Raw genomic sequence first — 54,892 nt, 5'->3', positions numbered from 1 at the left:
TCGCCTGGCCCCCGCACAGCCGGTCAAAAGCCGTCGCCGACCTTGTCCGGACTGCGACACGTCTCTAGCTTGTGTGGCCGACGAGCGCACGGGCGGCGGGCCGGCCGGAGTCGTCAGGCGGGGAGGAAGAAGCCGGTCACGTCGGCGAGGAGGCCGTCCCGGTGCACGGCGCTGCTGACGCCCGTCATGAAGGCCTCGCCGTCCGGGCCGACCTGGGTCCAGCGGGCCAGTGACCGGTCGTGGTGGTCGAGGACCTCGTCGATGCGGAAGCGGTGTCCGGGGAACGCCCCGGCGAAGCCGCCCATGTACGCGTCCAGTTCGGCCAGGCAGCCGACCTCGGTGCCCGGGTCCCGGTATGTGACGTCGGCGACCGCGACCGCGCCGAGCGCGGTGAGCCGTATCGAGGGGTCGGCCGACCAGCACGCGGCGTAGTCGTCCCAGAGCTGCTGTTGGTCACTCATCGCTGTTCCTCTTCGTTGGCTTGCTTGGCTGTGGCTTGCCCGGCACCGATCGATGCCAGGGCTCCGTCGGTGATGGTGCGCAGTTTGGCGGCGCCGGTACCGGACCGGACGAGCACCAGTAGCCCCTGGTAGAGCGCCAGGAGCTGGGCGGCCGACTCCTCGACGTCGAGGTCCGGGGGCAGTAGCCGCTGGGATCGGGCGCGCGTCAGCGCATCCGAGAAGCCGGACTCGATCGTCTCCAGCCCCCGGCGCACGCCTGGCGTCGCCTGCGGCACGGTGAACGACTCCACTGCGGTGTTGGTGAGCAGGCACCCCGGATCGGGTTCGGATCCGATGCCGTTGTCGAACGCCGAGGTGAAGAACGAGCGGATGCCGGCCACGGGGTCCTGCGCGTCCCGCAGGTGCACGCGGACCCTCTCTTCCACCACCCGCTCGTTGTAGGCGTCCAGCGCGGCAGCGAACAGGCCCTCCTTGCTGTGGAACGCCCGGTACAGGCTGCCCGGGTGCATTCCGGTCGCCTCCTCGAGGTCGCGCAGCGAGGCGCCCAGGTATCCACGACGACGGAACAGGCTCATGGCGGAGGCCAGCACCTCGTCCCGGCCCCAGACCTGTTTGCGGCCCATCGACCCCCCTCTTAGTTGAACGATCGCTCACAAACTAGCACGCCGGTGCCCCTGCGCGCCGGGGCGTGTGCAACCCCTGTCACAGCTGCCCTGCCCAGACGGGCTGGGCAGCACCGGTAGGGGGTGGGGGCGGAGATGAGTGGGCCCTGAGACACCGAGCCGTGGTCGCAGGACGCGGTGCCGACAACTCACTGGAGGGCATGAAATCCGTCCGTTCGCAACCCTCCGGAAGCCGGAAAATCCTTCACCTCATAAATCCGCCAGAGGGCACAGAATTGTTCGGTCCGCAAATCCGGCAGAGGGCATATGGGCCGTCCAGTCGCAACAGTATGGACAATAAACTTCAAGCTTGACGGCGTCGTGGAGTTTGCTTATGGTCCAGTCGTTCAGGTTCCCGCCGATCGATATCCGAAGGTGTTCATGACCGCGCCTCCACCGTTGCCGAAGTTCAGGCGGCATTCAATTCTTGCCGTTCTCATGTTGTGTTCGCTGCTGATTTGGCTGGACAATACCGTCCTGAGTACTGCGCTGGAGACCCTCGCAGACCCGGTCCGCGGGCTGGGGGCCGATCCCGGTCAGCTGCAATGGGCGACCGGTTCGTACACTCTGGCTTTCGCCACATTGATGTTCACCGCCGGCGCATTGGGCGATCGCTTCGGTCACCGGACTGTGTTTTCCAGTGGGCTGGTGATCTTCGCCGGGTCCTCGCTGTGGGCGGCGTGCGCAAGCGATGCGGGCCGGCTGATTGCAGCCCGAGCTGCGATGGGGGTGGGCAGCGCGCTGATCACGCCCGCCATGTTGGCCATCCTCATGTGGACCTTCACCGGCCCCGCGCGGGCTGCCGCGATCGGCATCTTCTCGACGTCGGCCGGTGTCGGAATGGCTGCCGGCCCGGTGCTGGCCGGGTTCCTGCTGGAGCATTTCTGGTGGGGCTCGGTCTTTCTGGTCAATGTCCCGGTCGCGGTATCGGCGGCGGTCGGGCTCGCCGTGCTGGTTCCGAATTTCCGCAGCCCCACTCGGCGGCCATTGGACCCCGCTGGAATGCTGCTGTCGATCAGTGGACTCGCGGCACTGGCCTACGGGCTGATCCGGGCGGGTCAAGTGGCTGCGTGGAGTCGTACCGACGTCTGGGCGCCGATCGTTTTCGGTCTGGTCGTGCTGGCCGTTTTCGTCCTCGTGGAACTGCGGGCCAAGGTGCCCGGCTTTGATCCGCGTCTGCTCGCGCAACGCACATTCGGTGGCGGCAATGTGGCGCTCGGATTGCTGCTCTTCGCTGTGGCCGCCATCACCTTCTATAACGCGTTCTACCTGCAAGGCGCGCTCGGATTTTCGCCGATGAAGGCGGGTCTGGCCAATGTCCCGACCGCATTCGGCGCGCTCGCGGGGGCGCCCCTCGCCTCGCACCTGGTTCAACGTCTGTCGCTACGTCTTGTCACCGTGCCGGCGCTGACCGTGGCTGCGCTGACCATGGGCGGGTACGGGTTCCTCGGACTCCACACTCCACTCGTCTGGATCGAGCTCCTGTTGTTGGTGCAGGGTCTCTCGATCGGCATGGTGATCGGCCCCGTTACGGCCGCATTGATCAGCAACCTGCCGTTGGAACAGGCCGGTGCGGGATCGGCCGTCACCAACACCGTGCGGCAGACCGGCAGTGTGATCGGAATCGCCGTGGGCGGCACGATCATGTCGATCATGTACCGGCGTACGATCGAACCTTCGCTGGAGGGTGCACCCGGTGCGGTGCGGGATCAGGCGCGCGTTTCCGCCGAACAGGCCCGCCACGTCGCCACCGCTATCCACCGGCCCGCTCTTGCTCAGGCTGCCGATGATGCGTTCATCCATGCCATGCACGTCGGCGCGGGCTGGATCGCGGTCATCGCACTCCTCGGAGCAGCCGTGCTGCTGACCGCCTTGCCTGCTGTCGGAAAGGGGAAGGGTCCGATGCCGGAGCCGGACCACGAAGAGGCCCGCAGCTCCGTCTGAGAGTGTGACGGCAGAACCCAGGCTCAGGCAGTACCCGTCGTGCTTGTCGTCGATCATGCACTCGGCTCTGGGTCTGATCCTTGAAGCGGCTCTCTGGGGCGCTGTGCGTGGACGCGGCGCACGTGCTTCACCGTCACTGCCGCCGGGAGACCGGCCAGGAGGAGGGGCAGCCCCACCGGGAGCACCCCCGACCACACCGTTGGTGAGACGTATGGGGTGCCGGACGTACCGTCCACCAGCCACGCACGGACCGGTTGCGAATCGATGTCGCCCTCGACGGGGACGTCGAACGACGAGCCGCCGTCGTCGGGAGTGAAGGTGCCCGAGCAGGACGTCGACGTTCCCGCATTGGCCACGGTGTTGTCGTACGTCCGGCAGTCGGCTTCGGTCACGGCCCCGGGCTCGCCCCACAGCGCCGCCCGCAGCTCTCCGGTGAAGTTCGTCAGCACAACATAGGCGAGAAACAGCCCGACCAGACAGGCCAGCGCCAGCCACGGCGCGGGTCCGACCTGCTCCGGTTGCCCGTCCAGAACTTCCCCACCCTCGCTCATCCCCACCTCGGATCGCCGACGGACCTCCATGGTGGCCGATCCGAAGTCCACTCGGAAGCCCTCCATGACGTGCTGGTGGGCTCGCACGAGCGTCGAGTCGGCCGACACCAGCCAGTCGATGTCGCCGGCCGCCTCCTTCTCCGCCCGGACCGCCCGTGGCATCCGCCTCCGCGAGAACGTGGCTGTCGGGACGTTTCGGCAACGCGGCGAGGTGCCGCGCCAGTCGCCGCGGCCCCGGAAGTGGTCCGCCGGACAAGTCCCGGGTGCGAACTCGCATCACCGCCGGCCACAGATCCGCCTGTGGTGAGCGCCGTACATGGCGACCTCGCCAACTGAAGCGCTCCTTGCCGTCTTGGCGGGTTGATTCCGGTCCTTCGTGCGATCGGGAGACCCAGGCGCTGGGTACCTTTTTTCGCGCGGAGCTACCGCTCCCGGGGGGCCCGTACGCCGCCGTGGCGGAGGGGCGAAGGCACACACGGGCGCGGGCGGCCGGCTGAGACTGAGCGTCGTTGTTGGCCCGTACGGCCAAGTACCGGCTCAGCTCTCGGGCTGTTCCGGGTGGACCAGCGGCGGCAGGAGATGCCGTTCGTTCGTAGGGTCGGTGATCCTTTGAGGATGCGTGCCACCCGCCTGATCCGTATGGCTCTTCTGATCCAGTCGAACCCCGGCCTGACCGCAGCTGCCCTCGCTCGTGAGCTGGAGATCTCCGAGCGGACCGTGATCCGCGACGCCCAGGCGTTGCAGGAGGCCGGCGTGCCCGTCCGATCGGAGCGGGGCCGGGTGGGCGGGTACTTCCTCGCCGCGGGATACCGGACCCGGCTCACCACCCTCCATCCGAGCGAAGCGGAGACGCTCTTCCTGTCCGGTCTACCCTCGGCGTTGCAGGATCTGGGCCTGTCGGACGCGGCGGAAACCGCCCGGCTGAAGCTGACCGCTACGCTGCTCCCTTCGGTACGCCAGGCCGCCGAGTCCTCGGTGCGCCGCTTCCACCTCGACGCCCCGGCCTGGTTCCGCGAACCCGCCACGCCGGAACTGCTGCCGGAGCTGGCCCGCGCGGTGTGGGCGGACCGGGCCGTCCAACTGTCGTACGCACGGCCCGGCCGAGCCGACGCACGGTCCTCTGCCGTGGCACGGGTGGTGGAGCCTTACGGGCTCGTGCTGAAGGCCGGCACCTGGTACGCCGTGGCCCGCATCCCTGGTGAGCGGGAGGATCGCGACGGCGGCTGGCGTACCTACCGCGTCGACCGGATCACCGCCCTCGATCCCGCTCCCGGCGCGGAGGAGCCGTTCGTGCGGGACCCGTCCTTCGAACTGGCCGCGCACTGGCAGGCCCGCTCGGCCGCCTTCGCCCGCACGCTGCTGTGTACCACCGTCACGATCCGGCTGACCCGCCGGGGGCTACGGCGGCTGCCCGCCGTCGTGGACGGCGCTGCCGTCGTGGACGCGCTCGCCTCCGCGAGCACTCCGGACCCCGCCGGCCTGGTCACCCTCGACCTGCCGACGGAGTCCGAGGACGTCGCCTTCGACCAGCTGGCCCGGCTTGGCGCGGACGCCGAGGTGCTGGCCCCGGCTCGCCTGCGCGCCCGCTTCCGTGAGCGCGCCGCAGCCCTGGCCGCCCTCTACCAGGCCGACCCTCAGGAGGCGGAACTTGAGGAAGCCGACGATCAGCGGTAGTCCTCGGGGGAGCCTTCCTTGCCGCCGTAGGTGACGTCCTCGAAGTAGGCCCAGGCGTCCGGCTGGCTGCCGTCCACGTCCGTCACCCCGTACACCCTGGCGAGTTCCCCGCTGGAGGTGGACTTGCCGTTCCACCGCTTCGCGCGGTCCGGGTCGGCGGCCAGCGCCGCGACCGTACGGGCCAAGTAGCGCGGGGACTCCGCGATCGCGAACGCCGGCTCCTGGGCGATCGCGTCACGCCAGTTCTCCTCACTCACACCGAAGTGGGAGAGCATCTGCTCCGAGCGCAGGAAGCCCGGCGAGACCGCGACCGCCGCGCCCCCGTACTCCGCCAGCTCCTGCCCCAGCCCGAACGCGAGGCGGATCGGGGCGTTCTTCGCCAGGTCGTAGTAGATGTTCTCCCGGTAGCGGCGGTTGGAGTGCGCGGTGCCGTCGGTTACCTCCACATGCAGTGGCGCGTCGGAGCGGATCAGCAGCGGAAGCAGCAGCCCCGCCGTGATCACGTGCGAGCGCGCGCCGAGCTCCAGGATCCGCAGGCCGTCAGCGAGCGGCGTCTCCCAGCTCTTCTTCCCGAACACCGAGGCGGCCAGAAGGTGCTCGCCGCCCCACAGGTCGTTGACGAGGATGTCGAGCCGCCCGTACTCCCGGTCGATCCGCTCGACGAGGGCGCGTACCTGGGCGTCGTCGAGATGGTCAGTGGGAACCGCGATCCCGGCGCCGCCCGCTGCGGTGACGAGTTCGGCGGTCTCCTCGATGGTCTCGGTGCTCCGGCCGACCTCGCTGGCCCGGGCCCGGGTGGTACGGCCGGTGACATACACGGTCGCCCCGGCCCGGCCCAGCTCCACAGCCTGAGCCCGGCCCGCCCCGCGGGTAGCACCCGCCACGAGGGCGACCCGCCCTGCGAGCAGACCCGCTGGGCTGGCCTGCACGGTGTTCTGAGTGTTCTGGGTTGTGATGTCTTCGTTGTTCATGTCATCCATCGTTCATGCCAAAACTGACAGAACACGTCACCATTTCCGAAGGTCCCGCGCCTCACCCCGACCACAGCGCAAACACCGCAGGTGGATGCATGGCGTCGCCAACCTGCGGGCCGACTAGCACTCTCGGCAGGCCAACTGTCGCGCTCAAGGGCCAACTGCGACGCTCAGTCACAAGGCGGGGACAACCGCAAGAGGTAGCTCTTTGCATAAAAGTGCGGCGATACGTATAGTCATGCCATCGAGGAGGAGGTCCGATGGTGGTACGTGTAGCGGTGGCCGGAGCGAGCGGGTACGCGGGCGGTGAAGTCCTGCGCCTGCTGCTCGCCCACCCCGAGGTGGAGATCGGCGCGCTGACCGGCAACTCCAACGCCGGACAGCTCCTCGGCTCCCTGCAGCCGCACCTCGTGCCCCTCGCCGGACGGACCCTGCAGGCCACCACCCCCGACGTCCTCGCCGGCCAGGGCCGCCGGCACGACGTGGTGTTCCTCGCCCTCCCGCACGGCCAGTCCGCCGCCGTCGCCGCCCAGCTCGGCGAGGACGTCCTCGTCATCGACATGGGCGCCGACCACCGGCTCCAGGACGCCGCCGACTGGGACCGCTTCTACGGCGCCCCGCACGCCGGGACCTGGCCGTACGGCCTGCCCGAGCTGCCCGGTGCGCGCGCCGCGCTGAAGGGGACCCGGCGCATCGCGGTCCCCGGATGCTTCCCCACCGCCGTCTCCCTCGCGCTGTACCCCGCCTACCAGGCCCAGCTCGCCGAGCCCGAGGCCGTGATCGTCGCCGCCACCGGCACCTCCGGCGCGGGCAAGGCCCTCAAGCCGCACCTGCTCGGCGCCGAGGTGATGGGCAGCGTCACCCCGTACGGCGTGGGCGGCGGCCACCGGCACACCCCCGAGATGGTGCAGAACCTCTCCCCGCTGGCGGGCACCAAGGTATCGGTGTCCTTCACGCCGCACCTCGTGCCCATGGCCCGCGGCATCCTCGCCACCTGCTCCGCCAAGGCGCTGCCCGGCACGACCGGCGCATCGCTCCGCTCCGCCTACGAAAAGGCGTTCGCGGACGAGCCCTTCGTCCACCTGCTGCCCGAGGGCCGGTGGCCGTCCACCAAATCCGTCCACGGCTCCAACGCCGTGCACGTCCAGGTCGCCCACGACGAGTCCGCCGGCCGGATCATCGCCGTCAGCGCCATCGACAACCTGACCAAGGGCACCGCCGGGGGCGCCGTGCAGAGCATGAACATCGCCCTCGGGATCCCCGAGGAGCTCGGGCTCTCCACGATCGGAACCGCCCCGTGAGCCCCTCCCGCGCGGCCACCGGGCCGCGGGCGACGACGACCGCGCCGGCGCCCCCCGAGGGCGCGGAAGCGAACAAGGAGAAGAAGAGTTGAGCGTCACGGCAGCACAGGGATTCACGGCGGCGGGCATCGCCGCAGGGATCAAGGCGAACGGCACCCCGGACCTCGCCCTCGTGGTCAACAACGGGCCGCGTCTGGCGGCCGCGGGCGTGTTCACCTCCAACCGCGTCAAGGCGGCGCCCGTGCGCTGGTCGGAGCAGGTCCTGCGCGGCGCCACCGTGAGCGCGGTCGTCCTCAACTCCGGCGGCGCCAACGCCTGCACGGGGCCCAAGGGCTTCCAGGACACCCACGCCACCGCCGAGAAGGCCGCCGAGACCCTCGGCGAGGACTTCAACGCCGGCGAGATCGCCGTCGCCTCCACCGGCCTGATCGGCGTGCCGCTCCCCATGGACAAGCTGCTGCCGGGCATCGAGGCCGCCGCGGCCGCCCTGTCCGCGGACGGCGGCGAGGCGGCGGCCGTCGCCATCAAGACCACTGACACCGTGCACAAGACGGCCACCGCCGCGGGCGACGGCTGGACCGTCGGCGGCATGGCCAAGGGCGCGGGCATGCTCGCCCCGGGCCTCGCCACCATGCTCGTCGTCCTCACCACCGACGCGGACCTGGACAGCGCCACCCTCGACAAGGCGCTGCGCGCCGCCACCCGCACCACCTTCGACCGGGTCGACTCCGACGGCTGCATGTCCACCAACGACACGGTGCTGCTGCTCGCTTCCGGCGCCTCCGGACAGGTGCCCGCGTACGAGGAGTTCGCGGAAGCCGTACGGACGGTGTGCGACGACCTGGCACGCCAGCTGATCGGCGACGCCGAGGGCGCCGGCAAGGACATCCGCATCGAGGTCGTCGGCGCGGCCAGTGAGCAGGACGCGGTCGAGGTCGGCCGGTCCATCGCCCGCAACAACCTCCTCAAGTGCGCGATCCACGGCGAGGACCCGAACTGGGGCCGGGTGCTCTCCGCGATCGGCACCACGCGGGCGGCCTTCGACCCCGACCGCCTCAACGTCGCCATCAACGGCGTCTGGGTCTGCAAGAACGGCTCGGTCGGCGAGGACCGCGACCTGGTCTCCATGAAGGACCGGGAGGTCCGCATCACCGCCGACCTGGCCACGGGCGGCGAGTCGGCCGTCATCTGGACCAACGACCTGACCGCCGAGTACGTCCACGAGAACAGCGCGTACTCCTCGTGAGCGGCGGCCCCGGAAGTGCCCGCAAGCACACCGCCCTGCCCAAGGCCGAGATCCTCATCGAGGCACTGCCCTGGCTGACCCGCCACAACGGCAAGGTCGTCGTCATCAAGTTCGGCGGCAACGCCATGATCGACGAGGACCTCAAGGCCGCCTTCGCCCAGGACGTCGTCTTCCTGCGCCAGGCCGGCCTGAGGCCCGTGGTGGTGCACGGCGGCGGCCCCCAGATCAACGCACAGCTCGACAAGCAGGGCCTGGTCAGCGAGTTCAAGGCCGGCCTGCGCGTCACCACCCCCGAGGCCATGGACATCGTACGGATGGTCCTGGCGGGGCAGGTCCAGCGCGAACTCGTCGGGCTCCTCAACGAGCACGGCCCCCTCGCCGTCGGCATGACCGGCGAGGACGCCCACACCATCACCGCCACCAAGCACCAGCCGGAGATCGACGGCGAGCTCGTCGACATCGGGCGCGTCGGCGAGATCACCGCCATCGACACCGGCGCGATCGAGGCGCTGCTGGCGGACGGCCGGATCCCGGTCATCTCCTCCATCGCGCGCAGTGCCGACGACCACCACGTGTACAACGTGAACGCCGACACGGCCGCCGCGGCGCTCGCCGCCGCGCTGGGCGCCGAGACGCTCATGGTCCTCACCGACGTCGAGGGCCTCTACGCGGACTGGCCGAGCAGCGACGAGGTCATCAGCCGGCTCACCGTCAGCGAGCTGGAGAAGCTGCTGCCCGAACTGTCCAGCGGCATGGTGCCCAAGATGGAGGGCTGCCTGCACGCCGTGCGGGGCGGTGTCGGCACCGCACGCGTGATCGACGGGCGGGTCCAGCACTCGATCCTGCTGGAGATCTTCACGGACGAGGGAATCGGCACGATGGTCGTGCCCGACGGACCGCAAGGGGGAGCGTCATGACGAGCGACACCGGCAACCAGGGGTACCGCGCCCGCTGGCAGGACGCGCTGACCGACAACTACGGCACCCCGGCGCTGGCCCTCGTCCGCGGCGAAGGCGCCCAGGTGTGGGACGCGGACGGCGCGCAGTACACCGACTTCGTCGGCGGCATCGCGGTCAACGCCCTCGGCCACGCCCACCCGGCGGTCGTCGCGGCCGTGACCGGCCAGATCTCCACGCTGGGCCACGTTTCCAACCTCTACGCCTCCGAGCCGGTCATCGCGCTCGGCGAACGGCTGCTCCAGCTCTTCGGCCGCCCCGGCAAGGTCTTCTTCTGCAACTCGGGCGCCGAGGCCGTCGAAGCCGCCTTCAAGATCGGCCGGCTGACCGGGCGGAGCCGGATGGTGGCCACCACCGGCGGCTTCCACGGCCGGACCATGGGCGCCCTCGCGCTCACCGGTCAGCCGAAGAAGCAGGATCCCTTCCTGCCCCTGCCCGGCGACGTCCTCCACGTCCCCTACGGTGACGTGGATGCCCTGCGGGCCGCCGTCACCGAAGAGACCGCGCTCGTGATCATCGAGCCCATCCAGGGCGAGAACGGCGTCGTGGTCCCGCCCGCCGGGTACCTGACGGCCGCCCGCGAGATCACCCGCGCCACCGGCACCCTGCTCGTCCTGGACGAGGTGCAGACCGGCATCGGCCGCTGCGGCCAGTGGTTCGAGCACCAGGCGCACGAGGGCGTCGAGCCCGACCTCGTCACCCTCGCCAAGGGACTGGGCGGCGGCCTGCCCATCGGAGCCGTGGCCGCCTTCGGCCCGGCCGCCGAGCTGCTGCGGCCCGGCCAGCACGGCACCACCTTCGGCGGGAACCCGGTGGCCTGCGCCGCCGGCCTCGCCGTGATCGACACCATCGCCGCCGACGGCCTGCTCGACCAGATCAAGGCGCGCGGCGAGCGGCTGCGCTCCGGGATCGCGGCTTTCGACCACCCGCTGGTCTCCCACGTCCGCGGCGCCGGCCTCCTGCTGGGTATCGTGCTGACCGAGCCCCTCGCACCCCGGGTGCAGCAGGCGGCTCAGGACGCCGGCTACCTGGTCAACGCGCCCGCCCCCGACGTCGTACGGCTCATGCCCCCGTACGTGCTCTCCGAGGCCGAGGCGGACGCGTTCCTCCGGGACCTGCCCGGCATCCTCGACGCAGCCAGCGGGGACGGATCCGGAGAATGAGACGACGATGAGTCAGGCGCAGGACAACGAGAACGGCGGCCAGGCCGTCCCGCAGACCCGCACCGCCCGCCACCGCCGGATCGTGGACATCCTCAACCGGCAGCCGGTCCGCTCCCAGAGCCAGCTGGCCAAACTGCTCGCCGACGACGGGCTGAGCGTCACCCAGGCGACGCTCTCGCGCGACCTCGACGAGCTGGGCGCGGTGAAGATCCGCAACACGGGCGGCGAGCTGATCTACGCGGTGCCCAGTGAGGGCGGCTTCCGCACCCCGCAGGCCCCGCTCGGCGAGTCCGCGAAGGAGGAGCGCATGCGGCGCCTCTCCGGGGAACTGCTGATCTCCGCGGAGGCTTCCGCGAACCTCGTGGTCCTGCGCACCCCGCCGGGCGCGGCGCAGTTCCTCGCCTCGGCGATCGACCAGGCGGAACTCCGCGAGATCCTGGGCACGATCGCGGGGGACGACACCCTGATGCTGATCAGCCGCGATCCGGCGGGCGGGCAGGCCCTGGCCGACCACCTGCTGCGGCTGGCGCAGAAGGAGGGCTGACCCGGTACGGCCGTCCGGGCCGTTGCGGGTCACCCCGCGCCGTACCCGTCCCGCCGTCCCGTCGTGCCCCGTGCCGGTGCCCGTGCCGGTTCCGGTCTCCGGTCCCGGTCTCCGGCTCGGTTCCGGTCAGTAGCGGGTGACCGACAGGGCCCCGGCCTCCGTGCCGATCGCGATGTGCGGGCGGCGGCGGGGCTCGGCCCAGCGCAGCACCGCCCGCATGGCACGCACGGGAACGGACACGCAACCGGCCGTGGCGCCCTTGCCGTTGACGTGCAGGAAGATCCCCGCGCCGCGGCCGCGTACGGGCTCGGCGTAGTTGAAGCCGATGACCAGCGCATGCGCGTACTGCGAGGTGTAGGCCGCCAGGTGCTCCGACTCCCCGGGCGCGCAGTCGGCGGGCAGCGGCTCCACCCAGCGGTTGTAGGCGGCGGAGGCATTGTCCTGGCACCACCACGAACCACCGGTCACCCGCCGGTAGCGGTAGGCCGTCCCGGCCGGCGCGGAGCGGATCCCGAAGGCGTACGGCAGGTCGTACAGGCCCGCCGGCGTGGTGTCGGTGCCCTGGGTGCGGGTCGCGCCGTCGGTGAGGCCGTTCGCCCCGAAACGGGCTTCGGCGCTCCCGGCCTCGTACCAGCGCCCCGCCCGCCGGTCCCACCAGGTCAGCCGCCCGGTCGTGGAACCGGGACCGGGGGCGACGGCGGTGATCAGCTGGCTCCCGCCGCCGGTGTCGGCGAGCAGGGCGGGCAGCGGGGCGCGGGCCCGGGATCCCTGGGGGAGCAGGGCGGTGACGATCAGTGAGCCGGTGACGAGAGCGGTACGCAGCACACGTCAGACGGTACGGGGCGGAAGGGGCAGCGGCAGCGCAGGCAGGCCGTCGAGGCTGGTCCCGATGAAGTCCTTCTTCTCGCAGTACTCGGCGAACTCCTCGTCCGTCTTGCGGCCGAAGTACTCCGCGTGCAAGGTGCGCTCGCCTTGGTACTCCATGACGGGGACGGCCTACCCGCACACATCGGCTATGCGGCCGGCCCGGACGACGACGACGGCCCGGGCGGACGGCCCGTCGGCGTCGCCGAACAGGGCGATCAGCTAGGTGCGCAGCCGGCCGTCGATGCGTTCGTAGAGGTTTCCCACCGTGAATCAGCGTCCGTTCGTCGTGGATTCCCGCCAGGGGAGTCCGAGGTGCCGGCGCATCCGCGCGATGACGTGGTCGCTGAAGAGTTCCGTGCAGCGGTCCAGCAGGGCGCCGACCTCCGGATCCCCGGAGGGCAGGTCGGGCGGCCGGCTCGGTGACCACAGGCTTTGGAGGTGGTGTGCGGCGGTCCGGCGCAGCCCCGCGTCGCCGTCCGTCAGCAGTTCCACGGCGGCCCCCAGCCAAGGCGTTCCGCCCCGGGCGCGCAGCAGCCGGTAGGCGGCCCGGCGGGTGTGCGGCGGCCACCCGGGCCCGACGCGGTCCATCAGCCGCTCGACGGCCGGCCGGTCCGCGCAGGCGCGCAGGCTCAGCGAGACCTCGCGGGCGACAGCGGGCGAGGGGTCGTCCAGCAGCGGTTCCAGCAGGGCCGCGTCGTGGGTGTCGAGCAGTCTCAGCCCGGCGACGGCGGCCGCCCGTACCGTGCCCGCGGGGTGGTCCAGCAGCGTGCGCAGCAGCGGGGCGTCCCCGCGCCCGGCGCACTCGGCGAAGCCGGTCACCGCGGCCGCGGTGACGAGGTCGGGGTCCGTGACCCGGGCACGGCTCAGGGCGTACGGGTCCCCGCCGTCTTGACGCACCGCCCAGCGGGCGCAGGCCCGGACGAGCGCGGAGCGGTCGGTGAGGTAACGGCCGGCCTCGGCTCCCCGGCCGGCCCGCAGCAGCAGGGTGACCCCCGCGGAACGGACCATCGGGCCGTGTCCGCCGAGCAGGGCATCGACGGTCTCGTCATCCGGCGCGTCGGCGGCGGCCCGGGCCAGGGCCGCGTCCGTCCACGTCCGGCTCGTCCGGGGATCGCGCTCGGCGGCCGCACGCCGGGCGAGTTCCGGTGCGTCCCCGGCCCCGGCCTCCACCGCGAGCCGGGCGGCGAGCCGCCGGGTCGGCAGGTCGGGGCTCTCGTGCAGTGCGGCGAGGGCCGGGGAACCGGCCGGGGAGCGCAGCTCGTTCTCGAAGAGGTCCAACGCCCAGCCGCCCTGCTCCCGGCGGCCGAGCCGCAGCACGATCGGGGTCAGCCGCAGCAGTACCGACGGGGGGTCGGCCGCCAGGGACGCGGCCAGGACGTGCCGTGCCCGTCGCCGCACCTGCGGGACCCAGTCGGTGCACCGGATCACGACGAGCTCCGGCCGCGGATGCGGTGCGTGCAGCGCCCGCTCGCGGATGCGGCCGTCGGGATGGCAGAGCGCAAGGTCGGTGCGGTGCGGGCCGGTGCCCCCGCACCGGTCGCGGTGGTGTGCCCGCACCCCCTGGTCGAAGGCGGTCCAGGCGTCCGGCTCCGCATCGTCCGGCAGCGGCTCGCCCCGGTCCGCGGCGCCGCGCAGGAGTGATTCCGCGGCCGCCCGGCCCCGCCCGGCCTCCTGTCGTTGCACGGCGCCCATGTCCCCTCCCCAGGGTGATCCGTACCGATCCTAGGCGCCGACGCGTACCCGTGCCTCCGATATTCCTGCTGGTCACGGCGGGCAGCCAGAGCTGATTGACGAAACATACGGAACAGTGCATAGTTATGCCTATTGTTGAACCACCGTGAGGAGGGTCGTCTTCGGGCCCTCCTCGAAGATCGCGCGCGCCGCGACCTCGCCCGAGTCGTTACACGCAGTACCAGGGCCGACTCCCGTCGCCTCCGCGGCGGGGAGCGGTCCGTACACCGATCCCTTTTGAGGAGCAGCAGCTGTGAGCAGCAACAACGGTGACGTCCGGCTCTGGGGCGGCCGGTTCGCCGATGGCCCCGCCGAGGCCCTCGCGAAGCTGTCCGCGTCGGTCCACTTCGACTGGCGGCTCGCGCCGTACGACATCGCGGGCTCCCGGGCCCACGCGAGGGTCCTGCACAGGGCGGGCCTGCTCACGGCCGAGGAGCTGGACCGCATGATCGCCGGCCTGGACCGGCTCGAAGCCGATGTCACGGCCGGCACCTTCGTCGGCACCGTCGCCGACGAGGACGTGCACACCGCCCTGGAGCGCGGGCTGCTGGAGCGCCTCGGCGCCGACCTGGGCGGCAAGCTGCGGGCGGGGCGGTCCCGCAACGACCAGGTGGCCACCCTCTTCCGCATGTACCTGCGCGACCACGCGCGGATCATCGGCGGGCTGGTCGCGGACCTCCAGGACGCGCTGGTCGGCCTCGCCGAGAGCCATGCGGACGTGGCGATGCCCGGCCGGACCCACCTCCAGCACGCACAGCCGGTGCTCTTCGCGCACCACGTACTGGCCCACGTGCAGTCCCTGTCGCGGGACGCGGAGCGGCTGCGGCAGTGGGACACCCGGACGGCGGTCTCCCCGTACGGCTCGGGAGCCCTCGCCGGTTCCTCGCTGGGCCTGGATCCGGAGGCGGTCGCCGCCGAGCTGGGCTTCGAGCGGGGCTCGGCCGGCAACTCCATCGACGGGACGGCCTCGCGCGACTTCGTCGCGGAGTTCGCCTTCATCACCGCGATGATCGGGATCAACCTCTCCCGGATCGCGGAGGAGATCATCATCTGGAACACGAAGGAGTTCTCCTTCGTGACCCTGCACGACGCCTTCTCGACCGGGTCGTCGATCATGCCGCAGAAGAAGAACCCGGACATCGCGGAGCTGGCGCGCGGCAAGTCGGGCCGCCTCATCGGCAACCTGACCGGCCTGCTGGCCACGCTCAAGGCGCTGCCGCTGGCGTACAACCGGGACCTGCAGGAGGACAAGGAGCCGGTCTTCGACTCCTGCGACACCCTGGAGGTCCTGCTGCCGGCCTTCACCGGCATGATGGCCACCCTCACGGTCAACCGGGAGCGGATGGAGGAGCTGGCCCCGGCCGGTTTCTCGCTGGCCACCGACATCGCGGAGTGGCTGGTCCGGCAGGGCGTGCCGTTCCGGGTGGCGCACGAGGTGGCCGGCGAGTGCGTCAAGGTCTGCGAGGGAGAGGGCATCGAGCTCGCCCAGCTGACGGACGACCAGTTCGCGAAGATCTCGGAGCACCTGACCCCCGAGGTCCGTACGGTGCTCAACGTCAAGGGGTCCCTGGCCTCGCGCGACGGCCGCGGCGGCACGGCCCCGTCGGCGGTCGCGGTCCAGCTGACGGAACTGAAGGCCGACCTGGTCATCCAGCACGCCTGGGCGGCCCACAAGCAGTAGCCGGCAGCGGCACGCGGCAGGGCCCGTCCGGGCCCGGAGGGGCGGCAGGGCCGAGTGGCTCCGCCGCCCCTCCGCCGTTCCGTCCGCCTCCCCGTGCCTTTCGCCGGGGGCGCCAGCCAGCCAGCCAGCCAGTCAGCCGGCCGGCGTCCGGCACGTTGCCCGTCCGGCCGGCCCGGGGCACCCCATGTTCCGCCCTGAATGAGACAAGGTCGTCTCATTTGGTTTACGCTTGTCTCATGGCTATGGATCGTGACCAGGTGCTCCGCGACGCGGCCGCCCTGCTTTCCCGCAAGTCGACCGCCACGATGGACGAGGTCGCCCGCGCCGCCGGGATCGGCCGGGCGACGCTGCACCGGCACTTCGCCGGGCGCGACGCCCTCGTGCGGGCCCTGGAAGACCTCGGCATCCGGCTGTTCGAGGTGGCCTTCGACCATGCCCGCCTCGACGAGGGCACGGCCGTGGAGGCGCTGCGGCGGCTGGTCGCCGAGGTCGAGCCCAACGCCCAGCTGCTGGCCTTCCTCGTCACCGAGAACCAGCTCTTCGAGGGCGACGAGGTCAACGAGGGCTGGGCCCGCCTCGACGCCCGCGTCAGCGCCCTCTTCCGGCGCGGCCAGGCGCAGGGTGACATCCGGATCGACCTGAGCCCCGCCTGGCTCACCGAGGCCCTCTACGGCCTCGTCGGCACCTGCGCCTGGGCCGTCATGGACGGCCGGGTCGCCGCAAAGGACTTCCAGTACATGATCACCGAGTTGCTGCTCGGTGGCGCACGACGGAGCGTGGAGTGATGAGCCGTACCGACGAGCTGAAGCGGCCGACGCAAAGGCAGGAAAGGAGCCGGGGACGCTGGCTGGCGCTCTCCGTGCTCGTCCTGGCCGTTCTGCTGGTGGCGGTGGACGCGACCGTCCTCGGACTCGCCACCCCCTCCCTCAGCGAAGACCTCAAGCCCTCCGGCACCCAACTCCTGTGGATCGGCGACATCTACTCCTTCGTCATCGCCGGACTGCTCGTCTCCATGGGCTCCCTCGGCGACCGCATCGGCCGCAAGAAGCTGCTCCTGGCCGGCGCCACCGCCTTCGGGGCCGTCTCCGTCCTCAACGCCTACGCGACCAGCCCCGAGATGATGATCGTGGCCCGGGCCCTGCTCGGCGTGGCCGGCGCGACCCTGATGCCCTCCACCCTCGCGCTGATCCGCAACATCTTCCACGACGCCAGGGAGCGCAGCCTCGCCATCGGCGTCTGGGGCGCCGCCGCCTCGGCGGGCGCCGCCATCGGCCCGGTCGTCGGCGGAGCCCTGCTCCAGCACTTCTGGTGGGGTTCGGTCTTCCTCATCAACCTCCCCGTCATGGTGGTCCTCGTCCTCGTCGGCATCAAACTGCTGCCCGAATCCAGGAACCCGGTCGCCGGCCCCTGGGACCTCGTCAGCGTCGCCCTCTCCCTCATCGGCGTCATCGGCGTGGTCTACGCCATCAAGGAAGTCGCCACCCATGGCATGACCTGGGGCGTCTGGGCCGCCGCCGTCCTGGGCGCGGCCTGCCTGTGCGCCTTCGTCCGCCGCCAGTTCAGCCTGCCGTCCCCGCTGCTCGACATGCGCCTCTTCCGGCACCGCGGCTTCTGTGGCGCGGTCCTCGCCGACCTGCTCACCGTCTTCGGCCTCTCCGGACTGGTCTTCTTCCTCTCCCAGTTCCTCCAGCTCGTACAGGGCCGCGACCCCCTGGAAGCGGGCCTGGCCGAACTGCCCGCCGCCATCGGCGCGGTGGCCACCGGCCTGGCCGCAGGCCGCTTCGCCCGCCGGTACTCGGTACGGTCCGTCGTCACCGGCGGCCTCGCCGCCATCGGCGTGGCCCTGGCCGCGCTCACCGTGATCCACAAGGAGACCGCGTACCCGCTGCTCGGCGTGGCCCTGCTCGCCGTCGGGGTCGGCGCCGGCTTCTCCTTCACCGTCACCGCCGACGTGATCCTCTCCAGCGTGCCCAAGGAGCAGGCAGGATCCGCCTCGGCCGTCTCCGAGACCGCCTACGAACTCGGCGCCGCCCTCGGCATCGCCCTCCTCGGCTCCATCGTGACCGGCGTCTACCAGGGCTTCACCGCCCCGTCCTCGGTCCCCGCACCCGTCGCCGACGCCGCGCACGAATCCCTCGGCGGAGCCGTCGAGGCGGCCGCGTCGCTTGATCCGCGGACCGCCGAGCAGATGGTCGGCGCGGCGCAGGCGGCCTTCGTGGACGGCCTGCGGCTCGCCTCCGGCGTCGGCGCGGCCGTCCTGCTGGCCACCGCCGCGGTCGCCTGGTTCCTGCTCAAGGGCCAGGAACTCCAAGGCGGCACCGGGCACCAGCACTGAGCCGCCCGCGGCGCCGGTGTCCCGGAACGTGTTGACAGCACGTCAGGGCCCGGGACACCATCCCGGCGATGGAGATCAACGATCTGAGCCCGGCCGAGCGCCGCGTGTGGGAGGCGTTTCCCCGCGGCGACGGCGTCGACTTCCGCGACCGGCCCGACGACAGCTCCGCCGACGGCGCCGGCTGGGGCCCCGAACGCACCGTGCGCGCCGAGGTGATCCGTGCCCTGCTGCTGGGATCCACGCCGGCCGAGGAGGGCCGGGTGGCCGGCATCAAGGTCAAGGGCGCGAAGATCGTCGGAGACCTCGACCTGCGCTACGCCGTGGTGGACCACCCCGTACGGCTGCGCGACTGCTGGTTCGAACGTGCGCCCCTGCTGTACGGAGCCCAGCTGCGGGCCCTCGTCCTCGGCTACTCCACCCTCCCCGGCCTGACCGCCGCCACCCTGCGCGTCGAGGTCGTGCTGCGCCTGTCCTGCTGCCGCGTCACCGGCCCCGTCCGCCTGCAGGGGGCGCGGATATCCGGCGGCCTGTTCCTCCAGGGGGCCGAGATCGGGCCGCTGACCGGGGAGGAGGAGGCCGAGCCCGCGCTCCAGCTCAACCACGCCGACATCGCCACGGACGTCATCGCCAACGACCTGACCGTGCACGGCCAGCTGCGGATCAACGGCGCCACCGTCGGCGGCCAGCTCAACCTCGACCGGGCCCGTCTCCTGGCCCCGGGCGGCACCGCCCTGCACGCCGAGACCCTGACGGTCGGCACCGACCTGCGCGCCATGCGCGCGCAGCTGCACGGCCGGGTCAATCTCACCGGCTCCCGCATACCCGGCCAGCTCAACCTCGCCTACGCCCGCTTCGTCAACCCGGACGGGGTCGCCCTGCGCGCCTCCAGCTGCGTCGCCGGCGAGGTCTGGCTGCGCGAGTGCGAGACCATCCGGGGCGCGGTGAACCTGCGGCGCTCCCAGTTCGACCTCCTGCACGTGCCGCCCGAGACCTGGCCGGAGCAGATCCGCATCGACGGGCTGACGTACCGCACCCTCGCCCCGCACCTGCCGCCGGAGCAGAGGCTGCCCGCGCTGGAGCGCGAGGAGTCGGGCTACCTCCCGTACGCCTACGAACAGCTCGCCGCCGCCTACCGTACGGCCGGCGACGAGGCGGCCGCCCGCACCGTCCAGCTCGCCAAACTCCGGCGGCACCGGCGCACCCTGCCCCGGCACGGCCGGGCCTGGGGACTGCTCCAGGACGGCACCGTCGGCTACGGCTTCCGGCCGCTGCGCGCGGCGGGCTGGCTGCTGGCGCTGCTGCTGACCGGAGCCGTCGCCTTCGGGACCCACCCGCCGCAGCCGCTGAAGCAGGGCGAGGCACCGGACTTCAACGCGGTCTTCTACACGATCGACCTGATGCTGCCCATCGTCGGCTTCGGACAGGAGTCCGCCTACGCGCCGAGCGGCTGGCACCAGTGGCTGTCCTACCTGCTGATCGTGACCGGCTGGATCCTGGCCACCACCACGGCGGCGGGCGTCAGCCGCTCACTCCAGCGGCAGTGAGGGCGGGGCCGCCGCGACCCGGCCCGAGCGACCGTTCCGAGCGGTCCGCGGCGCCCCCGGCGCGGGGTCACTTCGGGGCGACGGCCCCGGAGTCCGGGGACCGTGCGAGCCCGGAGGTGTCGACGGCCTCGAAGTCCGAACCCTTCAGGGCCTTCAGGGCGTCGAGCTGGGCATTGTCCCAACCGGGGTTCTCCTCGCCCGAGATGTACCAAGCCGAGCCGTTGTCCGCGACGATGGCGCCGTACTTCTTGAGCGCCTCGGCCACGGCCTTGGCCTGCGGGCCCATCCGCGAGGTGTCCACCGAACCCTTGAGCCGCAGCCGCAGGCCCATCGGCGGCAGCGACGCGTCGGCCGCGGTGCCCGCCTGGTGCCGCGCGGGCCACAGACGGCTCCGGTCGGAGCGGGGCACGGTGATCCGGATCGCGTGGTCGACCCGCCCGCCCGCCGCCTCGTCGTAGCGCACCAGACCGGGGAGGACGGCGAGGCCCGCCGCGTCCGCCGACGTCCAGCCGTCGGGCCGAAGACGGTTGGAGCGCAGATCGAAGACCGCGCCCGAGCCGGCGTGCCAGGCGTGCTCACCTTGCCGCCGCGCGTCCCAGAGCTCGTAGGACTTGCACAGGGCACGGTCCCAGACGATGACGTGCCGGTCTCCGCTGCTCGCCGGGCCGTTCTCGATCTTCGCGTCCTGCGGGATGCGGTAGCCGGTCGGGTCGCTCTCCCCGGCGTAGTCGAAGGAGACCTCGGTTTGCGGAACCGTCGCGTCCGTGACGGTGATGGGAATGCCGAACGGTCTGCCGTCCGTGAGCCCCGAACCGAAGTCCGGGTGCAGCGGCGCGGAGGCACCGATCGAGGCGACGTACCGGTCTGAACTCGGGTGCACGGGAAGGTCGTCCACGGGGGCGTGCCAGAAACTGTCCGCGGGGGCGGTCGCACAGGCGGCCTTCGCCTCGACCGCCTCGATCGGCGCGTCCGGCGTGCCCGCCTCGACCGCCGCGACCGGCGTGCTCCGCCGCGCGACCGGCCCGGCGTCCGCCGCGGAGGCCACCGCTCCGGCGGCGGGCGCGGATCCGGACAGCAGGCCTGCGACGGTGAGGGCCCCGGCCGCGGCGATCGCGGGAATCCCCCTGCCCGAGCGCCGACCCGCCGTGCGCTCCATGGTCATCGCCGTCCTGGGTAGTCGTGCAGGGGCGCACGGAGCCGAGGAGCGGGACGAGCCGGGAACGACGTGGCGTCCGCCGCGTCCGCGCTTTCCCTGCGAGCCACTTCCAGCCTAAGCACGTTCCCGCTCCGGCGCTCAGCCGCACCGCACGGGGCCGGGCGGGGCCGGCGGGAAGCGGACGCGGCGTGCTAGGCGGCCTTCGCCTTGGTCGCGTACATGTCCACGTACTCCTGCCCCGACAGCCGCATGACCTCGGCCATCACCGAGTCGGTGACCGCGCGCAGCACGTACCGGTCGCGGTCCATGCCCTCGTAGCGGGAGAACTCCATCGGCTCGCCGAAGCGGACGGTGACCCGCCCCGGGCGCGGCATGCCCGCGCCGCCGGGCTGGAGCTTGTCCGTGCCGATCATCGCGAACGGGACCACCGGCGCGCCGGTCATCAAGGTCAGGCGGGCGATGCCGGTGCGGCCGCGGTAGAGACGGCCGTCGGGGGAGCGGGTGCCCTCCGGGTAGATGCCGAAGATCTTGCCCTCTTCGAGGATCCGGCGGCCGGTCATCAGGGCCGCGACGCCGCCGTTGGCCCCGTCGCGGTCGACGGGGATCATGCCGGAGCCGGTGAAGAACCAGGCCATGAGGCGGCCCTTGACTCCCTTGCCGGTCACGTACTCGTCCTTGCCGATGAAGTGGACCGTGCGGTCGCACACCAGCGGAAGGATCATGGAGTCGATGAAGGTGAGGTGGTTGCCCGCCAAAATCACCGGTCCGGTACCCGGGATGTTCTCGACGCCCTCCACACGGGTGCGGAACATCAGGCGCATGACCGGTCCGACAGTGGCTTTGATGAGGCGCGTACGGAACAACGTGGGCCCTCCGGCATCGAAAAGCGGTCCTCGCACCCACCACAGAGCGGTAGTGCAGGTGAGGACGATACTCGCGGGTCGCCTCTGATCGCACATCGGGGTCACGTGTCGGATACGCAGTGTTGACATGTGTTTGCGCCACGTTCGGCGTCCGCACCCCCGCCCGACACCCCCGCCCGCCTACCATCGGCACGCCGGTCGCGGACCGAGGACACCGAGAACTTCGCAGGTGGCGGGGGCGCGAGACTGTTCCGAACGAGGGAGTGGCGATGACGACGCAGGGTGGGGCAGCACGGCGCACGGTCCTGGGAGCGGCGGTCCTCGCGGCCGGCGGCGCGGTGACCGCGATGCAGGCGGGGCCGGCTGCGGCCGCGGAGGCGGGGCGCGGCGACGGCGGCTACCGGGACCTTCCCTTCCCGGCGGTCATCGGCCACCGCGGCGCCAGCGGGTACCGGCCCGAGCACACCCTCGGCTCCTACCAGCTCGCCCTCGACCTCGGGGCCGACGTCATCGAGCAGGACCTGGTCCCCACGCGGGACGGGCACCTGGTGTGCCGTCACGAGAACGAGATAGGCGGCACCACCGATGTCGCGGACCACCCCTCCTTCGCCTCCCGGCGCACCACCAAGTCGGTCGACGGGGTCCTCGTCACCGGCTGGTTCACCGAGGACTTCACGCTCGCCGAGCTGAAGACCCTGCGGGCGAAGGAGCGCATCCCGGCCCTGCGCCAGCGCAACACCCTCTACGACGGCCGCTGGGAGGTGCCCACTTTCGAGGAGGTGCTGCGCTGGGCCGACCGCGAGGGCCGGCGCCGCGGCCGGAAGGTCTGGCTGCACGTCGAGACCAAACACCCCAGCTACTTCCGCGCCCTCGGTCTCGGCCTGGAGGAGCCCCTCGCGAAGCTGCTGCGCCGCTACGGGCGCGACGGCCGCAACGCCGCGCTCTTCCTGCAGTCCTTCGAACCGTCCAGCATCCAGCGGCTCTCCCGGCTGGTCTCGGCGCCCCGCGTGGTCCTGCTCTCCGCGGCGTCCTCCCGCCCCTGGGACTTCGAACAGGCCAAGGACCCGCGCACGGTCGCGGACCTGGTCACGCCCGAGGGCCTGAAGTGGATCGCCGGATTCGCCCAGGGCATCGGCCCGACCATGGACCTCATCCTGCCGCGTGACGCGCAGGGCAGGCTCACCGCCCCGACGACGCTGGTCGGGGACGCGCACGCCCGCGGGCTGGTGCTGCACCCCTACACCGCGCGCAACGAGAACAGCTTCCTGCCCGCCGAATACCGCAAGGGCACGGATCCGGCCGCCTACGGCGATGCCTTCGGTGCTTTCCGGACGTACTTCGAACAGGGGATCGACGGTATCTTCACCGACAACGCGGACACCGGGCTCCTCGCGGCCGAGGCATTCCGCCCGGGCCGACGCCCCGTCAACCACTGAGCGGGGCTTCCCGAACGAGTGGGCCGGGCCCGGGCCGGAAACCACCGGGCCCGGTCCGCTCGTCCCGCCCGGCATGGACCTGCTGAAGGACCCCGACCTCCTGACCGAACTGGGCCCGCTGCTCTCCGCCGAGGCGGCCGCGGAAGCTCCGGGCACCGGCGTGGACGCCGCCGACCTGGAGCAAGCCGTCTGGGTCAGGCTGCTGGAGAGCGGCCTGGGCACCCCGGACCCGACCGGCCGCGCCCGCTGGCTGCGCCGGGCGGTACGCGCCGAGGCCCGGGTCGCCCGGCGCCGGGCGCGGCGCGAAGTCCCCTATGACGCGGCCCCCGCGGAGGCGGGCGGCGAGCCGGAAGGGGCGCTCCTGCACGGCGAGGACGAGCGGGCCCTGCGGTCGGCGGTCGCCCGTTTGCCGGGGCGCTGCCCCGAGCTCATGAAGGCATTTCTGTCGCCCAGAGACCTCACCTACCGTGAAATCGCAGGAGAGTTGGGTATCTCACAAGGAAGTTTAGGGCCCGTCCGTTCCCGTTGCCTGGGATGTCTGCGCAGAATGCTGGCTGCAGAGGTTGCGGCTCCTGGCCTGCGGGGATAAGGAGCGGTAGACCGACGGGACACCGGGTGAGCGGGAGGCATGCGCACATGGGCATGAGCGTGACCATTTCGGCGGCGGCCGCCGAGGACGCCGAGCAGATCTTCAAACTGCAGTACCTGGCCTTCCAGCGCGAGGCCGAGCTGTACGGCAACTACCGCATCCAGCCCCTCACCCAGTCCCTGGACTCCCTCAAGGGCGAACTGGCGGCGGACACCGTACTGGTGGCCCGCCTCGGCGACGAGGTCGTCGGCACCGTCCGCGGCAGCGTCGACGAGGACGGCACCGGAAAGATCGCCAAGCTGTGCGTCCACCCGCGGCTGCAGGGCCACGGCCTGGGCGCCCGCCTGCTGCGCGCCGTCGAGGAGGCCCTCGCGGGCCACGGCGGGACGACCCGCTTCCGGCTGCACACCGGCCACAAGAGCGAGTCCAACCTGCGGCTGTACCGCAAGGCCGGCTACACGCGGGTCGGCGGCCGGACGGCTTCCGACGGGATGCAGCTCGTGATCCTGGAGAAGGAAGCCGAGGACCCGGCCGACTTCGCCGTCAGCGCCTAGCCCCGTCCCCGGCCGTTCCCGTTCGCCTTCCCGTTCCCGTTCCCGTTCGCCTTCCCGTCGCCGGTACCGGCCGTTGACGGCAGCGGGAGCGGCTACGGGCGCTTCGTACGGAGCCAGAGCATCCCGGTGATCGGCAGGATCACCGGGATGAAGAGGTAGCCCATCCCGAAGTTCGACCACACGGTCGCGTCGGGGAATGCCTCCGGGCGCACCAGGGTCCAGGTTCCCACCGTCAGTACCCCCGCCAGCTCGGCGGCGCAACAGGCCAGTGCCGCCTTGCGGGCCGTCTCCCCGCCACGCACCAGCGAGTACGTGATGAAGGCGTAGGCCAGGGCCGCAAGAGCGGACAGCGAGTACGCCAGGGGGGCCCGGTCGAACTCGGTGGAGATCTGGTAGGCCGACCGCGACACCGCGCCCACCACCATCACCCCGTAGAGCCACACCAGCAGCAGTCCCGGCCCGGAGACCAGCCGCTTGCGGCCGGCCGAGCCGGCGGTCTTCGTGTCAGGCACCGGTGGTTCCCCAGATGTCGTAGAGCCGCACTTCGAGGACGGCCAGGACGACCGCGCCCGCGGCCACCGTCACCGAACCCCACTTGGTCCGCTCGGTCAGCGAGAGCATCCCGGCGGCCGGTACCGCCGCGAAGGCGCCCACCAGGTAGGCCACGAAGATCACCGTGCCCTCGTCCGGCTTCCCGCCACGGGCCAGCATGACCAGCCCGATCACCAGCTGGGCCAGTACCAGCACCGTCACCACGGCCATGCCGATGAAGTGCCAGTCCTTGGTCGGCTGGTCCCGCCAGGCGGCGTGGCCGCACCAGGCGGCGAGGGCGAGGGCGGCCACGCCGATGGCGACCGTCAGGGCGTCGAGCATGCAGCGAGCGTATTACGGGCCGAAACACCCGGTGCGCCCGCCCCTGGCCCCGGAGGTGGTCGCCGCCGTGGCCTCGACCACAGCGCACGCCTTCGCCGAGCCCGACGCGGACGGGCCGGCGCGCGACCCGTCGGTCCTGTCCGGGCAGGTCGGCCCGGAGGATCCGGCCCTCGGGACGGTCGGCCCGCACCGACTGGTCTTGTCCGGTATGTGGCCACTTTCTGTCCGCTATTCGGACATTGTGGATCGGTGCAGGGATACGTCTGCTTTACTTGGGCCCATGACCACGACGAGCAGCCGCACCCTTGCGACCGAGGCGACGATGACGCCCGGTGCTCGTTGTATGTGTCGAATGCGCGCCTTCTGAGGGCCCCTTCCTGCAGTCTCGCGCCCCGAAGCGAGACCGGCCGAGCCGCCCGCCGCTGCCTCACCCGCTGACCGGCAGTACGGAACGCCCCTGCCCCGCGCACGCGTCGACGCCACCCCCATGTGACGGTTCGACCCGCATCGCGTCCCCAGATGTTTGCCCCGTGCCCGGCACCCCGCTGCGCCGTGCACTCGACAGCGACGGAATTCCTGTGATCACCACATCGGGCCTCACGAAGGTCTACCAGTCCCGTGGCCGCGAGGTCACCGCCCTGGACGGCGTGGACCTCCACGTCCGCGAGGGCGAGGTCTACGGAGTCATCGGCCAGAGCGGCGCCGGCAAGTCCTCCCTGATCCGCTGCGTGAACCTGCTGGAGCGCCCCACCAGCGGCACGGTGAGCGTCGACGGCGTCGACCTCACCGCGCTGGCCGGCCGCGGCCGCCGCGCCGGCAAGGAGCTCCGCCAGGCCCGCAGCCGCATCGGCATGGTCTTCCAGCACTTCAACCTGCTGTCCTCGCGGACCGTGCAGGGCAACATCGAGCTGCCCCTGGAGATCCTCGGGATCTCCGGCCGCGAACGCTCCCGCAAGGCCCTGGAACTCCTGGACCTGGTCGGCCTCGCCGACAAGGCCAAGGCCTACCCCGTCCAGCTCTCCGGCGGCCAAAAGCAGCGCGTCGGCATCGCCCGCGCCCTGGCCGGCGACCCCAAGGTGCTGCTGTCCGACGAGGCCACGAGCGCCCTGGACCCCGAGACCACCCGCTCCGTCCTGGGGCTGCTGCGCGACCTCAACCAGCAGCTCGGCCTCACCGTGCTGCTGATCACGCACGAGATGGACGTCGTCAAGTCCGTCTGCGACTCCGCCGCGCTCATGAAGCGGGGCCGCGTCGTCGAGTCCGGCACCGTCCCCGAACTGCTCGCCACCCCAGGCTCCGAGCTCGCCGGCGCGCTCTTCCCCGTCACGGGCGCCGCCACCGGCCCGGACCGCACGGTCGTCGACGTCACCTTCCACGGCGAAGCCGCCGCCCAGCCGGTCATCTCGCAGCTCTCGCGCACCTACAACATCGACATCTCGATCCTCGGCGCCGCGATGGACACCGTCGCCGGCCGGCAGATCGGCCGCATGCGCATCGAGCTCCCCGGCCGTTACGAGGACAACGTCGTGCCCGTGGGTTTCCTGCGCGAGCAGGGCCTCCAGGTCGGCATCGTCGACGAGGCGGACGAGGCGGACGGGGCGGACGAGGCCACCGGCGCCGACGCCGCCGACGGGATCGACAACGAACTGGCCGCGCTGGTCAAGGATGGTGCGAAGTGACCTGGTCCGAGATGCAGCCCCTGCTCACTCAGGGCACCTACGACACCCTCTACATGGTGCTGTGGTCCGCGCTGGTGACCGTGCTCGGCGGGCTGCCCGTCGGCATCCTGCTGGTCCTCACCGACAAGGGCGGCCTGCTGCAGAACCGGCCCCTGAACAAGGTGCTCGGCGTGATCGTGAACATAGGCCGCTCGCTGCCGTTCATCATCCTGCTGATCTTCCTGATCCCGGTCACCACCGCGGTCGTCGGCACCTTCATCGGCCCCACCGCCATGATCGTCCCGCTCGCCATCGGTGCCATCCCCTTCTTCGCCCGGCTCGTCGAGACCGCCGTCCGCGAGGTGGACCACGGCCTGGTCGAGGCCGTCGAGTCCATGGGCGGGTCCGTCCCCACCCTGGTGGGCAAGGTGCTGCTGCCGCAGGCCCTGCCCTCCCTGGTCGCCGCCGTCACCACCACCGTCATCACCCTGGTCGGCTACTCCGCGATGGCCGGCGCCGTGGGCGGCGAAGGACTCGGCTCCAAGGCCATCACCTACGGCTTCCAGCGGTTCGAGACCGGTTTCATGATCGCCACCGTCGTCGTCCTGATCGCCGTCGTCACGGTGATCCAGCTCCTCGGCGACGGCGTGGTCCGCCTCCTGGCCCGCCGCGGCCGGTCGGCCTGAGCCGACCGGGCCGGCAAGCCCCCACCAGACCTCCCTCCCCGAAAGCCCGCACTTGTCGTGCTTGGGCCACCACCCCGCAAATGCAAGAAAGGCACTCTTCGTGCGTAAGAACGTCAAGCTCACCGCCCTCGCCGCCACCGCCACCGCGCTCGCCCTCGGCCTCACCGCCTGCGGCAGCTCCTCGGACCCGTCCTCCACCAAGGCCGGCGCCAAGACCGACGAGAGCAAGCCGCTCGTCATCGCGGCCTCCCCGAGCCCGCACGCCGACATCCTGAACTTCGTCAAGGACAAGCTCGCCGCGAAGGAAGGCCTCAAGCTCGAGGTCAAGGAGTTCACGGACTACGTCCTGCCGAACACCGCCACCGAGCAGGGCCAGGTCGACGGCAACTACTTCCAGCACAAGCCGTACCTCGACGACTTCAACAAGAAGAACAACACGCACATCGTGCCCGTCGCCAACGTGCACCTGGAGCCCCTCGGCCTCTACTCCAAGAAGGCCAAGGCCCTCGGCGACATCAAGGCCGGCCAGACCATCGCCGTCCCCAACGACACCACCAACGAGGGCCGCGCGCTCCAGCTGCTCGCCGCGAACAACCTGATCACCCTCAAGGAAGGTGTCGGCACCAGCGCGAAGCTGTCCGACATCACCGACAAGAAGGGCCTGGAGTTCAAGGAGCTGGAGGCCGCCACCGTCCCGCGCGCCCTCGGCGACGTCGACGCCGCCGTCATCAACGGCAACTACGCGATCGAGGCCGACCTGTCGCCGGCCAAGGACGCGCTGATACTGGAGAAGGCCGAGGGCAACCCCTACGCCAACTTCCTCGCGGTCAAGGACGGCAACCAGGACGACCCGCGGATCCAGAAGCTCGCCAAGCTCCTGAACTCCGACGACGTGAAGAAGTTCATCGAGGAGAAGTACCAGGGCTCGGTCGTCCCGGCCTTCGGCACCCCGGCCTCCTGACCCCGGCTTCCCGGCCCGGGTCTCCTGACCCCGGCTTCCCGGCCCGGGTCTCCTGACCCCGGCTTCCCGGCCCGGGTCTCCTGACCCCGGCTTCCCGGCCCGGGTCTCCTGACCCGGCCCCCGGTCTCCCGGCCCGCCGCACGCGGTCCGGCAGCCAGGCCGGGCCCGCCCCCTGGCCAGGTACTTCGGCCCCGCACGCCCCTGTCGGCGCGCGGGGCCGAGCTCTGCCCGCTTCCGGGCAACCCGGCCCTGCACATCCCCCCGCCGATGCTGCATGCTGTGGCCTACGACCCGCACGAACGGTCCCGCCCCACAGTCGTATCGCACCACGGTCGCACCACGTTCCCAGGCATGGAGCTGCGCATGACTACCACCTTCCCGGACGTCACCATCAGCACGGACCGGCTGGTGCTGCGCCCCTTCGAGGAAGAGGACGTCACCGCGCTCACCGAGATGATGAACGACGAGAACATCACCGCCTGGACCTGTGTCCCGCACCCCTACACCCGGGCCGACGCCCACGGCTGGGCCACCCGGCACTCCCACACCGAACGCACCGAGGGCCGCGGCATCGTCTTCGCCGTCACCGAATTCCTCACCCAGCGCCTCGTGGGCATCGTCCACCTCCAGAACACCAACTGGCGCACACGCGCCACCGAGGTCGGCTACGTCACCGCCCCCTGGGCCCGGGGTGAGGGCTACGCCAGCGAATCCGTCCTGGCCGTCGCCCGGTGGCTCTTTCGCGAACAGGGCTTCGAACGCCTCGAACTGCGCACCGCCGCCGACAACACCGCCTCCCAGCAGGTCGCCCAGAAGATCGGCTGCATCAGCGAGGGCGTCCTGCGCAACGCGTGGATAGTGCGCACCCAGAACGCCGCCGGCACCTGGACCGACACCCGCACCGACCTCATCGTCTGGAGCCTCGTCCCCGAGGACCTCGACGACCCGGACGGCTACGGGGACTACGGCGACTACGACGGGTACGACAGCTACACCGCCGAGACCGCCGGGGCCGTGACGGCGGCGGGGAGCGCCGGGACCGCGCGCGCGGAGCGGGCCGACGCGAACGGCCGGCCCGTCGGCGCCGACCGCAACTGACCCGATGACCAGGTAGTCTCACCGTGCGCGCCCCCGCCCCCGACGAGACTTCGCCTGACCCCACACCAGGAGACTGACGACGATGGCCGACCGGGTCACGGTGATCGGCTGGGACGGCTCGCCCCTGACCGCGGCCGCCCGGTCCGCGCTCTGCGCGGCCACCCTCGTGGCCGGCGCGGCGCACCACCTCGCGCTCCCCGAGGTTCCGCCCACCGCCGAGCGCATCCGCCTCGGCAGCCTCGGCCTCGCCGCCCGCCGCATCGCCGGCCACCGCGGCAGCGCCGTCGTCTTCGCCGACGGCGACCCGGGCTTCTTCGGCGTCGTACGCACCCTGCGGGCCCCGGAGCACGGCCTGGAGGTCGAGGTCGTCCCGGCCGTGTCCTCCGTCGCCGCCGCCTTCGCCCGCGCCGGCATGCCCTGGGACGACGCCCAGGTCGTCGTCGCCCACCCGCGCACCCTGCGCCGCGCCGTCAACGTCATCCGCGCCCACGGCAAGGTCGCCGTCCTCACCTCGCCCGGCGCCGGCCCCGCCGAACTCGCGCTGCTCCTCGAAGGGGTCCACCGCACCTTCGTCATCTGCGAGGAACTCGGCACCGACAGGGAACAGGTCAGCGTCCTCACCTCCGACAAGGCCGCCGACCACACCTGGCGCGACCCCAACGTCGTCATCGTCATCGGCGGCGCCGGTCAGGCCCCGGACGCCGAACCGGGCTGGCTGTTCGGGCAGAACCCGGCCCACTCCCGCTCCGCCGGACGCGGCTGGGCCACACCGCAGGCCGACACGGGGGAGGGCGAGTCCGCGCAGCTGCGCGCCGCCCAGCTCGCCCGCCTCGGCCCGCGCACCGGCGACCTCGTCTGGGACATCGGCGCCGGCTCCGGCCGTGTCGCCGTGGACGCCGCCGCGCTCGGCGCGGCCGTCATCGCCGTGGACGCCGACCCCCGGGCCTGCGACAGGGTGGCCGCCGCCGCCCGCAACCGAGGCGTCCAGATCCAGATCGTGGCCGGGCACGCCCCGCACGTCCTGGAGAACCTCCCCGAACCCGACGTCGTACGCGTCGGCGGCGGGGGAGCCGAGGTCGTCGCGGCCGTCGCCGACCGCCGTCCCGAACGGATCGTCAGCCACGCCTCCACGCGCGACGAGGCCGAGGCCATCGGCCGCGCCCTCACCGAACACGGGTACGCCGTCGAGTGCGCGCTGCTCCAGTCCGTGGGCCTGGACACCCTCACCTGGGCCGAACAGGAGCGCTCCGTGGTCTTCCTGCTGGCCGCCGAACGCCCCGTGACCCGCTGAAGCGGGCCCCGGGGTAGGCTGGCCGATCGTCGTACTGCCCTGGACGATCCGGGCATCACGGCACCGGACGACGCCCGACGTGGCGCAGTCCACAGTGGACCGCGGCGGTTATGGCCGCCGTGGTGGCGAACGGGCGCGACAATGCTTAGTGGTTGCCCCGCAGGCGCTCGTGAGGCACGAATGCCGCAGGGCAACCCCGCACGGCAACTGCGCACGGCGGCATCGTGGACGACCGGGCGACCGAACAGGCAACACCGATGGGCGAGGGGTACGCATGACTGACACCGGCCAGGTCCCGGGCGAGGGTCACCCGGACAACGCGGGCATGGTGGATCAGCAGGGCATCCCCGCTCCGGTCCAGGTCCCGCCGCCGCTTCCCCCCGGCTACGCCTTCCAGGACCTCGTGGACGACCCGGCCGGGCAGGAGGACGAGGAACTGCTGCTGATGCCGAGCAGCCAGGGCGCGTGGAGCGACCCGCAGGTCGTCCCGCCGGCCCCGGCCTTCCCCGCCCCGGCCCCGCCCCAGACGTACGCGGACGCGCCCTACGGCGCCGAGCCGTCCTACCCCGCGGCTCCCGGGACGTACGCCGAGCACGGCACGTACCCCGACTTCGCCCAGCAGTCCTTCCCCGACGCCTCCTACAGCGCCGGCGCCCACGAAGCGGGCGGCCGCGACTCCGGCGCGCTCGACCTCGGCGGGCTGTCCGTCCCGCCGCCCGCGGCCGCGCCCGCCGCCCCGGCCCCGGTCCGGCGGCCATTGCACATGGGCCCGCCCGTCCCCGACGCCACCGGTGGTGTCGTACGGTCCCTCGCGGACCGGGGACCGGCCGCCGCGCCCGCCGCCCAGGCCGCGCCCGCCGCCGCTCCCGTCGCCCCCGCGCCGGGCACCCCGGCCGCGCCGATGCCCCTGCGCCAGGCCGGGCCGCCGACCACGGGCCCCGAATACCTGGACGTCCCCCGCGAGGAGAGCGCCGCCGCCCCGCAGCTCGGCGAGGTCCCGCCGCAGGCCGGCGAGCCGTGGAGCTCCGCTCCGGCCCAGGTCGCGGAGCCGGCGGCACAGGCGGCCTTCGCCGGGACCGCGCCGGAGCCGGTGGCTGCGCCGGAACCCGTGGCTGCGCCCGCGGAAGCCGTGGCTGCGCCTGCGGAAGCCGTGGAAGCCGTCGTGGTCCCCGACGTTCCCGCGGGTGAGCAGCAGGCAGAGCCGGTCGTCGCGCCGGAGCAGCAGGCAGAGCCGGTCGTCGCGCCGGAGCAGCAGTCCGAGCAGGGTGTGGTGCAGGCCGGGCAGGCGCAGCCGGAGCAGGCCCCCGCAGCCGAGGCGGTTGCCGGCGCCGTTCCCGCTGAGACCGCGGCTGCGGCCGAAGGCGCGGACCCGGCTGCGGCCGTGCCCGAGACCGAGGCCGGTGCCGACGCGCAGTCCGTCCCCGTCGCCGCTCCCGCCGAAACGGTGGTCCAGGCGCCGGAACCCGAGCCGGCCGCCGCCGAACAGGCCGCCGCCGAGCCGGCCGTCGTTGAACAGGCCGCCGCCGAGGCGTCCGGGGCCGGCGCGCCCGAACCCGCGCAGGACCACCCGGCGGCTCCGGCCGCAGAGCCCGTCCCGGCGCAGGCCGTGGCCGAGGCCGTCGCCGTGCCCGCGGCCGACGCCGACCCGGCCGGCGGGGAAGCGGAGCCCGTACCGTCGCAGCCGGCCGCGACCGGCCCGCTCCCGGCAGCCGTCGCGCAGCCCGGACCCGTGGCCGAGCCCGGGCCCCCGCAGCCCGTGGCGGCCGTTGCGGCGGAGGCGTCGCCCGAGCCGGTGGCGCCCCAGGCAGCCCCCGAGACCGAGACCGAGGCCGACGAGGCCCGGCTCGCGCCCGTCGCCGCGGACGCGGAGTCCGCGCCCGAGGCCGCACCGGCCGAGCCCTCCGCCGGAGAGGCGGCCCCCGCCTACGACGACGCCGAGCGCGAAGCCGTCCTGCGCGTCATGCGCGAGCGCCGCGACATCCGCAAGGGCTTCCGCACCGACCCCATCCCGCACGAGGTGCTCCTGCGCGTCCTGGAGGCGGCCCACACCGCGCCCAGCGTCGGCCACTCCCAGCCCTGGGACTTCGTCGTCATCCGCTCCGCCGAGACCCGCCGGACGATGCACGAGCTCGCCCAGCGCCAGCGCGAGGCCTACGCGAACTCGCTGCCCAAGGCCCGGGCCAAGCAGTTCAAGGAACTCAAGATCGAGGCCATCCTCGACACCCCGGTGAACATCGTCGTCACCGCCGACCCCACCCGCGGCGGCCGCCACACCCTCGGCCGGCACACCCAGCCGCAGATGGCGCCGTACTCCTCCGCCCTCGCCGTCGAGAACCTCTGGCTCGCCGCCCGCGCCGAGGGCCTCGGCGTCGGCTGGGTCAGCTTCTTCGACGAGCGCGAGATGGTCCGCGAGCTCGGCCTGCCGGAGCACCTCGAGGTCGTCGCCTACCTGTGCGTCGGATACGTCGACGAGTTCCCGGAGGAGCCCGAGCTGGCGCAGGCCGGCTGGTCGCAGCGCCGGCCGCTCTCGTGGGTCGTCCACGAGGAGACCTACGGCCGCCGCGCCCTGCCCGGCGAGGAGCCGCACGACCTCCTGTCGGAAACCGTCGCCTCCATCCGCCCGCTCGACGCGAAGGCGCTCGGAGAAGCGTGGGAGCGGCAGAAGCGCATGACCAAGCCCGCCGGGGCCCTGGGCATGCTCGAAATCATCTCGGCCCAGCTCAGCGGCCTCTCCCGGGTCTGCCCGCCGCCGATCCCGGAGCCCGCCGCCGTCGCCATCTTCGCCGGTGACCACGGTGTGCACGCCCAGGGCGTCACGCCGTGGCCGCAGGAGGTCACCACCCAGATGGTGGCCAACTTCCTCGGCGGCGGAGCGGTCTGCAACGCCTTCGCCAACCAGGTCGGCGCCGAGGTCTGCGTGATCGACGTCGGCGTGGCCGGTGACCTCCCCGCCACCCCCGGGCTGCTCCCGCGCAAGGTCCGCCCCGGCACCGCGGACCTGTCGGTCGGCCCCGCGATGACCCGCGAGGAAGCGGTGGCGGCCATCGAGGTCGGCATCGAGACGGCCCGCGATCTGGTCGCGGCCGGCAACAAGGCGCTGCTCACCGGCGAGATGGGCATCGCGAACACCACGGTGTCCGCCGCCCTGATCTCCGTCTTCACCGGGGTCGACGCGGCGGAGGTCACCGGCCGCGGCACCGGCATCAACGACGAGACCCACGCCCGCAAGGTCGAGGTCGTACGCCGCGCCCTGGAGCTCCACCAGCCCGACCCGGCGGACCCGATCGGCGTCCTCGCCGCCATCGGCGGCCTGGAGCACGCGGCGATCGTGGGGCTCCTGCTGGGCGGCGCCTCGCTGCGCACCCCGGTCATCCTGGACGGCGTCAGCGCGGGCGCGGCCGCGCTGGTGGCCCGTGCCATCGCGCCGGAAGCCCTGTCGGCCTGCATCGCCGGCCACCGCAGTGCGGAGCCGGGCCACGTGGCGGCCCTCAACAAGCTCGGCCTGCGCCCGCTGGTCGACCTGGACCTGCGCCTCGGCGAGGGAACGGGCGCGCTGCTGGCCCTCCCGCTGGTCCAGAGCGCGGCCCGCGCGATGCACGAGGTCGCGACGTTCGACTCGGCGGGCGTCACGGAGAAGTAGCCCGTACGCCTGTACGCACCCCGGGGCCTGGAGCGAGGGCTTCGCCCCGGGGCGCGTAGGGCCAGGGCCAGGGCCGGAGTCGGTGTGCGGCGGGTTCGGGTGGGGCGGCGCCGCTGCGGGGTGCCTCCTCGGCTCGCGAACCCTTGGCGGGGCCGGTCTGCGGGCCGGCGGTGGGTCGGCCGGCCTGCGCGGACGCCCCGGAGCGTCCCCGCCCCACCGGGCCCGCCTCGACCGTTCGGCTCTCGCGGAGTGGGGGCACAGTCCCGGGAGGGCGGCGGCGTGTCGCCGGGCCCGCCGGCCCGTCCGGCAGGCGCGCCCCGGCCGGGAGGCGCCCGCGTGCGGGCCGTATCGTTGATCCGGACAATGCCAATGCCCACGTCAACCAGCCGCTCCAGCGACGCAGCGGCCCAGCAGATCCACGCCGCACCAGGAGCCGCAACCGCCATGGCCGACACCCCCGCCTACCCCGTAGGACTCCGCCTGGCCGGCCGCCGCGTCGTCGTCATCGGCGGTGGCCAGGTCGCCCAGCGACGCCTCCCCGCGCTGATCGCCGCCGGGGCCGACATCCTGCTCGTCTCGCCCTCCGCCACCCCCTCCGTGGACGCCATGGCGGAAACCGGCGAGATCCGCTGGGTGCGCCGCCGTTACGAGGACGGCGACCTCGCCGGGGCCTGGTACGCACTCGTCGCCACCCAGAACCGCGAGGCCAACGAGCGCGCGTCCGCCGAGGCCGAGCGCGAGCGCGTCTGGTGCGTGCGCGCCGACGACGCCTCCGCCGCCACCGCCTGGACCCCGGCCACGGGCCGGATCGAGGGCGTCACCGTCGCCGTGCTGACCGGCAACGACCCCCGCCGCTCCGCCGCGGTCCGCGACGCCGTCGTAGAGGGCCTGCGCGACGGGACCCTCACCGCCCCCGGCCACCGCCACCGGTCCACCCCCGGCGTCTCCCTCGTCGGCGGCGGCCCCGGCGACCCCGACCTCATCACCGTGCGCGGCCGCCGCCTCCTCGCCGAGGCCGACGTCGTCATCGCCGACCGGCTCGGCCCCCGCGACCTCCTCGACGAGCTCCCGCCGCACGTCGAGGTCATCGACGCCGCGAAGATCCCGTACGGCCGCTTCATGGCGCAGGAGGCCATCAACAACGCCCTGATCGAGCACGCCAAGGCCGGCAAGGCCGTGGTCCGCCTCAAGGGCGGGGACCCGTACGTCTTCGGACGCGGCATGGAGGAGCTCCAAGCCCTCGCCGAGGCCGGCATCCCCTGCACCGTCGTCCCCGGCATCTCCAGCTCCATCTCGGTGCCCGGCGCCGCCGGCATCCCGGTCACCCACCGGGGCGTGGCCCACGAGTTCACCGTGGTCAGCGGCCACGTCGGCCCCGACGACCCGCGCTCCCTCGTGGACTGGGCCTCGCTCGCCAAGCTCACCGGCACCCTCGTGATCCTCATGGGCGTCGACAAGATCGGCCTGATCGCCGAGGCGCTCGTGCGGGGCGGCCGCCCCACCGACACCCCCGTCGCGGTCATCCAGGAGGGCACCACCGCCGCCCAGCGCCGCGTGGACGCCACCCTCGCCACGGTCGGCGAGACCGTCCGCGCCCGGGAGGTCCGCCCGCCGGCCGTCATCGTCATCGGCGAGGTCGTCCGGGTCGGCACCCCGAACGCGCCCACCACCAGCGCCTGACAGGCCGTTGGCACCACACCCAGGACAAGGCAGTATCACCCTGTGGCTGATCTCATCACCATCGAGGACCCCGACGACCCGCGCCTGCGCGACTACACGGGCCTGACCGACGTCGAACTCCGGCGTCGTCGCGAGCCCGCCGAAGGCCTGTTCATCGCCGAGGGCGAGAAGGTCATCAGACGCGCCAAGGACGCCGGCTACGAGATGCGCTCGATGCTGCTCTCCGCCAAGTGGGTGGACGTCATGCGCGACGTCATCGACGAACTGCCCGCCCCGGTCTACGCGGTCAGCCCGGAGCTGGCCGAGCGCGTCACCGGCTACCACGTGCACCGCGGCGCCCTCGCCTCCATGCAGCGCAAACCACTGCCGACGGCCGAGGAGCTCCTGGCCACGACCCGGCGCGTGGTCATCATGGAAGCGGTCAACGACCACACGAACATCGGAGCCATCTTCCGCAGCGCCGCCGCCCTCGGCATGGACGCGGTGCTGCTGTCGCCCGACTGCGCGGACCCGCTCTACCGCCGCTCGGTGAAGGTCTCCATGGGCGCCGTGTTCTCCGTCCCCTACGCCCGTCTGGGGGCATGGCCCAAGGGCCTGGACTCGGTGCGGGAGGCCGGCTTCAGGCTGCTCGCCCTGACCCCGCACCAGAAGGCGTCGCCGATCGACGTGGCCGCCCCGCACCCCCTGGAACGGGTGGCGCTGATGCTCGGCGCCGAAGGCGACGGCCTGTCCACCCAGGCGCTGGTCGCCGCCGACGAGTGGGTGCGCATCCCCATGGCGCACGGAGTGGACTCGCTGAACGTGGGCGCCGCGGCCGCCGTGGCCTTCTACGCGGTGGCCCAGGGCCGCGAGGCCTGAGGAGGGTCCTGACCGTCCCGGGCCGGACCCTCTCCGGGACGGTCAGAGCTTCTGTGCGGCGGCGATGCCCAGGGCCACGATCAGCGTCACCACGACGAACACGATCAGCCGCTGCCGCATCATCTTCGGATCCGGCCGCCCGGGGCGCCGGCCCGCCCCCGTCGTGCGGGGCCCCGGGCGGCCGCCCGTACGCCCCCCGGTCGGCCGGGAGGACGGACCGCCCGGGGTGCGCGGGTTGCGGGAGGACGAGGGACGCGAACGCGGGCCGCTCTGCGCGCCGCCCTGGCCCCGGGGCGCGGCGCCGCCGCCGGTACGGCGCTCCGTGGGGTGGTCCGCGTAGTGATCGCTCCGGTCGCCCCGGTCCGCTCGGTCGCCCCGGTCCACGCCCTCGGCCTGCCGCCCCACCGGGCGCTCGCTGCGCGCCCGCTGCGCCGGCGGGCGGCCGTCGGACAGGCCCTGCGCCTCGCGGGCCGCGATCTCCTTGAGCCGCATCGATAGCTGGAGCGTGCTCGGCCGCTCCTCCGGATCCTTCGCCAGGCAGGCCTGCACGAGGGGCGCGAGGGCGTCCGGCACCCCGTGCAGGTGCGGCTCCTCGTGCACGACGCGGTACAGCATGACCTCGGAACTGCCGTGCCCGAAGGGCGAGTCCGCCGTCGCCGCGTAGGCGAGGGTGGCGCCGAGGGCGAAGACGTCCGTGGCGGGAGTGACGGCCGCGCCGCGCACCTGCTCGGGCGCGAGGAAGCCGGGGGAGCCGACCGCCGTCCCCACATGCGTGAGGGTGCTCGCCCCGGTGGCCCAGGCGATGCCGAAGTCGATGATCCGCGGTCCCTTGGGGGAGAGCAGGATGTTCGAGGGCTTGAGGTCGCGGTGGACGACCCCCGCCTCGTGCACGGCGACCAGCCCCTCCGAGAGCGCGGCCCCGATGGCGGCGATCTGCGAGGCGGTCAGGGGGCCCTCTTCCGCCACCTTGTCGTGGAGCGAGGGTCCGGGGACGTACTGCGTGGCGAACCACGGCCGCTCGGCCTCGAGGTCCGCCGCCACCAGGCGCGCGGTGCACCCGCCCCGGATCCGCCGCGCGGCGGACACCTCGCGGGCGAAACGCGAACGGAACTCCTGGTCCTCCGCCAGATCCGGCCGGATGACCTTGAGCGCGACGCGCTGACCGCGACGGTCCGAGCCCAGGTAGACCACGCCCATGCCGCCGGCGCCGAGCCGCCGGTGCAGTCTGAACGAGCCGACGACACGCGGGTCCTCCCGCCGGAGCCGCATCATCGCCATGTCCACCCCGCTGACCGGTCGTCCTGTTGACGTGGCACAGCTTACGGACCATCCGGCATACGTGCTCAGAGGCCGCGCCCTCGCCGCGGGATTCGATCCTCAGTGCGGCACGGCACACTTGAGGGTCCCTCAGCGACCCGGACCGCCCACGGCCAGCTGGCGGCCCCCGCGATCAAACGGCCGTCGCGGCCCGGGAATTGGGCCACCGCCGGACTTCGCGCCCCCTGCGCCCCCGCCCGCCCCCCGGCCGCAGCGGAGTCGATCTTGTCCGCGTCCCGTCGGGGGACACACATCAACAGTCGGTGACGGAAGTGAGGGATGTCACCACCCTGCGGTCATCCCCTCCGGGAAGACCCCGACAGCGGGGGAGCGGTCTCCACCCAGGGGAGTACTCCGCGAAGACCCCGTCATCCTCCTGGAGGCCCGGCAATCGGTACGAGGGCATGAGGCCACGGCCCCGCCGCGCGCCTAGTGTTGAAGACAAGCGGCGGGTGACGCACTCGTCCCCCGAGGTCACGAGCCCGCCGCTGCCAAACGACAGGGAGAGGACCATGGCGGACATCGCACGGCAGGGACGCAAGGCATTCGCGTTCAACGGCCACGAGTCCGGCACCCGCCACCCGCTGGTGGCCGCGGCCATGGTGCTCCCCCTGGCCGCCCTCCTGCTCTTCCTCTTCGGAGGCTTCGACCAGGTGGCGGCACAGGCGTCGTCCGTGGGCGTGATGCTGGGGCGCTGAGCGGCGCCCCTGATCCGGGAGAGCGGCCCGGATCCGGGCATCGGCCGGTCGGACCCCGTGGGGACGGGGGAGCGGCGACGGACGGCAGGTGAAGGGTGCTGCCCGTACGACTGGGGAGTCGGACGGGCAGCACCCTTTTTTTCGTACCGGCACGGTCGCGCCCACCCGGCGCCCGGCGCCCGGGGTTCCGTAGCCTGCTCCGGAGAGACGGAGCCGTGGAGGCACGATGACCCAGGTGAGCGACCCAGGCGGCGCGGCGGACCTGCCTTCGCCGCCGTCCCTGCCCGCCGCGCTCGCGGCCAGCACCGGTCTGGCGCTGCCCTACGCGGTCCTCGCCGACCGGGACGACGGGACGGTCGTGCGCTGCGGAGAGATCGTGGCCAAGGCGCACGCGGGCGACGCCGACCGCGACGGCCTCGCCGTACGGATGCGCATCGCCGGGCACCGGGCGCTGGCCGGCGTGCTGCTGGCGCCGCTGCGGCCCGCGCCCGGATCCGTCCACGGCAGGCCCGTCTCCCTGTGGCCCTACGGCGCCCCGGTCGATCCGGAACGCCCCGAGGACGCCCCCTGGGAGGCGGCCGCCCGGCTCCTGGCCGCCCTGCACCGGATCCCGGTCCACGAGCTCCCCGGGCCGGTCCCCCCGATGCGCGGCCCCGCCAAACTCGCCCGCGCCCTGGCCCGCCTGGCGCGGGCGGAGCCCCTCCTGGCCGCCGTCCCGGAACCCGCCGCGCCGCCGGGGGAGGATCCCGCCCGCCGGGGCCCCTGCGTCCCGGCGGCCCGCGCCCAACCCGTTCCGGGCGACGCCCGCGCCGTGTGGGCCGCGGCCGGGTTCCTGCCCGCCTGGGCGCGCGGAGAGGCGGCGGCCCCGCCCGGCGGAACGCTCTGCCACGGCGACCTCCACCTCGGGCAGCTGGTCCGCTACCCGGCGGGGGAGGGGCCCTGGCTGCTCATCGACGTCGACGACCTGGGCCTGGGCGCCCCCGCCTGGGACCTGGCCCGTCCGGCCGCCTGGTACGCCGCCGGGCTGCTCGGCCCCGGCACCTGGCAGCGCTTCCTGGACGCCTACCGGGCCGCAGGGGGTCCGGCGGCCGGCCCGCCCGGCAGCGACCCCTGGCCGCAACTCGACCTGGCCGCCCGCGCGCTGACCGTGCAGACCGCCGCCCTGGCCCTGGCCAAGGCCGCGGAGGGCCGGCGCCGACTCGACGACGGGGAAAGGCTGGTGGTGGACGCCTGCCGCCGCATGGCGGCCCTCCCGCCCGACGTGCGCCCGGCGCCCGGGTCGTAGGGTGAGCTTCCCGCCACCGGGCATGCGTCCGGTGGCGACGTCGACGGCAAGGAGTTGATCCGGTCATGCAGTGTCCGAAGTGTCACGCGATGATGCACACCTACAACCGCAACGGTGTCCAGATAGAGCAGTGCAGCGGCTGCCGGGGCATCTTCCTGGACTACGGCGAGCTGGAGGCCCTGACCCGCCTGGAGTCCCAGTACACCTCGCAGCAGTACGGCCAGGTCCCGCCGCCCGCCGCACCCCCGGCCCCGTACCCGGCCCCGCAGGCCGCCCCCGCCTGGGGCGCCCCGCAGCACCACGGCGGCCACGGCCACCACGGCCACCACAAGGGCGGCTTCGGCCGGATGCTCTTCTCCTCCTGAGCCCGGACCGCCGCGCGGGGCCCCGCCCCGCAACGCGGAAGCCCCGGCCGTCGAGACGGCCGGGGCTTCCGGTTGGTGCGCGATACTGGGATTGAACCAGTGACCTCTTCCGTGTCAGGGAAGCGCTCTCCCGCTGAGCTAATCGCGCGGGTGCCACGGCTTTGAAGCCGCAGGTCAAGCAAGTGGTGATGCAGGTGGTGCGGTTACTGCGTGCGCGATACTGGGATTGAACCAGTGACCTCTTCCGTGTCAGGGAAGCGCTCTCCCGCTGAGCTAATCGCGCGGGGATCCTTGCGGACCAGTGGACGATACTGGGATTGAACCAGTGACCTCTTCCGTGTCAGGGAAGCGCTCTCCCGCTGAGCTAATCGTCCTTGGAGGTGGAGACGGGATTTGAACCCGTGTAGACGGCTTTGCAGGCCGTTGCCTCGCCTCTCGGCCACTCCACCATGGAGCTGCAGGGGTTCTCGGGAAGATCCCCCACTTCGAGCGGACGACGAGACTCGAACTCGCGACATCCACCTTGGCAAGGTGGTGCTCTACCAACTGAGCTACGTCCGCAGGTCACCGCGTTGGCTCCGGGGTCTTGCCCCTTCGCTCCCTGGCGACGTGTTGAACTCTAGCGGATTCCCGGGCCAGCTCAAAAACGCGTTTCCGCAGCGTGCTGCCGCTCGATCACCCCCGGTCACCTACCGCTCACCGCACCGGCGCCGCCGCGCCGCCGGTCATAGACTCGCAGCCGTGCACGACCTGCCTCCCCTGGCCCGCTTCGGCGGCCTCCTCGCGACCGACCTCCGCGACGTCACCAGTGATCCCGCCGCCCTGGACTCCACCGGCTTCTGGGCGGTGGCCGCCGACTTCGAGGGACGGACCGTCTGCGCGCGCTTCGGGGACGTGCGCCCCGACCCCGTACCGGCGCCCGTTCCCGGCGCCTGGCGCGGGCCCGACGCCGACCAGTGGACCTCCTCCCTCGACCGCGCGGCGTACGTCGCGGGCGTACGCCGGATCCGCGAGCACATCGCCGCCGGCGAGGTCTACCAGGCCAACTTGTGCCGCGTGCTGTCCGCGCCGCTGCCCGATCCGGCCGGCGCCGATGTCGACGCGCTCACCGCCCTCCTCGCGCGGGGCAACCCCGCCCCCTTCGCAGGAACGATTCGCCTCCCGGCCCACGGCGTCGAGATCGCCACCGCCTCCCCGGAGCTGTTCCTGCGCCGCACCGGCCGCCGCGTCGATTCAGGCCCCATCAAGGGCACCGGCCGCACCGCCGCCGACCTGCTCCCCAAGGACCACGCCGAGAACGTGATGATCGTGGACCTCGTACGCAACGACCTCGGCCGCGTCTGCACGACCGGCTCGGTCACCGTCCCCGAGCTGTGCGCCGTCGAGGAGCACCCCGGCCTGGTCCACCTCGTCTCCAGGGTCAGCGGCGAGCTCGCCGACGGCGCCGGCTGGCCCGAACTGCTCGCCGCCACCTTCCCGCCCGGCTCCGTCACCGGAGCGCCCAAGTCCTCCGCCCTGCGGATCATCGAGGCGCTGGAGACCGCCCCGCGCGGCCCCTACTGCGGGGGCATCGGCTGGGTCGACGCCGATCAGGGCACCGCCGAGCTCGCCGTCGGCATCCGCACCTTCTGGATCGACCGGGAGGCCCCCGCGGGGCCCCGGCTGCTCTTCGGCACCGGCGCCGGGATCACCTGGGGGTCCGACCCCGACCGCGAGTGGGCGGAAACGGAACTGAAGGCCGCCCGCCTGCTGCGGGTAGCGTCGGGAAACGACCGGGATACCCACGGGGTGAGTGGCACCCCTGGGACGAACGGCATGAGCGGAGGGACCGTACGGTGAGGATCTGGCTCGACGGAGCGCTGCGGGACGTGGACGACGCCAGGGTGTCCGTCTTCGACCACGGGCTGACCGTGGGTGACGGGGTCTTCGAGACCCTCAAGGCCGAGGGCGGCCGGCCCTTCGCCCTCACCCGCCACCTGGACCGGCTGACCCGCTCGGCCCGCGGCCTGGGTCTGCCGGACCCCGACCACGACGAGGTCCGCCGGGCCTGCGCGGCCGTCCTCGAAGCCAACCCGATGCCCTTCGGCCGGCTGCGCGTGACCTACACCGGGGGCGTGTCCCCGCTCGGCTCGGACCGCGGCGACGGCGCGCCCACCCTGATCGCCGCCGTCGCGCAATCGACGCGCCGGCCGGACACCACCTCCGTCGTCACGGTGGACTGGGTCCGCAACGAACGCTCCGCCGTGGCCGGCCTGAAGACCACCTCGTACGCGGAGAACGTCGTCGCGCTGGCGGCCGCCCACCGGGCCCACGCCTCCGAGGCGCTCCTCGCCAACACCCTCGGACGGCTCTGCGAGGGCACCGGCTCCAACGTCTTCGTCGTGCTCGGCGGGGAGCTGCACACCCCGCCGCTCGCCTCCGGCTGCCTCGCCGGGATCACCCGCGCCCTGGTCGTCGAGTGGGCCGGCGCCAAGGAGACCGACCTGCCCTTCGAGGCGCTGCAGCAGGCCGAGGAGGTCTTCCTGACCTCCTCGCTGCGCGACGTCCAGGCGGTCCTGCGCGTCGACGGCCGGGAGCTGGGGGCGGCACCGGGTCCGGCCACCGCCGAGGCGATGCGGATCTTCGAGGCGAAGGCCGGGGCGGGCCTGGATCCGTGAACCCGGGTGACGCGGGGCCGTCGGCCCGGTAGAACACCAGGTGATGACCACCACCCTGCGGCCTGCGCAGCCGCTCCAGCAGCACAGTGACGGGACCCGCTCGCGGGCTTACGAGGTCCGGGTGAACAGCCGCCGCGTCGGCAGCCTGGAACTGGCCACCCGCTCCGCCGCCCAGCCCCGGGTGGGCGTGGTCCGGGGCCTGTGGATCGACGAAGCGGACCGGGGGCGGGGGCGCGGCACGGTCGCCGCTCTCGCCGCCGAGGAGGTGCTGCGCTCCTGGGGCTGCACCGCCATCGCGGTGTCGGTGCCCGCCGACGCGGCGCGGGCCCTGCGCCTTGCGGCGGCCCTCGGCTACCGGGAGACCGGCCGGAACATGGTCAAGGACCTCCCGGCCGAGCCCCCGGGCCTCCCGGCGGACGGCGTCGGGCGCCCGATGACGGCGGCCGAGTTCGACGCCTGGCTGGAGCCGGCGGTCGTGCAGTACGCCGCCCGTCTCGCCGCCCCGGGAATGACCGCGGAGCAGGGCGTGGCCGCGTCCCGGGCCGAGCACGCCCGGATGCTGCCCGCCGGGCCGCAGACCCCCGGCACGGCCTTCCTGGTCCTGGAGGCACCGGAGGGCGGGATCCTGGGCACCCTGTGGGTCGGGGAGCGCGAGCTGCCGGGCCTCGGCGCCGTCCCGTACGTGTACGACGTCGCGGTCGCCCCCGGGCACCGGGGCCGGGGCCACGGCCGGACCCTCATGCTGCTGGCGGAGCACACCGCCCTGGCGGCCGGTGCCCGCGCCCTGGCCCTGCATGTCGCGGAGGGCAACACCCCGGCCCGCGGGCTCTACGAGTCGCTGGGCTACCGGGACACGGCCGTGAGCTTCCTGAAGGAGCTGATCTAGTGCTGTGACCGGAGCCGGGAGGCCTCCCGGCTCCGTCGGGCCGGTCCGGGGCGGCCGGCACGACACCCCCTACGGGGTGTCCGTGCGGAGCAGGCGGTCGGCGATCTCCTCGATGCGGGCGCGCAGACCGTCCTGGCTCTTTCCTCCGTCGAGGCGTTCGCCGCCGATCACGTAGGTGGGGGTGCCGGTGACGCCGATGGCCTTGCCCTCCGCCTGGTCGGCATCGACGATCAGGATGTGCCGCCCGTCGATCAGGGCGGTGTCGAACTCCTCCACGTCCAGGCCCAGTTCGCGCGCCGCGTCCAGCAGGACCGGCTCGCCCCGCTCGCCCAGCTCCGCCGTGCGCGCCAGCACGGCCTCCACGTAGGGCCAGCCCTGCCCCTGTTCCACGGCCTCTTCGGCGGCCTGGGCCGCGGCGAAGGCGTGCTTGTGCTTCTCCAGGGGGAAGTGGCGCAGCCGGATGTCCAGCCGGTCGCCGTAGCGGGCCCGCAGGGCGCGGACGTCGTCCAGCGCGGCGAGGCAGTCCGGGCACTGCAGTTCGCACCAGACGTCGAGGATCACGGAATCGGTCATACGAACAGTCTCCCAGCCCCCGGACCCGCGGGCCGACCGGGACCTGGGGAGGATTCCCGACCCCGAGATGTCCCGGAGATCGGCGCCAGGGCGGCCGTCGCCCTCGCCCTCGCGGCGGTGCCCGGTGCACGATGGACGGACAGGGACGGACCGCTCAGTTCTGGAGGACCCCATGCTCGCCGAGACCATGTGTTCCGCGGTGTCCGCGGCAGGGCTGGGCATCGCCGCGGTGACCGCCTACCGCAGGCGCTTCCTGACCGCGGCGCGCATCACCGCCTACGCGCTCGTGCCGGTCGGCCTCGTGCTGACGGGCGTCGTCCAGTGGGTGTCCGGCCTGGTCTTCGAACCGGCCGTCTGGGCCGGCTTCGGACTGCTGGCGCTGGCCTGGCTGATCCTGGCCGGCGCCCGGGCCGTCGAGCGCCGCCGCGTCGGCAGGGCGACCGGGGCGAGCGCGGCGGGTGACGCCGTCGCCCCGGCGGCCTCCGCGCCGTCCCTCGGCGCCGGCGCCCGTACGCGGCCCGCCGCGCGCCAGGAGCCGTCCGCCGCCGCGCCCGGTGAGGACTTCTCCGACATCGAGGCCATCCTGAAGAAGCACGGGATCTGACGGGCGAACCGCCGCAGGTACACGAGAACGAGCGAACTACCGCGCGGATGCTGGCGTGTTGAGGGACGCCCGGCGGCGCGCTGCGCCATCATCGCCCCGACATGCTCGAAACATCACCGAGTGAGCCCCCGGCGCCCGCGCCGGCACCCGCCCCTCTCGCCGAGGAGCCGCGAGGCTGCCTCTTCGCCCTCTCCCAGCCACCCCTGATGATCTTCCTAGGTGTGATCGGCACCCTGTTGCTGCTCGCCGCCGTGCACGACCTCTTCCTGCTCTGAGAGCACCGCGTCGGCCTCCTTGCGGCGCGCCCGGTAGGCCGCCACGTGCAGCCGGTTCCCGCAGGTCCGGCTGTCGCAGTAGCGGCGCGACCGGTTGCGGGACAGGTCCACGAAGGCGCGCCGGCAGTCCGGGGCCTCGCAGCGGCGCAGCCGCTCCTGTTCGCCGGAGACCACGATGAAGGCCAGGGCCATGCCGCCGTCGGCCGCCAGGTGGTCGCCCACCGAGGCGCCGGGCGCGAAGTAGTGCACGTGCCAGTCGTAGCCGTCGTGGTCGGTCAGCTGCGGGGTGGTGCCGGCCGTCGCCACCAGCTCGTTGATCAGTACGGATGCCGCACGTGAGTTCGGTGCCGCGAAGACCTGGGCGAACTTTCCGCGCACCGTCCGTACCCCGGCCAGGTCGCGGGCGCCGAGCTCGCCCACGTCGCTGATCGCGTACTCCTGGACGAAGCCGCGCAGGGCGCCGATGTCCGCGAGCCCGTCGGGCTGGTCCGCCTCGGCCGCGGTGTTCACCAGCGCGACGACGACGTCGAGCGCGCGACGGGTGTCGTGGGGGATCTGCACGGGGTCTCCCTCATGGGCCGGGCCTGCGGCGACGGGCTGCCGCCGTCGTCGGTGGCCGACTCTAGCGGGTCCCCCCACGCACACCGGCGCCGTTCGCGCGGGTGGCTCCCGCGTGAACAGCGCCGGCACTGCCTATGTGGTTGTCCGACACGCACCGTCGCCCCGAGTCGGACGGTGTCGAGCGGCTGTGGGCCTGGCTCAGCTTTCGGCCAGGATGTGGGAGAGCTCCTTGTCGAGGTCGAAGTGCCGGTGCTCGGTCCCGGGTGGGACCGCGGCGTCCGTCCGCTTGAGGAACGACTCGAGTGCTCGGGCGGGTGCTTCGAGCAGTGCTTCTCCCTCCGGTGAGCTCAGGGCGATGCAGACGACGCCCTGTCCGTGGCTGCGGGACGGCCAGACGCGGACGTCGCCGGTACCGGTGGGCCGGTGGAGGCCCTCGGCGAGGAGGTCGCGGGCGAATACCCATTCGACCGTCTCCTCGGCGCCGGTGTGGAAGGTGGCGTGCACGGCGTAGGGATCGGCCGTGTCATACCGCAGGCCCGCGGGAACAGGCAGTGAGGACTCGCTCGACACAACGAGGCGCAGGTGCAGCTCGCAGCTGACCGTGGTGTTCATAAGCGCCAGGGCCTTTCGCTCAGTGTGCGCTCGGGGATTCGCACGTCGGCGAAATCGACATGCCACCTACGGTGCCGTTGTAAACCCCTCTGACCGTTTTGCGGACCTCTGGGTCCCTCGTACGGCGGATCCAAACCACCATTCACGTGTGCTTCCGGCTCGGGTAGATTCGAGTCCATGAATACGGGGAGTAACCGCGAGACCAATGAGTCCGCAGCCGGCGAATCCGCTCCGGACGCCGCCGCAGGGGCGCCGCACGTGTCGAAGGCGCCCGACTTCATCAAGGCGCGCCGCGGCCTGCACCTGAGCTGGCAGGTCGGCGTCTTCGTCGTGGGCCTGGCCGTCATCGGGGCCGGTGTCGCCATGCTGGTCCTGCCCGGGCCGGGCTGGGTCGCGATCTTCGCCGGTCTGGCGATCTGGGCCACCGAGTTCGCCTGGGCCCACCTCGTGCTCCGCTGGACCAAGCGGAAGGTCACCGAGGCCGCGCAGAAGGCGCTCGACCCGAAGGTCCGGCGCCGAAACCTCATCCTGACCGGGGTCGGGCTCGTCGTCGCGGCCGCGCTGATCGGCTTCTACCTGTGGAAGTACGGGCTCGTCCTGCCCTGGGACATCAAGGATCAGTGATGGTCCGGGAGCACCGCTGACATGCGGTAATGTTTGCGGTGCGTCCGGGCGATTAGCTCAGTGGGAGAGCACTTCGTTCACACCGAAGGGGTCACTGGTTCGAACCCAGTATCGCCCACCCGGACCGAAGGCCCGGAGACCTCACCGTCTCCGGGCCTTCGGCGTTCACGCTCATCCGAGCCGGGCGATCGCGTCCCGCAGGCGGCGGGCGTCGCGCAGCCGCTTCTCGTAGCTCGCGCCCACCGCCAGCAGCAGCAGGCCCGCCAGGGCCGGCGCCGCCCAGCGCGGCAGCGCCCCGGCCAGCTGCGCCACGTACGGGGCCAGCTCGTGCAGTGCCACCGCGGTGAGCACCACGCCGCCCAGCACCAGCGGCGCCTGGAGCCGTCGACGGGCACCCATCAGGGTCACCGCCAGCGCGGCGAGCCCCAGCAGCAGCGGACGCAGCCACTGTCCGGTCCCGGCCGGCGAGCCACCCAGGACGGCCGGCAGGCTCGGCAGCAGGGCCGCGGCCAGGCCGGGGCCGTAAGCCACCCACGAGGACGCCGACGGGTCCCTGCGGCGCCGCAGGAAGCCCACCGCCAGGGCGGGCGCCGCCACCGGCAGCGTGTACGCCTCCGGCACCGAGACCCCCGCGCCGGCCAGCCGGACCCAGGCCGCGGCGACGAGCAGCGCCGCCGCCGGGCGCCCCAGCACCCGCCGGTCCGCCCGCACGGCGGCCCCAGCGCAGACGATCCCGGCCAGCGCCAGCGCCAGCGCCAGTGTCGGCACCGGAACTGAGGCCGGGGTTCCGGTCCGGGCGGCCGACAGGGCCACCGCCAGCACCCCGGCCACGCCCGCCGCCACCTCGGCCGGCACGCGCACCGCGCCGAGCCGGGGACCGAGCGCGGCCACCGCCGCCGGCACCACGAGCACCGGGAGCGACCACCACGCCACCGCCATCTGCGCCGCGGCCGCCAGCGCCGCCGCCAGCGCCGTCGCGTACCCGACGGCGCACACCGCCGCTCCGGAGCGCAGGACGCGCGGAGCGGCCCCGTACGCCGCCCCCGCCGCGCAGCCCGCGCCGAGCAGGCCCCACACCGCGAAGGTCGCCGCCCGCCCGTCCAGCGCACCCAGGGACACGCTCATGGCGCCGGCCAGGGCGCACCAGGCAGCCGTGCAACGGGCGCCGCGCGCCGGGCAGCGCAGGGCCAGGGCGCCGGCGCCCACGGTCACCGCCACCTGCGCGGCGAGTACGGCCGCCACCGGCAGGGCGAGCGCCCCCGGCGCCGTGCACAGCCCGGCCCAGGCCAGCGCCACGGCTACCGCGGCCCCCTCCGGCCGCGACACCGCCCGGCCGGCCCACCAGGCCGCCCCGGCCGTGATCAGCAGGGCCACCGGGACCGCCGCCTCGGGCGCGTACGGGCCCCGCGCCGGGGTCGTCGCCGCCCACACCTCGCCCAGTACGCCGATCCGGGCCGGCAGCGCCGCCACCGCCGCCGCCAGGGACGCCGCCGCCACCAGCGCGGCCACCAGCGCCCCCGCCCGGGCCAGAGCGCGCCCTACCGCGGCCGGCAGCGCCTCCACCCGCACCGCCGCCAGCAGCGGGAGCGCCACCAGCAGGTGCGCCACCACCGCCCAGGCCGGATCCAGTCCGGGCCGCGCCACGCCGCCCACGGCCACCACCGCCGACAGGCCACCCGCCAGGGCCGCGCCCCGGGCGCGCGGCTCGCGCCACGCCGCCGCGGTACCGAGGGCCGCGCCCGCCAGCAGCAGCGCCGCCGGAGCCAGGGCGTCCGACGCGGAGGCGGCCGACCAGGAGCCGGCGGCGCCGATCAGCAGCGCCCCGGCGCCGAGGACCGCCGCCGCGCCCAGGACCGCCGCGGGGACGACGGCCGCACGGGCCCGCCATGCCAGGGCCGCGTCCAGCGCGGCCGTCGCCAGCAGCGCCCAGCCGGCCCCCTGCTGCCCCGCCCGCGCCGCCGAAGCCGCCAGCGGCAGCGGGAACTGCGCGGCCAGCACGGCCGCGTACCACGGGATCCGCAGCTCCGGCAGGGCCAGCCCGTAACCGCCCCACGCCGCGGCCAGCACCGCCGCGGCTCCCGCCGCGTACGCGGCGCCGTCCGTGCCCGGCAGGCCGACGGCGTACAGCGCGTACGCGTCCAGCACCGTCAGCAGCAGCCCCACCGCGGCCACCGACTCCGCCGTCGAGCGCAGGCCGCGGCGCAGCAGCGGGACCGGAGCGGCCAGCGCCGCGGCCGTCACGACCGCCAGTACCGCCGAGCGGCCGGTGATCCCGAGGGAGCCCCAGCTCAGCAGCGTGAAGGCCAGCGCGGCGACCGCCAGCAGCACCGCTCCGAGGGCGAGCAGCACGTTCTGGGCGCCCGGCGCCGAGGTCTCCTCGCGCCGCGCGGGCGCCGCGGGCGGCCGCACGGGCGGGGCCGGCAGGCGCAGCAGCCACTCCCGGCGGCCCAGCAAGTACAGCCGGCGGGCGTCGAGTTGGACCAGCTCACGGTCGATGAGCGCCAGCTCTTCGACCGGCGGCAGGGGGATGTTCATGGTCCGGAGTGTGGCGCGGGTCACGCGGCGCGGGCATCGGCGTACGTACTCAGATGCGTCCTGAGTACGTACGCGTCCCCGCGAAGCGGGTATGAGGAGCCCGTTGGCGGGCCAGACTTGACCCATGGACCGCAGCAGCTGGGACCGATGGAGCCGCTACCGCTTCCGCAGCGTGTGGGACCTCGACGCGCCACCCGCACGCGTCTACGCGGAGCTGGAGCAGCCGGGGGAGTACCCGCGCTGGTGGCCCCAGATACGCCGGGTCGAAGCGCTCGACGAGCGCAGCGGCACCGCGCTCATCCGCTCGGCCCTCCCCTACACGCTTCGCGTGACCATGACGGAACTCCTGCGCGACCCCGTCCGCGGGGTCCTGGAGGTATCCCTGCACGGCGACCTCGACGGATGGGCGCGCTGGACGGTACGGCCGCGCCGCCCCGGAGCGGGGGAGGGGGCCGGTCCCGGACGGGCGGCCGGCTCCGGGGCCGCGCGCACCCGCGCGCTGTACGAGCAGGAGGTCGAGGTCCGCGCGCCCCTGCTGCGGCGCCTCGCCCTGCCCGGGCGGCCGGTGTTCCGGCTCAACCACGCCCTGATGATGCGGGCCGGACGGGACGGCCTCGCGGCCCGGCTGGCCGCCCCGCCGGAAGCGGTTTGAACCAGCCCCGCGGCTTCTGTATTGTTCAGTGCGTTCCCGGGCGATTAGCTCAGCGGGAGAGCACTTCGTTCACACCGAAGGGGTCACTGGTTCGATCCCAGTATCGCCCACCGGGACAGGCCGGTCCGTCGCAAGACGGGCCGGCCTTCCGCATTCCCGAGCCTTCCGCATTCCCGAGCCTTCCGCATTCCCGGGACCTCCGCATTCCCGGGGCCCCAGGCGGGCGCCCCCGCTAGGCCGCCGTCGACAGGTCCGGCCGCAGCGGCCAGTGCGGATCCACCGGCTCCGGCGTCCCCTGGCGCGCGAACCACGCCTGCAATCCCCGCGCCTGCGCCGCGTGCCACACCTGTTGGAGCGTGTGCAGCTCGGCCGGCGTCAGCCGCTCCAGCCGGGCCGCGAACCGGCGCCCCACCGCCCGTACCAGCTCCAGCGAGGCCGTCGCGTCCGCCGCGGCGTCATGCGCCCCCTCCAGCTCTATCCCGTAGTGCGCGCACAGGTCCGTCAGGGTCCGGCGGCCCTTGCGGTAGCGGTCCAAGTGCTTGTCCAGCACCCGCGGATCGAGCACCGTCAGCGGCCGGTTGTCCAGGTACCGCGCCAGCGAGGACGCCCGGTGCCGGCGCAACTCCCGGTCCAGCAGGGTCAGATCGAACGGCGCGTTCATCACCACCACCGGCCGGCCCGCCACCCGCTGCTCCCCGAGCGCGCGGGCTATCTCCTCCACCACCGGCGCGGGCCAGCGGCCGTTGCGCTGGAGGTGCCCGTCGGTGAGCCCGTGCACTTCCGTGGCACCCGGCGGCACCGGGATGCCGGGATTGACGAGCCAGCGCGTGGAGCGGATCCGCCCGCCCGCACACTCCTGCACGACGAGCGCGGCGGACACGATCCGGTCCTGCTCGACGTCCACCCCGGTCGTCTCCGTGTCGAATGCGGCCAGCGGGCCCTCGTACCAGCGTGTCATGGCGAACTCCTCGTCCCCGGTCGGCAGATGGGGCGCACTCGGTTCACGCCACCTTGCCCGCATCGGTGATACCCGGGCTGTTTGCCCCGTACGCCGTTTGCGGGGACCCGGGTGCGGAGACAACAACCCTGGGGGGCCGCACACATGACCGGCCGTCACCCCACCCACCACACCACGGCAGAGCCCGGAAGGCATGGGGAGCCGGCCATGGCGCTCGCGCAGCCCGAACCGGGCGGGGTGCTGGCGGGGCAGATCGGTCCGCGGTCCGGTGCGCCGGGCGCCGCGCGGACCGGACCGCTGCGCGGCACACTCGCCACCACCGCCTGCATGGAGACCCTCCAAGTGGGATACCTGCACGCCGTCGCCGCCGCGGCCGGCTGCTCGCTGTCCCAGCCGTTCCCGGACAACGGCATCGACTGGCACGTCAGCCACGGCGCGCCGGAGCACGTCGTCGACGACGAGGTCACCATCAAGGTCCAGCTGAAGGCGACCTACCAGGTACCGCCGAGACCGCCCGGAGCCAGCTTCGGCTTCACCCTCGACAACGAGCACCTGGTGAAACTGGCCCGGACACCGGTCGCCGTCCACAAGATCCTCGTCGTGATGCTCGTCCCGCGGGAGCGGGACCAGTGGCTCGCCGCCGGGCACGACCGGCTCGACCTGCGGCACTGCTGCTACTGGACCAACCTCGCCGGGCACCCCGTGACCGGCCGGCGCCGGACCACCGTACGGATCCCGACCACGCGGATCTTCGACGACCGGGCGCTGTGCGAGATCATGACCCGGGCCGGGTCGGGAGGGACACCCTGATGCACTGGAACCCGCCGAACCCCGAACCGCTGCCGTCCCCGTCGTACGGGGGGTTCGCGCACCCCGCGACCCCCGACCCGGCGCAGGTCGACCCGGCGGTCCTCGGCGCCCTGCTGCACCGGCACGGCTGGCGGCGCCGGGGCGGGGCCGCCGGCCGGTACGGCCGCTGGACCCCGCCCGCCGGCCACCCGGGCAGCGGGGCGGGCACGAGCCTGCTCGTCCCCGAGGGCCGGACCTACCCCGACTGCACCGATCTGCTGGAGGAGGCGCTCACCGCCCTCGCGCGCTGCGCGCTGCCCTCCGCGCGGGAGGTGCTCTACGGGCTGGGCGTGCCGAGCGACGAGATCCGCTGGGAACGGGAGATCCCGCCCGGGGCCTATGGGCTCCAGGGCGAGGCGGCGTGGACGGTGCAGGAGCAGCTGCGCTCGGCCGCACGACAGCTCCTGGTGGCCGGCGCCCTCGCCGACCGGGCAAGAGCCGGCTACCACGGGGCCCGCCACCGGGCACAGGCCGAACGGGCCCTGGCGCACGTACTGGTGGGGCCGGCCCCGGGCGGGCGGAGGCTGACCGCCTTCGTGCCGGTGGACGGCGGGCGTGGCATGGTGACGCGACTGCACCACGCGCTGCACGCGGCGCGGGAGGCCGTGGACTACCGGCGCGCCACCGGAGGCATGGAAGCCTTCGACGCCGCCGTGCAGGCCGGGGTCAGCCGGGAGCTGGCCGACGCGCTGATCGCACTGGTCCGCGGTTCGCAGGGCGCGCGGGTCGCTCTGGCGTGGGCGCCGGCGGCGGGTGCGCCCGCGGGGTGCGCGGCCCGGCCGGAGCCGGTGGAGTTCTCGCCCGGCGACCTGCCCGTGCTGCGGGAGGCGGCCGCCCGCTACACCCGGGCCGAGCCGGCCGTACGGGTCCGCGTCGCGGGAGCGGTGGTGCGCATGCGGCGCTCGGCCCCGGGGGGCGGAGGCACGGTGCGGCTGCGGGTCCTCGCCGGGGCGGAGATCCCGTACGTCCGGGTCGCGCTGGACGAGGAGGCGTACCGGGTGGCCGGCCACGCCCACCTGGTCGGCCTGCCGATCCGGGTCAGCGGGCGGCTCCAGCGCCGCGGCGGCTTCCGGAGGCTGACGGACGCGGTGGACGTGACACCGGTCCCGCTGGACGAGGTCGAGCAGGAGCGGCTGATGAAGGCGCTGAACGACTCCTTCGACCCGTCGGACGTGCTGCCGTCGGACGACTAGGAGGTGTCTCGCCGGCACGGGCCGGGCCCGGGGCGGCCCCGCGCGCCCGGCGGGTTACGCGTCCCGGCCGGCCTGGACCGGCAGAGCGGCGGGCCGGCTGAAGGACGCCATCCGCAGCCCGGGAACGGGGGAGAAGTCCGCGCCGCGGACGAAGCCGTGGCGTTCGTACAGGGCCACGGCGGGGGCGTTCGCCGCGCCCGTCGTCACCGTCACCCGGCGGCCGGACAGGACACCGGTCAGCAGGCGGCCCAGCAGCAGTGAGGCGACGCCCCGGCGGAACCAGGCCGGGTCCACGCACAGCCGGTCGACGCCGACGGCGCTGCCCGGCGCCTCCTCCCAGGCCACGAAGCCGGCGAGGCCGCCGTCCGCGGACAGCGCCCCGAGCCAGTTCAGCGGCCGGGTCCGCAGGTCCGCGAGGCTCTCGCGCAGGGCCGGGATGCCGTCGAAGCCGATCAGCTCCGCCTCGACCGCGTAGGCGGCCCGCCCGACGCGGTACACGGCGGTCGCGGTCGCCTCGTCGGCCAGATCCAGGGGGCGCGTCTGCAGGCTCGCCATGCGGGTTCCTCCGGGTCACGGGGCGAAAGCGCCCAGGCTACCCGCGCCCGCCCCACCGCGAGAGCCGCCCGGACGCGGCACCGGCCGCCTTCCGGGGGGCCGGCGAGAACCGTTTAGCGGCGCGGCCCCTGCGCTCGGTACGATTCAGGCGCGCAGTGTTCGCTCGCGCACCCCCTGAGTCAGGAGAGACCGGTGTCAGACGTCCGTGTGATCATCCAACGCGATTCCGAGCGGGACGAGCGCGTGGTGGCCACGGGCACTACGGCGGCCGAGCTCTTCGCGGGCGAGCGCACCATCGTCGCCGCGCGCATCGCGGGTGAGCTGAAGGACCTCGCCTGCGAGGTGAAGGACGGCGAGACCGTCGAGCCGGTGGAGATCTCCTCCGAGGACGGGCTCAACATCCTGCGCCACTCGACCGCGCACGTCATGGCGCAGGCCGTGCAGGAGCTCTTCCCCGAGGCCAAGCTGGGCATCGGCCCGCCGGTCCGGGACGGCTTCTACTACGACTTCGACGTCGCCCGGCCCTTCACTCCCGAGGACCTCAAGGTCATCGAGAAGAAGATGCAGGAGATCCAAAAGCGCGGGCAGAAGTTCGCCCGACGCGTGGTCACCGACGAGGCGGCCCGCGAGGAGCTGGCCGACGAGCCGTACAAGCTGGAGCTCATCGGCATCAAGGGCTCCGCGTCCACCGACGACGGTGCGGACGTCGAGGTCGG

At 73.3% G+C, this 54,892-nt stretch carries 53 protein-coding genes and 7 tRNA genes (2 of these 60 cut by a window edge); 37 read left to right on the top strand and 23 right to left on the bottom strand.

Going from position 1 to position 54,892, the window contains the following annotated elements; translation table 11 throughout:
* Nucleotides 1–68, top strand: the end of a protein-coding gene (locus AMK16_RS29510; RefSeq protein ID WP_073920373.1) for a LysR family transcriptional regulator. The gene continues 781 nt to the left of window position 1, outside the view; 68 of the gene's 849 nt are visible here — the last part of the coding sequence; its start codon lies off the left edge, out of view; the stop codon is at nucleotides 66–68.
* Between the two features lie 45 nt (nucleotides 69–113).
* Here the strand turns inward: AMK16_RS29510 and AMK16_RS29505 are convergent, their stop codons facing one another.
* Nucleotides 114–461: a nuclear transport factor 2 family protein gene (locus tag AMK16_RS29505; RefSeq protein WP_073920372.1), complete on the bottom strand. Its 348-nt coding sequence runs from the start codon at nucleotides 459–461 to the stop codon at nucleotides 114–116.
* Complete coding sequence (locus AMK16_RS29500; protein ID WP_073920371.1) at nucleotides 458–1,084, bottom strand: TetR/AcrR family transcriptional regulator; 627 nt, start codon at nucleotides 1,082–1,084, stop codon at nucleotides 458–460. The genes AMK16_RS29505 and AMK16_RS29500 overlap by 4 nt, the downstream gene beginning before the upstream one ends.
* 360 nt (nucleotides 1,085–1,444) lie before the next feature.
* On the opposite strand from AMK16_RS29500, the gene AMK16_RS29495 reads away from it, so the two are divergent.
* Complete coding sequence (locus AMK16_RS29495; protein ID WP_242438982.1) at nucleotides 1,445–3,067, top strand: MFS transporter; 1,623 nt, start codon at nucleotides 1,445–1,447, stop codon at nucleotides 3,065–3,067.
* 53 nt (nucleotides 3,068–3,120) lie between these two features.
* On the opposite strand, the gene AMK16_RS29490 is transcribed toward AMK16_RS29495, so the two are convergent.
* Nucleotides 3,121–3,780, bottom strand: coding sequence for a hypothetical protein (locus tag AMK16_RS29490; RefSeq protein ID WP_073920369.1), 660 nt, complete (start codon nucleotides 3,778–3,780; stop codon nucleotides 3,121–3,123).
* A gap of 453 nt (nucleotides 3,781–4,233) precedes the next feature.
* Here AMK16_RS29490 and AMK16_RS29485 point away from each other — a divergent pair, with 453 nt between their 5' ends.
* Complete coding sequence (locus AMK16_RS29485) at nucleotides 4,234–5,292, top strand: helix-turn-helix transcriptional regulator (protein ID WP_073920368.1); 1,059 nt, start codon at nucleotides 4,234–4,236, stop codon at nucleotides 5,290–5,292.
* On the opposite strand, the gene AMK16_RS29480 is transcribed toward AMK16_RS29485, so the two are convergent.
* Nucleotides 5,283–6,263 (bottom strand): SDR family oxidoreductase, encoded by a 981-nt coding sequence (locus AMK16_RS29480; RefSeq protein ID WP_073920367.1) that lies wholly within the window; start codon nucleotides 6,261–6,263, stop codon nucleotides 5,283–5,285. The two genes, AMK16_RS29485 and AMK16_RS29480, sit on opposite strands and share 10 nt — an antisense overlap.
* A 263-nt stretch (nucleotides 6,264–6,526) precedes the next feature.
* On the opposite strand from AMK16_RS29480, the gene argC reads away from it, so the two are divergent.
* The 5 genes from argC (at nucleotide 6,527) to AMK16_RS29455 (ending at nucleotide 11,476) form a co-directional block, all read left to right on the top strand.
* Nucleotides 6,527–7,567, top strand: a complete 1,041-nt coding sequence (gene argC, locus AMK16_RS29475) for an N-acetyl-gamma-glutamyl-phosphate reductase (protein WP_073920366.1) — start codon at nucleotides 6,527–6,529, stop codon at nucleotides 7,565–7,567.
* Between the two features lie 88 nt (nucleotides 7,568–7,655).
* Nucleotides 7,656–8,813, top strand: a complete 1,158-nt coding sequence (gene argJ, locus AMK16_RS29470; protein ID WP_073920365.1) for a bifunctional glutamate N-acetyltransferase/amino-acid acetyltransferase ArgJ — start codon at nucleotides 7,656–7,658, stop codon at nucleotides 8,811–8,813.
* Nucleotides 8,810–9,730: an acetylglutamate kinase gene (argB, locus tag AMK16_RS29465; protein ID WP_073920364.1), complete on the top strand. Its 921-nt coding sequence runs from the start codon at nucleotides 8,810–8,812 to the stop codon at nucleotides 9,728–9,730. The genes argJ and argB overlap by 4 nt, the downstream gene beginning before the upstream one ends.
* Nucleotides 9,727–10,932 (top strand): acetylornithine transaminase, encoded by a 1,206-nt coding sequence (locus tag AMK16_RS29460; RefSeq protein ID WP_073920363.1) that lies wholly within the window; start codon nucleotides 9,727–9,729, stop codon nucleotides 10,930–10,932. The genes argB and AMK16_RS29460 overlap by 4 nt, the downstream gene beginning before the upstream one ends.
* 7 nt (nucleotides 10,933–10,939) lie before the next feature.
* The gene (locus tag AMK16_RS29455; RefSeq protein ID WP_073920362.1) at nucleotides 10,940–11,476 is read left to right on the top strand and encodes an arginine repressor; all 537 of its coding nucleotides are present in this window, start codon (nucleotides 10,940–10,942) and stop codon (nucleotides 11,474–11,476) included.
* A gap of 126 nt (nucleotides 11,477–11,602) precedes the next feature.
* On the opposite strand, the gene AMK16_RS29450 is transcribed toward AMK16_RS29455, so the two are convergent.
* From AMK16_RS29450 to AMK16_RS29440, 3 genes are all read right to left on the bottom strand, one after another.
* Nucleotides 11,603–12,298, bottom strand: coding sequence for a L,D-transpeptidase family protein (locus tag AMK16_RS29450; RefSeq protein ID WP_073920443.1), 696 nt, complete (start codon nucleotides 12,296–12,298; stop codon nucleotides 11,603–11,605).
* 6 nt (nucleotides 12,299–12,304) lie between these two features.
* Entirely contained in the window at nucleotides 12,305–12,460 is a 156-nt protein-coding gene (locus AMK16_RS29445; protein WP_338014498.1) for a hypothetical protein, read from the bottom strand.
* Between the two features lie 153 nt (nucleotides 12,461–12,613).
* Complete coding sequence (locus AMK16_RS29440) at nucleotides 12,614–14,035, bottom strand: HEAT repeat domain-containing protein (protein ID WP_079191806.1); 1,422 nt, start codon at nucleotides 14,033–14,035, stop codon at nucleotides 12,614–12,616.
* Between the two features lie 292 nt (nucleotides 14,036–14,327).
* On the opposite strand from AMK16_RS29440, the gene argH reads away from it, so the two are divergent.
* The 4 genes from argH to AMK16_RS29420 all read left to right on the top strand — a co-directional run bounded on the left by argH (nucleotide 14,328) and on the right by AMK16_RS29420 (nucleotide 19,634).
* Entirely contained in the window at nucleotides 14,328–15,755 is a 1,428-nt protein-coding gene (gene argH, locus AMK16_RS29435; RefSeq protein WP_073920361.1) for an argininosuccinate lyase, read from the top strand.
* A 236-nt stretch (nucleotides 15,756–15,991) separates the two neighbouring features.
* Nucleotides 15,992–16,540: a TetR/AcrR family transcriptional regulator gene (locus tag AMK16_RS29430; protein WP_073920360.1), complete on the top strand. Its 549-nt coding sequence runs from the start codon at nucleotides 15,992–15,994 to the stop codon at nucleotides 16,538–16,540.
* Complete coding sequence (locus AMK16_RS29425) at nucleotides 16,540–18,090, top strand: MFS transporter (RefSeq protein ID WP_073920359.1); 1,551 nt, start codon at nucleotides 16,540–16,542, stop codon at nucleotides 18,088–18,090. The genes AMK16_RS29430 and AMK16_RS29425 overlap by 1 nt, the downstream gene beginning before the upstream one ends.
* Before the next feature lie 68 nt (nucleotides 18,091–18,158).
* Nucleotides 18,159–19,634: a membrane-associated oxidoreductase gene (locus tag AMK16_RS29420; RefSeq protein WP_073920358.1), complete on the top strand. Its 1,476-nt coding sequence runs from the start codon at nucleotides 18,159–18,161 to the stop codon at nucleotides 19,632–19,634.
* Between the two features lie 67 nt (nucleotides 19,635–19,701).
* Here the strand turns inward: AMK16_RS29420 and AMK16_RS29415 are convergent, their stop codons facing one another.
* The gene (locus AMK16_RS29415; RefSeq protein WP_073920357.1) at nucleotides 19,702–20,796 is read right to left on the bottom strand and encodes a hypothetical protein; all 1,095 of its coding nucleotides are present in this window, start codon (nucleotides 20,794–20,796) and stop codon (nucleotides 19,702–19,704) included.
* A gap of 185 nt (nucleotides 20,797–20,981) precedes the next feature.
* Nucleotides 20,982–21,611, bottom strand: a complete 630-nt coding sequence (locus tag AMK16_RS29410; RefSeq protein WP_073920441.1) for a lysophospholipid acyltransferase family protein — start codon at nucleotides 21,609–21,611, stop codon at nucleotides 20,982–20,984.
* Nucleotides 21,612–21,922: 311 nt separating this feature from the next.
* Here AMK16_RS29410 and AMK16_RS29405 point away from each other — a divergent pair, with 311 nt between their 5' ends.
* The 3 genes from AMK16_RS29405 to AMK16_RS29395 all read left to right on the top strand — a co-directional run bounded on the left by AMK16_RS29405 (nucleotide 21,923) and on the right by AMK16_RS29395 (nucleotide 24,232).
* Nucleotides 21,923–23,089, top strand: coding sequence for a glycerophosphodiester phosphodiesterase (locus AMK16_RS29405; protein WP_073920356.1), 1,167 nt, complete (start codon nucleotides 21,923–21,925; stop codon nucleotides 23,087–23,089).
* Nucleotides 23,090–23,162: 73 nt separating this feature from the next.
* The gene (locus AMK16_RS29400; RefSeq protein ID WP_073920355.1) at nucleotides 23,163–23,678 is read left to right on the top strand and encodes a sigma-70 family RNA polymerase sigma factor; all 516 of its coding nucleotides are present in this window, start codon (nucleotides 23,163–23,165) and stop codon (nucleotides 23,676–23,678) included.
* Between the two features lie 47 nt (nucleotides 23,679–23,725).
* A complete protein-coding gene (locus tag AMK16_RS29395) occupies nucleotides 23,726–24,232 on the top strand; it encodes a GNAT family N-acetyltransferase (protein WP_073920354.1) in 507 nt (168 codons plus the stop codon).
* Nucleotides 24,233–24,324: 92 nt separating this feature from the next.
* Here the strand turns inward: AMK16_RS29395 and AMK16_RS29390 are convergent, their stop codons facing one another.
* Entirely contained in the window at nucleotides 24,325–24,744 is a 420-nt protein-coding gene (locus tag AMK16_RS29390; protein WP_073920353.1) for a hypothetical protein, read from the bottom strand.
* Nucleotides 24,737–25,105, bottom strand: a complete 369-nt coding sequence (locus AMK16_RS29385) for a hypothetical protein (protein ID WP_073920352.1) — start codon at nucleotides 25,103–25,105, stop codon at nucleotides 24,737–24,739. Before AMK16_RS29385 ends, AMK16_RS29390 begins: the two co-directional genes overlap by 8 nt.
* A gap of 578 nt (nucleotides 25,106–25,683) precedes the next feature.
* Between AMK16_RS29385 and AMK16_RS29375 the strand changes: the two genes are divergently transcribed.
* From AMK16_RS29375 to AMK16_RS29340, 8 genes are all read left to right on the top strand, one after another.
* Entirely contained in the window at nucleotides 25,684–26,784 is a 1,101-nt protein-coding gene (locus AMK16_RS29375) for a methionine ABC transporter ATP-binding protein (RefSeq protein WP_073920350.1), read from the top strand.
* A complete protein-coding gene (locus AMK16_RS29370; RefSeq protein WP_073920349.1) occupies nucleotides 26,781–27,449 on the top strand; it encodes a methionine ABC transporter permease in 669 nt (222 codons plus the stop codon). Before AMK16_RS29375 ends, AMK16_RS29370 begins: the two co-directional genes overlap by 4 nt.
* Nucleotides 27,450–27,549: 100 nt before the next feature.
* Nucleotides 27,550–28,410: a MetQ/NlpA family ABC transporter substrate-binding protein gene (locus AMK16_RS29365; protein ID WP_073920348.1), complete on the top strand. Its 861-nt coding sequence runs from the start codon at nucleotides 27,550–27,552 to the stop codon at nucleotides 28,408–28,410.
* Between the two features lie 363 nt (nucleotides 28,411–28,773).
* Nucleotides 28,774–29,508, top strand: a complete 735-nt coding sequence (locus AMK16_RS29360) for a GNAT family N-acetyltransferase (protein WP_073920347.1) — start codon at nucleotides 28,774–28,776, stop codon at nucleotides 29,506–29,508.
* Between the two features lie 82 nt (nucleotides 29,509–29,590).
* Complete coding sequence (cbiE, locus tag AMK16_RS29355) at nucleotides 29,591–30,799, top strand: precorrin-6y C5,15-methyltransferase (decarboxylating) subunit CbiE (protein ID WP_073920346.1); 1,209 nt, start codon at nucleotides 29,591–29,593, stop codon at nucleotides 30,797–30,799.
* Between the two features lie 274 nt (nucleotides 30,800–31,073).
* Nucleotides 31,074–34,439, top strand: coding sequence for a nicotinate-nucleotide--dimethylbenzimidazole phosphoribosyltransferase (gene cobT / locus AMK16_RS29350; protein WP_073920345.1), 3,366 nt, complete (start codon nucleotides 31,074–31,076; stop codon nucleotides 34,437–34,439).
* Between the two features lie 444 nt (nucleotides 34,440–34,883).
* On the top strand, nucleotides 34,884–36,119 hold the full coding sequence (gene cobA / locus AMK16_RS29345) for a uroporphyrinogen-III C-methyltransferase (protein ID WP_073920344.1): 1,236 nt from the start codon (nucleotides 34,884–34,886) through the stop codon (nucleotides 36,117–36,119).
* 42 nt (nucleotides 36,120–36,161) lie between these two features.
* Nucleotides 36,162–36,977, top strand: a complete 816-nt coding sequence (locus AMK16_RS29340; RefSeq protein ID WP_073920343.1) for a TrmH family RNA methyltransferase — start codon at nucleotides 36,162–36,164, stop codon at nucleotides 36,975–36,977.
* 42 nt (nucleotides 36,978–37,019) lie between these two features.
* On the opposite strand, the gene AMK16_RS29335 is transcribed toward AMK16_RS29340, so the two are convergent.
* Nucleotides 37,020–38,255 (bottom strand): serine/threonine-protein kinase, encoded by a 1,236-nt coding sequence (locus AMK16_RS29335; RefSeq protein WP_079191813.1) that lies wholly within the window; start codon nucleotides 38,253–38,255, stop codon nucleotides 37,020–37,022.
* 551 nt (nucleotides 38,256–38,806) lie between these two features.
* On the opposite strand from AMK16_RS29335, the gene AMK16_RS29330 reads away from it, so the two are divergent.
* From AMK16_RS29330 to AMK16_RS29320, 3 genes are all read left to right on the top strand, one after another.
* Nucleotides 38,807–38,992 (top strand): hypothetical protein, encoded by a 186-nt coding sequence (locus AMK16_RS29330; protein ID WP_037797219.1) that lies wholly within the window; start codon nucleotides 38,807–38,809, stop codon nucleotides 38,990–38,992.
* A 226-nt stretch (nucleotides 38,993–39,218) separates the two neighbouring features.
* The gene (locus AMK16_RS29325; RefSeq protein ID WP_073920342.1) at nucleotides 39,219–40,277 is read left to right on the top strand and encodes a phosphotransferase family protein; all 1,059 of its coding nucleotides are present in this window, start codon (nucleotides 39,219–39,221) and stop codon (nucleotides 40,275–40,277) included.
* A 65-nt stretch (nucleotides 40,278–40,342) separates the two neighbouring features.
* Nucleotides 40,343–40,642, top strand: a complete 300-nt coding sequence (locus AMK16_RS29320; RefSeq protein ID WP_073920341.1) for a TFIIB-type zinc ribbon-containing protein — start codon at nucleotides 40,343–40,345, stop codon at nucleotides 40,640–40,642.
* Between the two features lie 73 nt (nucleotides 40,643–40,715).
* Here the strand turns inward: AMK16_RS29320 and AMK16_RS29315 are convergent.
* From AMK16_RS29315 to AMK16_RS29295, 5 genes are all read right to left on the bottom strand, one after another.
* Nucleotides 40,716–40,790 (bottom strand) — tRNA-Val (locus AMK16_RS29315).
* 63 nt (nucleotides 40,791–40,853) lie between these two features.
* Nucleotides 40,854–40,925: transfer RNA gene (locus AMK16_RS29310), tRNA-Val, on the bottom strand.
* A 19-nt stretch (nucleotides 40,926–40,944) separates the two neighbouring features.
* A tRNA-Val gene (locus AMK16_RS29305) sits at nucleotides 40,945–41,016 on the bottom strand.
* A 1-nt stretch (nucleotide 41,017) separates the two neighbouring features.
* Nucleotides 41,018–41,091, bottom strand: a tRNA-Cys gene (locus AMK16_RS29300).
* 39 nt (nucleotides 41,092–41,130) lie between these two features.
* Nucleotides 41,131–41,203 (bottom strand) — tRNA-Gly (locus tag AMK16_RS29295).
* Nucleotides 41,204–41,383: 180 nt separating this feature from the next.
* Here AMK16_RS29295 and AMK16_RS29290 point away from each other — a divergent pair.
* From AMK16_RS29290 to AMK16_RS29280, 3 genes are read left to right on the top strand one after another with little or no spacing between them, the layout of a single operon-like run.
* Entirely contained in the window at nucleotides 41,384–42,481 is a 1,098-nt protein-coding gene (locus AMK16_RS29290) for a chorismate-binding protein (RefSeq protein WP_073920340.1), read from the top strand.
* Entirely contained in the window at nucleotides 42,478–43,299 is an 822-nt protein-coding gene (locus AMK16_RS29285; protein WP_073920339.1) for an aminotransferase class IV, read from the top strand. The genes AMK16_RS29290 and AMK16_RS29285 overlap by 4 nt, the downstream gene beginning before the upstream one ends.
* Before the next feature lie 43 nt (nucleotides 43,300–43,342).
* Nucleotides 43,343–44,185, top strand: coding sequence for a GNAT family N-acetyltransferase (locus tag AMK16_RS29280; protein ID WP_073920338.1), 843 nt, complete (start codon nucleotides 43,343–43,345; stop codon nucleotides 44,183–44,185).
* A gap of 69 nt (nucleotides 44,186–44,254) precedes the next feature.
* Here the strand turns inward: AMK16_RS29280 and AMK16_RS29275 are convergent, their stop codons facing one another.
* The gene (locus tag AMK16_RS29275; RefSeq protein WP_073920337.1) at nucleotides 44,255–44,758 is read right to left on the bottom strand and encodes a DsbA family protein; all 504 of its coding nucleotides are present in this window, start codon (nucleotides 44,756–44,758) and stop codon (nucleotides 44,255–44,257) included.
* Nucleotides 44,759–44,930: 172 nt separating this feature from the next.
* Here AMK16_RS29275 and AMK16_RS29270 point away from each other — a divergent pair, with 172 nt between their 5' ends.
* Nucleotides 44,931–45,362 carry a hypothetical protein gene (locus tag AMK16_RS29270; protein WP_073920336.1) on the top strand — a complete coding sequence of 144 codons (432 nt, stop codon included), beginning with the start codon at nucleotides 44,931–44,933 and terminating at the stop codon, nucleotides 45,360–45,362.
* Nucleotides 45,363–45,577: 215 nt separating this feature from the next.
* Here AMK16_RS29270 and AMK16_RS29260 read toward each other — a convergent pair whose 3' ends face one another.
* Nucleotides 45,578–46,198 (bottom strand): CGNR zinc finger domain-containing protein, encoded by a 621-nt coding sequence (locus AMK16_RS29260; protein ID WP_073920334.1) that lies wholly within the window; start codon nucleotides 46,196–46,198, stop codon nucleotides 45,578–45,580.
* 198 nt (nucleotides 46,199–46,396) lie between these two features.
* Entirely contained in the window at nucleotides 46,397–46,810 is a 414-nt protein-coding gene (locus AMK16_RS29255) for an SsgA family sporulation/cell division regulator (RefSeq protein WP_030011909.1), read from the bottom strand.
* 177 nt (nucleotides 46,811–46,987) lie between these two features.
* On the opposite strand from AMK16_RS29255, the gene AMK16_RS29250 reads away from it, so the two are divergent.
* Both AMK16_RS29250 and AMK16_RS29245 read left to right on the top strand, forming a co-directional pair.
* Nucleotides 46,988–47,434: a TIGR02611 family protein gene (locus AMK16_RS29250; RefSeq protein ID WP_073920333.1), complete on the top strand. Its 447-nt coding sequence runs from the start codon at nucleotides 46,988–46,990 to the stop codon at nucleotides 47,432–47,434.
* A gap of 46 nt (nucleotides 47,435–47,480) precedes the next feature.
* Nucleotides 47,481–47,552, top strand: a tRNA-Val gene (locus AMK16_RS29245).
* Between the two features lie 53 nt (nucleotides 47,553–47,605).
* On the opposite strand, the gene AMK16_RS29240 is transcribed toward AMK16_RS29245, so the two are convergent.
* Entirely contained in the window at nucleotides 47,606–49,969 is a 2,364-nt protein-coding gene (locus AMK16_RS29240; RefSeq protein ID WP_073920439.1) for an SCO7613 C-terminal domain-containing membrane protein, read from the bottom strand.
* A 124-nt stretch (nucleotides 49,970–50,093) separates the two neighbouring features.
* On the opposite strand from AMK16_RS29240, the gene AMK16_RS29235 reads away from it, so the two are divergent.
* Nucleotides 50,094–50,621 (top strand): SRPBCC family protein, encoded by a 528-nt coding sequence (locus AMK16_RS29235; protein ID WP_073920332.1) that lies wholly within the window; start codon nucleotides 50,094–50,096, stop codon nucleotides 50,619–50,621.
* A gap of 38 nt (nucleotides 50,622–50,659) precedes the next feature.
* Nucleotides 50,660–50,731: transfer RNA gene (locus tag AMK16_RS29230), tRNA-Val, on the top strand.
* A gap of 122 nt (nucleotides 50,732–50,853) precedes the next feature.
* Here AMK16_RS29230 and AMK16_RS29225 read toward each other — a convergent pair.
* On the bottom strand, nucleotides 50,854–51,579 hold the full coding sequence (locus AMK16_RS29225; RefSeq protein ID WP_073920331.1) for a 3'-5' exonuclease: 726 nt from the start codon (nucleotides 51,577–51,579) through the stop codon (nucleotides 50,854–50,856).
* 207 nt (nucleotides 51,580–51,786) lie between these two features.
* Between AMK16_RS29225 and AMK16_RS29220 the strand changes: the two genes are divergently transcribed.
* Both AMK16_RS29220 and AMK16_RS29215 read left to right on the top strand, forming a co-directional pair.
* A complete protein-coding gene (locus tag AMK16_RS29220) occupies nucleotides 51,787–52,389 on the top strand; it encodes a DUF4365 domain-containing protein (protein WP_073920330.1) in 603 nt (200 codons plus the stop codon).
* Nucleotides 52,389–53,621, top strand: a complete 1,233-nt coding sequence (locus AMK16_RS29215; protein WP_242438981.1) for a hypothetical protein — start codon at nucleotides 52,389–52,391, stop codon at nucleotides 53,619–53,621. Before AMK16_RS29220 ends, AMK16_RS29215 begins: the two co-directional genes overlap by 1 nt.
* Nucleotides 53,622–53,675: 54 nt before the next feature.
* Here AMK16_RS29215 and AMK16_RS29210 read toward each other — a convergent pair whose 3' ends face one another.
* Nucleotides 53,676–54,176, bottom strand: a complete 501-nt coding sequence (locus AMK16_RS29210; RefSeq protein ID WP_073920329.1) for a GNAT family N-acetyltransferase — start codon at nucleotides 54,174–54,176, stop codon at nucleotides 53,676–53,678.
* A 192-nt stretch (nucleotides 54,177–54,368) separates the two neighbouring features.
* Between AMK16_RS29210 and thrS the strand changes: the two genes are divergently transcribed.
* Nucleotides 54,369–54,892, top strand: partial view of a threonine--tRNA ligase gene (thrS, locus tag AMK16_RS29205; protein WP_073920328.1) — the 5' portion only. It continues 1,453 nt past the right edge of the window; the window shows 524 of its 1,977 coding nt (coding positions 1–524); it begins with the start codon at nucleotides 54,369–54,371; the stop codon falls past the right edge of the window.

The sequence above is a fragment of the Streptomyces sp. CB00455 genome (assembly GCF_001905445.1).
Lineage (GTDB): Bacteria > Actinomycetota > Actinomycetes > Streptomycetales > Streptomycetaceae > Streptomyces.
Note: the sequence above shows the minus strand (reverse complement) of the source record. Positions and strands in the feature narration are given on the sequence as shown.

Excerpts from the sequence above, each read along its gene's own strand:
- AMK16_RS29505 (WP_073920372.1), bottom strand. The coding sequence starts at position 461 with ATGAGTGACCAACAGCAGCTCTGGGACGACTACGCCGCGTGCTGGTCG.
- AMK16_RS29500 (WP_073920371.1), bottom strand. The coding sequence starts at position 1,084 with ATGGGCCGCAAACAGGTCTGGGGCCGGGACGAGGTGCTGGCCTCCGCC.
- AMK16_RS29490 (WP_073920369.1), bottom strand. The coding sequence starts at position 3,780 with ATGCCACGGGCGGTCCGGGCGGAGAAGGAGGCGGCCGGCGACATCGAC.
- AMK16_RS29485 (WP_073920368.1), top strand. The coding sequence starts at position 4,234 with ATGCGTGCCACCCGCCTGATCCGTATGGCTCTTCTGATCCAGTCGAAC.
- AMK16_RS29480 (WP_073920367.1), bottom strand. The coding sequence starts at position 6,263 with ATGAACAACGAAGACATCACAACCCAGAACACTCAGAACACCGTGCAG.
- argC (WP_073920366.1), top strand. The coding sequence starts at position 6,527 with ATGGTGGTACGTGTAGCGGTGGCCGGAGCGAGCGGGTACGCGGGCGGT.
- AMK16_RS29460 (WP_073920363.1), top strand. The coding sequence starts at position 9,727 with ATGACGAGCGACACCGGCAACCAGGGGTACCGCGCCCGCTGGCAGGAC.
- AMK16_RS29455 (WP_073920362.1), top strand. The coding sequence starts at position 10,940 with ATGAGTCAGGCGCAGGACAACGAGAACGGCGGCCAGGCCGTCCCGCAG.
- AMK16_RS29445 (WP_338014498.1), bottom strand. The coding sequence starts at position 12,460 with ATGGAGTACCAAGGCGAGCGCACCTTGCACGCGGAGTACTTCGGCCGC.
- AMK16_RS29440 (WP_079191806.1), bottom strand. The coding sequence starts at position 14,035 with ATGGGCGCCGTGCAACGACAGGAGGCCGGGCGGGGCCGGGCGGCCGCG.
- AMK16_RS29430 (WP_073920360.1), top strand. The coding sequence starts at position 15,992 with ATGGCTATGGATCGTGACCAGGTGCTCCGCGACGCGGCCGCCCTGCTT.
- AMK16_RS29425 (WP_073920359.1), top strand. The coding sequence starts at position 16,540 with ATGAGCCGTACCGACGAGCTGAAGCGGCCGACGCAAAGGCAGGAAAGG.
- AMK16_RS29420 (WP_073920358.1), top strand. The coding sequence starts at position 18,159 with ATGGAGATCAACGATCTGAGCCCGGCCGAGCGCCGCGTGTGGGAGGCG.
- AMK16_RS29415 (WP_073920357.1), bottom strand. The coding sequence starts at position 20,796 with ATGACCATGGAGCGCACGGCGGGTCGGCGCTCGGGCAGGGGGATTCCC.
- AMK16_RS29410 (WP_073920441.1), bottom strand. The coding sequence starts at position 21,611 with ATGCGCCTGATGTTCCGCACCCGTGTGGAGGGCGTCGAGAACATCCCG.
- AMK16_RS29405 (WP_073920356.1), top strand. The coding sequence starts at position 21,923 with ATGACGACGCAGGGTGGGGCAGCACGGCGCACGGTCCTGGGAGCGGCG.
- AMK16_RS29400 (WP_073920355.1), top strand. The coding sequence starts at position 23,163 with ATGGACCTGCTGAAGGACCCCGACCTCCTGACCGAACTGGGCCCGCTG.
- AMK16_RS29395 (WP_073920354.1), top strand. The coding sequence starts at position 23,726 with ATGGGCATGAGCGTGACCATTTCGGCGGCGGCCGCCGAGGACGCCGAG.
- AMK16_RS29385 (WP_073920352.1), bottom strand. The coding sequence starts at position 25,105 with ATGCTCGACGCCCTGACGGTCGCCATCGGCGTGGCCGCCCTCGCCCTC.
- AMK16_RS29360 (WP_073920347.1), top strand. The coding sequence starts at position 28,774 with ATGACTACCACCTTCCCGGACGTCACCATCAGCACGGACCGGCTGGTG.
- cbiE (WP_073920346.1), top strand. The coding sequence starts at position 29,591 with ATGGCCGACCGGGTCACGGTGATCGGCTGGGACGGCTCGCCCCTGACC.
- cobT (WP_073920345.1), top strand. The coding sequence starts at position 31,074 with ATGACTGACACCGGCCAGGTCCCGGGCGAGGGTCACCCGGACAACGCG.
- cobA (WP_073920344.1), top strand. The coding sequence starts at position 34,884 with ATGGCCGACACCCCCGCCTACCCCGTAGGACTCCGCCTGGCCGGCCGC.
- AMK16_RS29335 (WP_079191813.1), bottom strand. The coding sequence starts at position 38,255 with ATGGCGATGATGCGGCTCCGGCGGGAGGACCCGCGTGTCGTCGGCTCG.
- AMK16_RS29330 (WP_037797219.1), top strand. The coding sequence starts at position 38,807 with ATGGCGGACATCGCACGGCAGGGACGCAAGGCATTCGCGTTCAACGGC.
- AMK16_RS29325 (WP_073920342.1), top strand. The coding sequence starts at position 39,219 with ATGACCCAGGTGAGCGACCCAGGCGGCGCGGCGGACCTGCCTTCGCCG.
- AMK16_RS29320 (WP_073920341.1), top strand. The coding sequence starts at position 40,343 with ATGCAGTGTCCGAAGTGTCACGCGATGATGCACACCTACAACCGCAAC.
- AMK16_RS29280 (WP_073920338.1), top strand. The coding sequence starts at position 43,343 with ATGACCACCACCCTGCGGCCTGCGCAGCCGCTCCAGCAGCACAGTGAC.
- AMK16_RS29275 (WP_073920337.1), bottom strand. The coding sequence starts at position 44,758 with ATGACCGATTCCGTGATCCTCGACGTCTGGTGCGAACTGCAGTGCCCG.
- AMK16_RS29270 (WP_073920336.1), top strand. The coding sequence starts at position 44,931 with ATGCTCGCCGAGACCATGTGTTCCGCGGTGTCCGCGGCAGGGCTGGGC.
- AMK16_RS29255 (WP_030011909.1), bottom strand. The coding sequence starts at position 46,810 with ATGAACACCACGGTCAGCTGCGAGCTGCACCTGCGCCTCGTTGTGTCG.
- AMK16_RS29250 (WP_073920333.1), top strand. The coding sequence starts at position 46,988 with ATGAATACGGGGAGTAACCGCGAGACCAATGAGTCCGCAGCCGGCGAA.
- AMK16_RS29240 (WP_073920439.1), bottom strand. The coding sequence starts at position 49,969 with ATGAACATCCCCCTGCCGCCGGTCGAAGAGCTGGCGCTCATCGACCGT.
- AMK16_RS29235 (WP_073920332.1), top strand. The coding sequence starts at position 50,094 with ATGGACCGCAGCAGCTGGGACCGATGGAGCCGCTACCGCTTCCGCAGC.
- AMK16_RS29225 (WP_073920331.1), bottom strand. The coding sequence starts at position 51,579 with ATGACACGCTGGTACGAGGGCCCGCTGGCCGCATTCGACACGGAGACG.
- AMK16_RS29220 (WP_073920330.1), top strand. The coding sequence starts at position 51,787 with ATGGCGCTCGCGCAGCCCGAACCGGGCGGGGTGCTGGCGGGGCAGATC.
- AMK16_RS29215 (WP_242438981.1), top strand. The coding sequence starts at position 52,389 with ATGCACTGGAACCCGCCGAACCCCGAACCGCTGCCGTCCCCGTCGTAC.
- AMK16_RS29210 (WP_073920329.1), bottom strand. The coding sequence starts at position 54,176 with ATGGCGAGCCTGCAGACGCGCCCCCTGGATCTGGCCGACGAGGCGACC.